The sequence below is a fragment of the Mucilaginibacter lutimaris genome, from assembly GCF_042676625.1.
Lineage (GTDB): Bacteria > Bacteroidota > Bacteroidia > Sphingobacteriales > Sphingobacteriaceae > Mucilaginibacter > Mucilaginibacter lutimaris.
Genome location: NZ_JBHTIA010000012.1, coordinates 575,181 through 632,704, shown reverse-complemented (window position 1 = coordinate 632,704; position 57,524 = coordinate 575,181). Strand labels below are relative to the sequence as shown.

Annotated in this window: 56 protein-coding genes, 1 tRNA gene and 1 pseudogene (1 of these 58 only partly in view); 22 read left to right on the top strand and 36 right to left on the bottom strand. The window is 40.7% G+C overall.

Annotation, left to right across the window (positions count from 1 at the left end; all coding sequences use genetic code 11):
* Positions 1-31 precede the first annotated feature (31 nt).
* From ACFQZI_RS17885 to ACFQZI_RS17860, 6 genes are all read left to right on the top strand, one after another.
* Complete coding sequence (locus ACFQZI_RS17885) at positions 32-1,078, top strand: AI-2E family transporter (protein WP_377144914.1); 1,047 nt, start codon at positions 32-34, stop codon at positions 1,076-1,078.
* Positions 1,079-1,156: 78 nt separating this feature from the next.
* Entirely contained in the window at positions 1,157-1,423 is a 267-nt protein-coding gene (locus ACFQZI_RS17880) for a YtxH domain-containing protein (protein WP_377144912.1), read from the top strand.
* A 44-nt stretch (positions 1,424-1,467) separates the two neighbouring features.
* Positions 1,468-1,809, top strand: a complete 342-nt coding sequence (locus ACFQZI_RS17875) for a phage holin family protein (RefSeq protein ID WP_377144910.1) — start codon at positions 1,468-1,470, stop codon at positions 1,807-1,809.
* Between the two features lie 3 nt (positions 1,810-1,812).
* Entirely contained in the window at positions 1,813-2,265 is a 453-nt protein-coding gene (locus ACFQZI_RS17870; RefSeq protein WP_377144908.1) for a hypothetical protein, read from the top strand.
* A 134-nt stretch (positions 2,266-2,399) separates the two neighbouring features.
* Complete coding sequence (gene trmB, locus ACFQZI_RS17865; RefSeq protein WP_377144906.1) at positions 2,400-3,047, top strand: tRNA (guanosine(46)-N7)-methyltransferase TrmB; 648 nt, start codon at positions 2,400-2,402, stop codon at positions 3,045-3,047.
* A 9-nt stretch (positions 3,048-3,056) separates the two neighbouring features.
* Positions 3,057-3,389 (top strand): MGMT family protein, encoded by a 333-nt coding sequence (locus tag ACFQZI_RS17860; protein ID WP_377144904.1) that lies wholly within the window; start codon positions 3,057-3,059, stop codon positions 3,387-3,389.
* Here ACFQZI_RS17860 and ACFQZI_RS17855 read toward each other — a convergent pair.
* The 3 genes from ACFQZI_RS17855 to ACFQZI_RS17845 are packed head-to-tail and all read right to left on the bottom strand — an operon-like array spanning position 3,370 to position 4,535.
* Entirely contained in the window at positions 3,370-3,741 is a 372-nt protein-coding gene (locus tag ACFQZI_RS17855; protein WP_377144902.1) for a hypothetical protein, read from the bottom strand. The genes ACFQZI_RS17860 and ACFQZI_RS17855 overlap by 20 nt on opposite strands.
* Before the next feature lie 54 nt (positions 3,742-3,795).
* A complete protein-coding gene (locus ACFQZI_RS17850; protein ID WP_377144900.1) occupies positions 3,796-4,158 on the bottom strand; it encodes a VOC family protein in 363 nt (120 codons plus the stop codon).
* Positions 4,155-4,535 carry a VOC family protein gene (locus ACFQZI_RS17845; RefSeq protein ID WP_377144899.1) on the bottom strand — a complete coding sequence of 127 codons (381 nt, stop codon included), beginning with the start codon at positions 4,533-4,535 and terminating at the stop codon, positions 4,155-4,157. The genes ACFQZI_RS17850 and ACFQZI_RS17845 overlap by 4 nt, the downstream gene beginning before the upstream one ends.
* A gap of 126 nt (positions 4,536-4,661) precedes the next feature.
* Between ACFQZI_RS17845 and ACFQZI_RS17840 the strand changes: the two genes are divergently transcribed.
* The 8 genes from ACFQZI_RS17840 to ACFQZI_RS17805 all read left to right on the top strand — a co-directional run bounded on the left by ACFQZI_RS17840 (position 4,662) and on the right by ACFQZI_RS17805 (position 12,536).
* Entirely contained in the window at positions 4,662-5,015 is a 354-nt protein-coding gene (locus ACFQZI_RS17840; RefSeq protein ID WP_377144897.1) for a carboxymuconolactone decarboxylase family protein, read from the top strand.
* Between the two features lie 51 nt (positions 5,016-5,066).
* Positions 5,067-5,429: a four helix bundle protein gene (locus tag ACFQZI_RS17835; protein ID WP_377144895.1), complete on the top strand. Its 363-nt coding sequence runs from the start codon at positions 5,067-5,069 to the stop codon at positions 5,427-5,429.
* The gene (locus tag ACFQZI_RS17830; RefSeq protein ID WP_377144894.1) at positions 5,430-6,002 is read left to right on the top strand and encodes a DNA-3-methyladenine glycosylase I; all 573 of its coding nucleotides are present in this window, start codon (positions 5,430-5,432) and stop codon (positions 6,000-6,002) included.
* A gap of 112 nt (positions 6,003-6,114) precedes the next feature.
* On the top strand, positions 6,115-8,925 hold the full coding sequence (gene polA, locus ACFQZI_RS17825; protein WP_377144892.1) for a DNA polymerase I: 2,811 nt from the start codon (positions 6,115-6,117) through the stop codon (positions 8,923-8,925).
* 74 nt (positions 8,926-8,999) lie between these two features.
* A complete protein-coding gene (locus tag ACFQZI_RS17820; protein WP_377144890.1) occupies positions 9,000-9,353 on the top strand; it encodes a GIY-YIG nuclease family protein in 354 nt (117 codons plus the stop codon).
* Between the two features lie 240 nt (positions 9,354-9,593).
* On the top strand, positions 9,594-11,018 hold the full coding sequence (locus tag ACFQZI_RS17815; RefSeq protein WP_377144889.1) for a glycogen synthase: 1,425 nt from the start codon (positions 9,594-9,596) through the stop codon (positions 11,016-11,018).
* The gene (locus tag ACFQZI_RS17810) at positions 11,015-12,277 is read left to right on the top strand and encodes a glucose-1-phosphate adenylyltransferase (RefSeq protein ID WP_377144887.1); all 1,263 of its coding nucleotides are present in this window, start codon (positions 11,015-11,017) and stop codon (positions 12,275-12,277) included. Before ACFQZI_RS17815 ends, ACFQZI_RS17810 begins: the two co-directional genes overlap by 4 nt.
* 79 nt (positions 12,278-12,356) lie before the next feature.
* Entirely contained in the window at positions 12,357-12,536 is a 180-nt protein-coding gene (locus ACFQZI_RS17805; RefSeq protein ID WP_377144885.1) for a hypothetical protein, read from the top strand.
* Positions 12,537-12,625: 89 nt separating this feature from the next.
* Here the strand turns inward: ACFQZI_RS17805 and ACFQZI_RS17800 are convergent, their stop codons facing one another.
* From ACFQZI_RS17800 to ACFQZI_RS17790, 3 genes are all read right to left on the bottom strand, one after another.
* Complete coding sequence (locus ACFQZI_RS17800; RefSeq protein ID WP_377144883.1) at positions 12,626-13,303, bottom strand: metal-dependent hydrolase; 678 nt, start codon at positions 13,301-13,303, stop codon at positions 12,626-12,628.
* Between the two features lie 25 nt (positions 13,304-13,328).
* Positions 13,329-13,646 carry a YbaB/EbfC family nucleoid-associated protein gene (locus ACFQZI_RS17795; protein WP_377144882.1) on the bottom strand — a complete coding sequence of 106 codons (318 nt, stop codon included), beginning with the start codon at positions 13,644-13,646 and terminating at the stop codon, positions 13,329-13,331.
* A 90-nt stretch (positions 13,647-13,736) separates the two neighbouring features.
* On the bottom strand, positions 13,737-14,945 hold the full coding sequence (locus ACFQZI_RS17790) for a serine hydrolase domain-containing protein (RefSeq protein WP_377144880.1): 1,209 nt from the start codon (positions 14,943-14,945) through the stop codon (positions 13,737-13,739).
* 150 nt (positions 14,946-15,095) lie between these two features.
* On the opposite strand from ACFQZI_RS17790, the gene ACFQZI_RS17785 reads away from it, so the two are divergent.
* On the top strand, positions 15,096-16,109 hold the full coding sequence (locus tag ACFQZI_RS17785) for a tetratricopeptide repeat protein (protein ID WP_377144878.1): 1,014 nt from the start codon (positions 15,096-15,098) through the stop codon (positions 16,107-16,109).
* On the top strand, positions 16,109-17,092 hold the full coding sequence (locus tag ACFQZI_RS17780) for a tetratricopeptide repeat protein (protein WP_377144876.1): 984 nt from the start codon (positions 16,109-16,111) through the stop codon (positions 17,090-17,092). The genes ACFQZI_RS17785 and ACFQZI_RS17780 overlap by 1 nt, the downstream gene beginning before the upstream one ends.
* 61 nt (positions 17,093-17,153) lie before the next feature.
* Here the strand turns inward: ACFQZI_RS17780 and der are convergent, their stop codons facing one another.
* Positions 17,154-18,455 (bottom strand): ribosome biogenesis GTPase Der, encoded by a 1,302-nt coding sequence (gene der, locus ACFQZI_RS17775; RefSeq protein ID WP_377144874.1) that lies wholly within the window; start codon positions 18,453-18,455, stop codon positions 17,154-17,156.
* Positions 18,456-18,581: 126 nt separating this feature from the next.
* Complete coding sequence (gene era, locus ACFQZI_RS17770; RefSeq protein WP_377144873.1) at positions 18,582-19,457, bottom strand: GTPase Era; 876 nt, start codon at positions 19,455-19,457, stop codon at positions 18,582-18,584.
* 146 nt (positions 19,458-19,603) lie between these two features.
* On the opposite strand from era, the gene ACFQZI_RS17765 reads away from it, so the two are divergent.
* Positions 19,604-19,676, top strand: a tRNA-Met gene (locus tag ACFQZI_RS17765).
* Here ACFQZI_RS17765 and ACFQZI_RS17760 read toward each other — a convergent pair.
* On the bottom strand, positions 19,636-20,601 hold the full coding sequence (locus ACFQZI_RS17760; RefSeq protein ID WP_377144960.1) for a recombinase family protein: 966 nt from the start codon (positions 20,599-20,601) through the stop codon (positions 19,636-19,638). The two genes, ACFQZI_RS17765 and ACFQZI_RS17760, sit on opposite strands and share 41 nt — an antisense overlap.
* Between ACFQZI_RS17760 and ACFQZI_RS17755 the strand changes: the two genes are divergently transcribed.
* Complete coding sequence (locus ACFQZI_RS17755) at positions 20,602-20,730, top strand: hypothetical protein (protein ID WP_377144871.1); 129 nt, start codon at positions 20,602-20,604, stop codon at positions 20,728-20,730.
* A 60-nt stretch (positions 20,731-20,790) separates the two neighbouring features.
* Here the strand turns inward: ACFQZI_RS17755 and ACFQZI_RS17750 are convergent.
* From ACFQZI_RS17750 to ACFQZI_RS17715, 8 genes and pseudogenes are all read right to left on the bottom strand, one after another.
* Positions 20,791-21,192: pseudogene (locus ACFQZI_RS17750) on the bottom strand (recombinase family protein); the annotation flags it as partial.
* Complete coding sequence (locus tag ACFQZI_RS17745; protein ID WP_377144869.1) at positions 21,152-21,376, bottom strand: hypothetical protein; 225 nt, start codon at positions 21,374-21,376, stop codon at positions 21,152-21,154. The pseudogene ACFQZI_RS17750 and the gene ACFQZI_RS17745, both read right to left, overlap by 41 nt.
* A 352-nt stretch (positions 21,377-21,728) precedes the next feature.
* On the bottom strand, positions 21,729-22,907 hold the full coding sequence (locus ACFQZI_RS17740) for a relaxase/mobilization nuclease domain-containing protein (protein ID WP_377144868.1): 1,179 nt from the start codon (positions 22,905-22,907) through the stop codon (positions 21,729-21,731).
* Positions 22,882-23,238: a MobC family plasmid mobilization relaxosome protein gene (locus tag ACFQZI_RS17735; protein WP_377144866.1), complete on the bottom strand. Its 357-nt coding sequence runs from the start codon at positions 23,236-23,238 to the stop codon at positions 22,882-22,884. The genes ACFQZI_RS17740 and ACFQZI_RS17735 overlap by 26 nt, the downstream gene beginning before the upstream one ends.
* Positions 23,239-23,662: 424 nt before the next feature.
* On the bottom strand, positions 23,663-24,931 hold the full coding sequence (locus ACFQZI_RS17730; RefSeq protein WP_377144864.1) for an McrC family protein: 1,269 nt from the start codon (positions 24,929-24,931) through the stop codon (positions 23,663-23,665).
* Positions 24,915-26,918 (bottom strand): McrB family protein, encoded by a 2,004-nt coding sequence (locus ACFQZI_RS17725; RefSeq protein WP_377144862.1) that lies wholly within the window; start codon positions 26,916-26,918, stop codon positions 24,915-24,917. The genes ACFQZI_RS17730 and ACFQZI_RS17725 overlap by 17 nt, the downstream gene beginning before the upstream one ends.
* A gap of 39 nt (positions 26,919-26,957) precedes the next feature.
* Positions 26,958-31,175: an Eco57I restriction-modification methylase domain-containing protein gene (locus ACFQZI_RS17720; RefSeq protein WP_377144861.1), complete on the bottom strand. Its 4,218-nt coding sequence runs from the start codon at positions 31,173-31,175 to the stop codon at positions 26,958-26,960.
* Between the two features lie 3 nt (positions 31,176-31,178).
* Positions 31,179-34,439: a helicase-related protein gene (locus tag ACFQZI_RS17715; RefSeq protein ID WP_377144859.1), complete on the bottom strand. Its 3,261-nt coding sequence runs from the start codon at positions 34,437-34,439 to the stop codon at positions 31,179-31,181.
* 262 nt (positions 34,440-34,701) lie between these two features.
* On the opposite strand from ACFQZI_RS17715, the gene ACFQZI_RS17710 reads away from it, so the two are divergent.
* Positions 34,702-35,865: a hypothetical protein gene (locus tag ACFQZI_RS17710; RefSeq protein WP_377144858.1), complete on the top strand. Its 1,164-nt coding sequence runs from the start codon at positions 34,702-34,704 to the stop codon at positions 35,863-35,865.
* A 363-nt stretch (positions 35,866-36,228) separates the two neighbouring features.
* On the opposite strand, the gene ACFQZI_RS17705 is transcribed toward ACFQZI_RS17710, so the two are convergent.
* From ACFQZI_RS17705 to ACFQZI_RS17695, 3 genes are all read right to left on the bottom strand, one after another.
* Positions 36,229-36,837: a hypothetical protein gene (locus ACFQZI_RS17705; RefSeq protein WP_377144856.1), complete on the bottom strand. Its 609-nt coding sequence runs from the start codon at positions 36,835-36,837 to the stop codon at positions 36,229-36,231.
* Between the two features lie 2 nt (positions 36,838-36,839).
* On the bottom strand, positions 36,840-39,890 hold the full coding sequence (locus ACFQZI_RS17700; protein WP_377144854.1) for an HsdM family class I SAM-dependent methyltransferase: 3,051 nt from the start codon (positions 39,888-39,890) through the stop codon (positions 36,840-36,842).
* Positions 39,891-39,984: 94 nt separating this feature from the next.
* On the bottom strand, positions 39,985-40,812 hold the full coding sequence (locus tag ACFQZI_RS17695) for an XRE family transcriptional regulator (RefSeq protein ID WP_377144853.1): 828 nt from the start codon (positions 40,810-40,812) through the stop codon (positions 39,985-39,987).
* 595 nt (positions 40,813-41,407) lie between these two features.
* Here ACFQZI_RS17695 and ACFQZI_RS17690 point away from each other — a divergent pair.
* Positions 41,408-41,725, top strand: coding sequence for a carboxymuconolactone decarboxylase family protein (locus tag ACFQZI_RS17690; RefSeq protein ID WP_377144851.1), 318 nt, complete (start codon positions 41,408-41,410; stop codon positions 41,723-41,725).
* A gap of 143 nt (positions 41,726-41,868) precedes the next feature.
* Here the strand turns inward: ACFQZI_RS17690 and ACFQZI_RS17685 are convergent, their stop codons facing one another.
* The 5 genes from ACFQZI_RS17685 to ACFQZI_RS17665 form a co-directional block, all read right to left on the bottom strand.
* Complete coding sequence (locus ACFQZI_RS17685; protein ID WP_377144850.1) at positions 41,869-42,276, bottom strand: DUF4267 domain-containing protein; 408 nt, start codon at positions 42,274-42,276, stop codon at positions 41,869-41,871.
* 79 nt (positions 42,277-42,355) lie between these two features.
* Positions 42,356-42,934, bottom strand: a complete 579-nt coding sequence (locus ACFQZI_RS17680) for a Crp/Fnr family transcriptional regulator (protein WP_377144849.1) — start codon at positions 42,932-42,934, stop codon at positions 42,356-42,358.
* A gap of 9 nt (positions 42,935-42,943) precedes the next feature.
* Positions 42,944-43,663, bottom strand: coding sequence for a 3-keto-disaccharide hydrolase (locus ACFQZI_RS17675; RefSeq protein WP_377144847.1), 720 nt, complete (start codon positions 43,661-43,663; stop codon positions 42,944-42,946).
* 86 nt (positions 43,664-43,749) lie between these two features.
* On the bottom strand, positions 43,750-44,757 hold the full coding sequence (locus ACFQZI_RS17670; RefSeq protein WP_377144845.1) for a phytanoyl-CoA dioxygenase family protein: 1,008 nt from the start codon (positions 44,755-44,757) through the stop codon (positions 43,750-43,752).
* A 92-nt stretch (positions 44,758-44,849) separates the two neighbouring features.
* Positions 44,850-45,278 carry a hypothetical protein gene (locus ACFQZI_RS17665; protein ID WP_377144843.1) on the bottom strand — a complete coding sequence of 143 codons (429 nt, stop codon included), beginning with the start codon at positions 45,276-45,278 and terminating at the stop codon, positions 44,850-44,852.
* Positions 45,279-45,455: 177 nt separating this feature from the next.
* Between ACFQZI_RS17665 and ACFQZI_RS17660 the strand changes: the two genes are divergently transcribed.
* On the top strand, positions 45,456-48,623 hold the full coding sequence (locus ACFQZI_RS17660; protein ID WP_377144842.1) for an ATP-dependent DNA helicase: 3,168 nt from the start codon (positions 45,456-45,458) through the stop codon (positions 48,621-48,623).
* Positions 48,624-48,662: 39 nt separating this feature from the next.
* On the opposite strand, the gene ACFQZI_RS17655 is transcribed toward ACFQZI_RS17660, so the two are convergent.
* The 3 genes from ACFQZI_RS17655 to ACFQZI_RS17645 are packed head-to-tail and all read right to left on the bottom strand — an operon-like array spanning position 48,663 to position 50,431.
* Positions 48,663-49,463 (bottom strand): hypothetical protein, encoded by an 801-nt coding sequence (locus ACFQZI_RS17655; RefSeq protein ID WP_377144840.1) that lies wholly within the window; start codon positions 49,461-49,463, stop codon positions 48,663-48,665.
* Between the two features lie 21 nt (positions 49,464-49,484).
* Positions 49,485-49,985, bottom strand: a complete 501-nt coding sequence (locus ACFQZI_RS17650; RefSeq protein ID WP_377144838.1) for a heavy-metal-associated domain-containing protein — start codon at positions 49,983-49,985, stop codon at positions 49,485-49,487.
* Between the two features lie 56 nt (positions 49,986-50,041).
* Positions 50,042-50,431: an HYC_CC_PP family protein gene (locus ACFQZI_RS17645; RefSeq protein ID WP_377144837.1), complete on the bottom strand. Its 390-nt coding sequence runs from the start codon at positions 50,429-50,431 to the stop codon at positions 50,042-50,044.
* Between the two features lie 122 nt (positions 50,432-50,553).
* On the opposite strand from ACFQZI_RS17645, the gene ACFQZI_RS17640 reads away from it, so the two are divergent.
* Positions 50,554-51,471 carry a DUF6607 family protein gene (locus ACFQZI_RS17640; RefSeq protein ID WP_377144835.1) on the top strand — a complete coding sequence of 306 codons (918 nt, stop codon included), beginning with the start codon at positions 50,554-50,556 and terminating at the stop codon, positions 51,469-51,471.
* A 155-nt stretch (positions 51,472-51,626) separates the two neighbouring features.
* Here the strand turns inward: ACFQZI_RS17640 and ACFQZI_RS17635 are convergent, their stop codons facing one another.
* The 8 genes from ACFQZI_RS17635 to ACFQZI_RS17600 form a co-directional block, all read right to left on the bottom strand.
* Positions 51,627-52,115, bottom strand: a complete 489-nt coding sequence (locus ACFQZI_RS17635; RefSeq protein WP_377144834.1) for a DUF3347 domain-containing protein — start codon at positions 52,113-52,115, stop codon at positions 51,627-51,629.
* A gap of 39 nt (positions 52,116-52,154) precedes the next feature.
* The gene (locus ACFQZI_RS17630; protein ID WP_377144832.1) at positions 52,155-52,544 is read right to left on the bottom strand and encodes a hypothetical protein; all 390 of its coding nucleotides are present in this window, start codon (positions 52,542-52,544) and stop codon (positions 52,155-52,157) included.
* Between the two features lie 31 nt (positions 52,545-52,575).
* Positions 52,576-53,010 carry a low molecular weight protein-tyrosine-phosphatase gene (locus tag ACFQZI_RS17625; protein WP_377144830.1) on the bottom strand — a complete coding sequence of 145 codons (435 nt, stop codon included), beginning with the start codon at positions 53,008-53,010 and terminating at the stop codon, positions 52,576-52,578.
* Positions 53,011-53,091: 81 nt separating this feature from the next.
* Positions 53,092-53,892: a S1/P1 nuclease gene (locus ACFQZI_RS17620; protein WP_377144828.1), complete on the bottom strand. Its 801-nt coding sequence runs from the start codon at positions 53,890-53,892 to the stop codon at positions 53,092-53,094.
* A gap of 5 nt (positions 53,893-53,897) precedes the next feature.
* Positions 53,898-54,404, bottom strand: coding sequence for a fumarate hydratase (locus tag ACFQZI_RS17615; RefSeq protein WP_377144826.1), 507 nt, complete (start codon positions 54,402-54,404; stop codon positions 53,898-53,900).
* A 57-nt stretch (positions 54,405-54,461) separates the two neighbouring features.
* Positions 54,462-55,859 carry a class II fumarate hydratase gene (gene fumC, locus ACFQZI_RS17610; protein ID WP_377144824.1) on the bottom strand — a complete coding sequence of 466 codons (1,398 nt, stop codon included), beginning with the start codon at positions 55,857-55,859 and terminating at the stop codon, positions 54,462-54,464.
* Positions 55,860-55,943: 84 nt separating this feature from the next.
* Positions 55,944-56,834, bottom strand: a complete 891-nt coding sequence (locus ACFQZI_RS17605) for an NAD(P)H-binding protein (protein ID WP_377144822.1) — start codon at positions 56,832-56,834, stop codon at positions 55,944-55,946.
* Between the two features lie 94 nt (positions 56,835-56,928).
* Positions 56,929-57,524, bottom strand: the 3' portion of a protein-coding gene (locus tag ACFQZI_RS17600; RefSeq protein ID WP_377144820.1) for a helix-turn-helix domain-containing protein. 319 nt of this gene lie beyond the right edge of the window; 596 of the gene's 915 nt are visible here — the last part of the coding sequence; the start codon falls outside the window, past its right edge; its stop codon occupies positions 56,929-56,931.

Here is a 57,524-nt window from a genome sequence, read left to right as displayed (position 1 = left end):
CGTATCACAATTAGCTTTTCGGGGTGTAAAAATGTCCATCTTCAATCATAATCAGCGCAACAATATTATACTGGTAAGTATTATTGTACTCGGCTGCTTTTTACTTTACGCCCTAAGCGATCTTTTCAGTTCTATATTAGGCGCAATTGTGCTCTTTACCATCTTCAGGCCGTTTTACATCTACATGGTAGATCGTAAAAAGCTTAACAACTCAATAGCAGCGCTTGTAATTATATTTATATCGCTCATTGTTATCGTTATCCCGTTCCTGTCGTTAAGCATAATGGTGATAGGTAAAATTGGCAGCATTAACCGCGAATCCATTAACATTGATAAATGGACAGAAAAGATAGACGCCTTTACAGGCGCCAACATTAACCAGCCGCACTTTGCCGAAGACACGTTACAAAAGCTTGGTGCCTATGCTGCCGATCTTTTTCCATCATTATTAAGCAGCGCGGCAAGCATAGTGCTTACGTTATTGGTGATGTACTTTTTATTGTATTTTATGTTTGTGCAGATGCGCGAATTTGAAGTAGGCTTGTTAAAGTACGCGCCATTCCGCGAGCAGCACGCCTTAAAGTTTGCTACCGAACTGCGCAATTCTACCTACTCTAACGTTTTGGGCCAGGGTGTAATAGCCATTACACAGGGCATATTATTGGCCATGGGCTTTTATGCATTTGGCATACCCGACGCGGTTTTTTGGGGCGTGATTGGGTCATTCCTATCGTTTTTGCCGGTAGTTGGCGCGCCTACCATGTGTATACCGGCAAGCGTTATATTGTTTGCAGGCGGGCACAACTTAAAGGGCATACTACTTTTAGCCTACGGCCTGCTTTTTATTGGCAATGTAGATAATGTACTGAGGCTGATCATCAACAAACGCATTGGCAATACGCACCCTATTATATCCGTTATAGGGGTATTTATTGGGTTGCCCCTTTTTGGTATTCTTGGCTTAGTTTTTGGGCCTGTGTTGCTTTCATATTTCTTATTATTGCTGGAGATTTATGAAACCAACCGTATGGCTGCCGACAGGCTGGAGCGGATACGCACCGGCCCCGAACTGCCATAAATATGCGTTTATTTAATAGGGAACATAAATTATTTAATAATTAATAAAACAAATATTCAACTTAAAAATTAATACAATATGAACGATAACACAAAAGTGGTTGTCGCCCTACTGGCAGGATTAGCGGCAGGAGCGGCACTGGGAATCTTATTTGCACCAGATAAAGGTACCGAGACACGCGACAAACTATCTGAATCATTAGCAAACCTTGGCGACTCGATCAAAGAAACAGCTGCTAATGAAATTGACAAGTTAGTAGGCCTTAAAGATAAGGTTGTTGAAAACATTAAAACTAAAATACAAGGCGCCGAAGCCGAATATCAGGACGACCTGGAACACGCATAATTTACCGTTACCGGCTTATTTTATGCCGTAACTAATAACACGATATGGAACCCGAAAAAGAAGAAGCAACACGCCCGATAGTCGACCAGATAAAGGACTATGCTGAAACCCGTTTTAAACTTTTGAAATATGAAGTTATAGAGCGCAGCACCTCTATAGTAGCCGATATTATAATTGATATCATTATTATTATAACAGGGGTGTTAACCTTTTTATTCGCGAGTTTTACACTGGCATTATTCCTGGGCGATTTGCTGCATTCCAACTGGAAAGGCTTTGGCAGTGTAGCCCTGCTGTATCTGTTAATTACCGTATTAATTATGGTTGCCAAACGTACTTTTGAACGCCCCTTAATTAACGCGATGATAAAAAAGCTATTTAAATAAGCCATGGAAACACCAATCAGAAATATATTTGAGCTGCAAGCCGAGATCGGCCGTCTTAAAATGGTAGAGGCCGAACAGGCTATTGCTTTGAAAGCGCGTTTTAGCGGACCATCAGCCATATTTTCAACCGTGCTGTCACTATTCCCCGGCTCACCAACCGTTGATGGCATTAAGGGTGCCGGTTTTTTTAAACAGGATTTTTTAGGCCTTATATCCAGGTTTGTATTGCCACTGGCGTTAAACAAAACCTTGTTTAAGCGCTCTAACTTTATTGTTAAGACATTGGTAGGAATATTATCGCAAAAGGCATCGCACTACGTTAGTGAGGATAACGTAGTAGGCGTGTGGGATAAAGCCAAAGGCTTGTTCAATAACCTGTTTAAAAAGAAAAACAAAGAGGAGAAGATAGCCGTACCGTTGCAAGACGACGAAGTACCAGCCTATCAGCCATATTAAGACAATGGTTCTGTTGCGAAACACGACCTTAAAGGGATAAGCTCACAGAGTTTATCCCTTTTCTTTTGAGTGAAGTTTGAGCCAATCTTTGTGGTTAAATAACGTCATAAAAAAATATGTACTTTTGCCTTTTTATGGGAAAAGATAAGATAAGGCGATTCGCCGAGATAGAAACCTTTAGCAATGTTTTGCAGCTGGATGCCGGTAAACCCTTTAAAGGCAACTGGGCGGCCGGTTTTTTCAAAAATAACAATCCTGTAGTTTTAGAACTGGCCTGCGGTAAAGGCGAATACACGGTTAACCTTGCAACCATGTTTCCTGATAAGAATTTTATTGGGGTAGATTATAAAGGTAACCGCATTTGGCGCGGCGCTAAAACCGCTTTAGAAGATGGCGTAAATAACGTTGCTTTCCTGCGCATGCAAATTGAGAACCTTGTTGATTATTTCGCGCCCGGGGAAATCGACGAGATCTGGATCACCTTCCCCGACCCACAGCCCCAGTTGAGCCGCGAGAAAAAACGCTTAACTTCTCCCCGCTTTTTAGATATGTACCGCGTAGTACTAAAGCCCGGCGGCTACATGAACCTGAAAACCGATAACGATGGCCTGCACGCCTATACCGCCGAAAAAATAGAGGAGCTGGGCTTAAATTTGCATGTAAAAACAGAAGACCTTTACCATTCGGAATATGCAGACGAGGTGCTATCCATCAAAACCTATTACGAGAAAAAGTATCTTCAGCACAATAAAAATATAAACTACCTTAAGTTTACATTTTAAAACTGAATAATGGCCGACTACAATTTTTTTGATAACGTGTATGATGTAGTTAGGCAGATACCTGAGGGCCGTGTAACATCCTATGGCGCTATAGCATCGTACTTAGGGTCAAAGCAATCATCAAGGGTTGTAGGGTATGCCATGATGGCCTGCGGAACGGCTAACCCACCGGTACCCGCGCACAGGGTTGTGAACAGGCAAGGCCTGCTTACAGGTAAATTCCACTTTGGGGGCAATACCATGGAGCAAATGCTGAAAAACGAAGGCGTTGAGGTAATAGATAACCAGGTACAAAACTTTAAACAAATATTTTGGGACCCGGCTACAGAATTGGCGCTTTAATAACGTCGCGTTTTTTACTATAATCGGTAAACACCGTTATAATAAGCCAAAAAATGCCTAAACCCGCATAATAGGGTTTGGAGCGCTCATCATACTCAAAAAGCGTAAAAGCCGCTACTATTATCCCAATACTAATAATCACGTCAATAACCTGGTGCAACCTTAAGCTTACCATCCTAAACATACCGTAACTATAATCGGTAATTACCGTGAGTATTAATTGGCCAGTGGCAATCGCGTAAGTATAAGTAGCCACATCCTTAGGCATGGCAAATAATACAGGCGAGGCAAAAAGAAAAATGATCAGCACGTAATCAATAAGGCCATGCAGCTTTGGCGAAATAAGTTTCATAGCATTCATTTTTTACAACATACGCATAAATCAAGCCAATGATCAGTATATAATTCAGAGTATCTGCAATAGTTCCATCCTGTTTCCAAAAGGATCTATGAAGGCAAAGCGCCGGCGGCCGGGAATAACCGGCTCTTCAACAATTTCAATACCGTTATCTGCCAGATGCTTGCGTGCCGTATCCACGTCCAAAACCTCCAATGCTGTATGCCGTATGCTGCGCGGCAAAGCAGGTTCTACTCCAATATGCAATTGCACATTGCCAATATTAAACCAATACCCGGCAGACGAAAAAAGGTGATCCGGCCGGTCAATCAATTCCAGCCCCATCACCTCCGTATAAAATGCTTTTGCCTCCTCTAATCTTTCGGGCGGTACGCAAATATGAAAATGGTCTACCCGTTTAAAGCTTATCATTCCCCATGCTGTGCAAAGGTTAAAACGTAGTTGTTATTGTCCAGGATAGAAAACTCGGTTGCGCCGTAAAATGTTTTCTCGAGGCCTTTTAATACGGTAACCTTATCCTTAATGCTTTCAAATAGCCCATTTATATCGGTTACATTAACATATAACAACAACGAGCCGCCGTTAGTGCGTTTAATTTCGGGGAGTTCTTCGGCCATGCTTTCAAACGTTTGGAACATAAAAGTAACCCCGCCGTTGTTCATCATCGCCCAAACCAGGTCATCACCGGTTTCGGGTACGGTCATAGTTGTTTCAAAACCAAGCAGCTTGTAAAAAGCTACAGTAGCATTCATGTCGTTAGTAAAAATATTGGGCGATAAGCTTTCCATAAGATCTTGATTGTGCGGTAAATTTATGATAAATACATAGCTATCAAAACAAACATTTATACCTTTAAAATTCGTAACTCATAGTGTCAATCACTAATTCACTTATTAAATAAATCACTTAATAATATGGGACAACTCATAAACGATTTTGAAACCTATCGCACCAAAATGAACGACAGGATAATGGAAACGGCCAATACAAACATCAAACGCTTCTTCGCGCTGGATACCACCACCTATGCCGACGGTGCATTAGATGTTAAAACAAAGGAAATGCTGGGCCTGGTAGCCTCTATGGTTTTACGTTGCGACGATTGCATTAAATATCACCTGGGCAAATGCCACGAAGCAGGCGTAAAGCACGACGAGATGAACGAGGTATTTATGATAGCCAACCTGGTGGGCGGTTCCATTGTGATACCGCATTACCGCCGGGCTGTAGAATATTGGGATGAGTTGAGTCTTGAGTCTAAAGTCTGAAGTCTTTAGTAATAAGTCCTTTTTCTATATTTAGAATCTAAACTTATTGCAATGAGTTCATTCCGTGATTTAAAGGTCTATAAAATGGCATTCACACTTGCGATGGATATATTTTGGACGACCAAAACGTTTCCCAAAGAAGAAACTTACAGCCTGATCGATCAGATAAGAAGGTCATCGCGCTCAGTTTTTGCTTCAGTAGCCGAGGCTTATAAGAAACGCCGCTATCCAAATCACTTTGTTAGCAAGTTAACGGATGCTGACATGGAAAATGGCGAAACACAGGCATGGCTGGATGCTGCTCTTGCTTGCGAATATATTACCAAAGAAAAGTACGCCAATTTGAACAAGCAAAGTCAGGAAGTTAGTTACCTGCTTGTCTATATGATCAATAACTCCGAAAAATTTCAATAAATGACTTCAGACTCAATACTTCAGACTTCAGGCTCAACCCGTTGCCGTTGGTGCGGTACCGACCCGCTTTATATGGAATATCATGATAAAGAATGGGGCAAAACCGTACACGACGACGATATATTTTTCGAGTTTTTAACCCTTGAGGCGGCGCAGGCAGGCCTTAGCTGGATAACTATTTTGCGCAGGCGCGATGAATACCGCAAAGCGTTCGCGAATTTTGATGTGAAGAAGGTAGCGGCCTTTGACGAAGCTGATAAAGAACGATTGTTAAATAACGAAGGCATCATCCGCAACCGCTTAAAAATAAGTTCGGCCATCAGGAACGCGCAGCTGTTTATAGATATCCAAAAAGAGTTTGGCTCATTTGACAAATATCTTTACAGCTTTATGCCCGGCGGTAAACCCATTACCGAATACACCGGCGCGCACGTAAGCACCCCCGAGTCTGACGCGATAGCGAAAGACATGAAAAAACGCGGTTTTAAGTTCTTCGGTACCACTATTTGCTACGCCTTTATGCAAGCCACCGGTATGGTGAACGACCATGTACCTGAGTGCGATTTCAGGTGATCTCGCCGATTTAAAAATGATTTCACCGATTGACTACTCAACATAAATCGTATTTTTGAAATCATCGGTTATATCGGTGTAATCGCATCACAATCGGTGCAATCAAAAAAATATGAAGAAGCTTTTTCTATTGGATGGTATGGCCCTGATATACCGGGCGCATTTTGCTTTAAGTAAAAACCCCCGTTTTACATCGGGCGGTTTAAATACTTCGGCGGTTATGGGTTTTACCAACACCCTGCTGGAGGTTTTGCGTAAAGAAAAACCCACCCACATGGCCGTGGTTTTTGATACCGATGCCCCTACCGAACGCCATACCGATTTTGCCGGTTACAAGGCCCACCGCGAGGCCATGCCCGAGGACCTGAGCAAAGCGCTCCCTTATATTTTTAAAGTAGTTTTAGGCTTTAACATCCCGCTAATTACCAGCGACGGTTACGAAGCCGATGATATTATAGGCACCCTCGCCAAAAAGGCCGAACAGAAAGGCTACCAGGTTTATTGTATGACGCCCGATAAGGACTTTGCGCAGCTGGTTTCAGAAAATATCCGCATTTACAAACCTGCCCGTATGGGTAACGATATGGAGATATTGGGCGTTAAAGAGGTGTTGGAGAAATGGGAAATTGAACGCCCTGAGCAGGTAATAGATATTCTTGGCCTTTGGGGCGATGCCGTAGATGGCATACCCGGCATACCCGGCGTAGGCGAAAAAACAGCCAAAACACTCATTAAACAATATGGCTCGGTTGAAGAGATTATTGCCCATAGCCACGAACTGAAAGGCAAACTGCGCGAGAACATAGAAAACTTTGCCGAGCAGGGGCTGATGTCGAAAAAGCTGGCCACCATCAACCTTAACTCTCCGGTCGAACTGGATGAGGAAGGCCTGGAAATGTGCGCCCCAAGTAAGGATCTGTTAGAGCCCTTGTTTGCTGAATTAGAATTCCGTACGCTTGGCCGTCGTGTGTTTGGCGATGATTTCAGCATTACCGAAACCCGCGCCATATCGGTACAAACCGACCTGTTTGGTAACGCTGTAGCCGATGGCCGTACAACCCTTACGGTTGAAACCCAGGATATTTACGAGGCCCCAACCCAGGTCGAGATAAAAAACATTAACACTGTTGAACATGAGTATATTTTGGCGGACACATTCGAGAAACGTGCCGAGCTCATCAATATATTAAAACAACAAAAACATTTTTGCTTTGATACCGAAACTACCGGTACAGATGCCAACTATTGCGAATTAGTCGGTTTGTCGTTTGCTATTAAGCACCATCAGGGATGGTATGTACCAACCCCGCATGATGAGGCTGAAGCTAAAAAGATAGTGGCCGAATTTAAACCCGTATTTGAAGATCCTAACATTGGCAAAACAGGCCAAAACTTAAAGTTCGACATCCTGATGCTGAAATGGTATGATGTGGAAATGAAAGGCGACCTGTTCGACACCATGATGGCGCATTACGTGATTGACCCGGATACCCGCCACGGGATGGATATATTGTCGGAGAATTACCTGCAATACAAGCCGGTTTCTATTACCGAGCTAATTGGCCCCAAAGGCAAGAATCAGGGCAATATGCGCGATGTGGAGATAGAAAAAATAAAAGATTACGCCGCGGAAGATGCCGACGTAACCCTGCAACTCCGCACCGTTTTTGAACCTAAGATTAAAGAAGTACAAGCCGATGACCTGCTGCATAAAATTGAGAACCCTCTGATTTATGTCCTTGCGGATATTGAGCACGAGGGCGTTAAGATAGACCACGAAACGTTAAAAGAGTTCTCAAAAGAGCTGGAAACCGATATAGCCAAACTGGAAAAAACGGTATTTGAAAAGGCCGGCGTTCGTTTCAACATTGCGTCGCCAAAGCAATTGGGCGAGGTGTTATTTGAGAAATTATTACTTGACCCCAAAGCTAAAAAAACCAAAACCGGCCAATACCAAACCGGCGAGGATGTGTTGTTAGGCCTTGCCGCCAAAAGCGATATTGTAAGGGACATATTGGATTTTAGGCAGTTGCAAAAGTTAAAATCTACTTATGTGGATGCCTTGCCAACTATGGTAAACCCTAAAACAGGCCGTGTGCATACAAGCTATAACCAGGCGGTTGCCGCAACAGGGCGCTTAAGCAGCAACAACCCCAACCTGCAAAATATCCCTATCCGTACCGAGCGTGGCCGCGAAGTGCGGAAAGCGTTTATCCCGCGTGATGCCAACCACAGCATCGTATCTGCCGATTACTCGCAGATAGAGCTGCGCATTATTGCCGAAATAAGCAAAGACCCCAACATGCGCCAGGCATTTATCGACAATATTGACATTCACACCGCTACCGCCGCAAAAGTGTATGGTGTAAGTATTGATGAGGTAGACAGCACACAACGCCGTAACGCCAAGGCGGTAAACTTTGGCATCATTTACGGGCAATCGGCATTTGGGTTATCGCAAAACCTAGGCATCCCGCGCAAAGAGGCCGCCGAGATCATCGAGAACTACTTTGCCCAGTACCCCGGCATTAAACAATACATGGCCGATACCATGAACTTTGCCCGCGAGAATGGTTATGTTACCACCCTGATGGGCCGCCGCCGTTACCTGCGCGATATTAACAGCGCCAACCAAACAGTGCGAGGTTTTGCCGAACGAAATGCCATTAACGCGCCTATACAAGGCTCCGCCGCAGATATGATCAAGATAGCCATGATCAACATTCACCGGGAGTTTAAAGCCCTTAAACTGGATGCCCGCATGACCATGCAGGTGCATGATGAGTTGGTGTTTGATGTTCCAAATCACGAGATAGAGATCGTTAAACCTATCATCATGGAAAACATGAAAAACGCCATCAAAACCGAAGTGCCCATAATGGTAGAGATAGGTACAGGGTTAAATTGGCTTGAGGCGCATTAATTGCTCTAAACCATTTGTCATCCTGAGCGATAGCGAAGGATCTATTAAACGAGCGATGAGTATACAACAGATATATGAAACAACACAATTATTATACATATATCCTTACAAACCACACAAAAAAGGTTTTATATACGGGCGTTACAAATGATATTGAAAAGCGTTTATACGAACATTATTGGGGTTTAGGCCAGCCGAATAGTTTTACCTCTAAATACAAATGCTTCTATCTGATTTGGTACGAAAGGTATCAATATATCAATCATGCCATAGAACGCGAAAAGGAAATAAAAGGATGGACGAGGGCCAAAAAAATTAATTTAATAGAACAAGAAAATACAGCTTGGAGGTTCTTGAATAGTGATATAATGGAATGGCCGCCACAGAATACTCATGATGAGTATGATGGTAAACTTGCCCGCGATTAGATCCTTCGCTATCGCTCAGGATGACAACTATTAAATAGGCCGATTGAACTTATTAGTACGCCTTTTACCAAACTTTTAACAATTTAACAATAAAGGCTACTGTCTAATTACCATTTATACGTTAATTATAATAAATAGCTGTTTGTAATTAAATAATATCACTTTTTTAAACACATTTTTCAAATTATGTGTTTGTTCATTTGGGGAAATGTTTAGTACCTTACCCATATATAATCCCGAATGAGAATTTTTCACCTGAGTGCCGAATGCTACCCCATTGCAAAAGTAGGGGGCCTTGCAGATGTAGTTGGCGCGCTGCCAAAATACCAAACTCTGGCAGGGTTGCAAGCTGCTGTTGTGATGCCTTTTTATAACCGCAAATTCGTTCATGAGAATGTGTTTGATGTTGTTTTTCAGGGCACTACGCTGCTCGGTACACGCAGGATCTATTTCGAGGTTTTAAAAGAACAAACCGATAAACTTGGCTTTGAACTTTACCTGATAAAAATACCGGGATTGCTTGATCGTGAAAATGTTTACAGCTATCCGGATGAGCGTGAGCAATTCCTGGCCTTCCAGATCTGTTTCCTCGACTGGATAAACTGGAGCGGCCAAACGCCAGATCTGGTGCACTGCCATGATCACCACTCGGGGTTGGTGCCATTTCTCATGTATCATTCCAACCTATACCGCAGACTGGCGCACATACCAACGGTATTTACTATACACAACGGGCAATACCACGGCGCTTTTGGCTGGGATAATTTGCATTACCTCCCTGAGATAGACTTTTATAAAACCGGCCTGCTTGACTGGAATGGCGGCATAAATCCGCTGGCCGCCGCGGTAAAATGCTGCTGGAAATTCACTACCGTTTCGCCAAGCTATTTGCATGAGTTAAGTATAAGCTCCAACGGGCTGGAGTACCTTTTCTACGTAGAGCGCGATAAAGGCGTGGGCATCATAAACGGTATTGACACCGATGTTTGGAATGCCGGTACCGATCTTATGCTACCAGAACACTTTACCGCTGCAACCGTTGCCAAGGGCAAACAAAAAAATAAAGAAATACTTTGCGAGCGCTTCGGCCTCGCGGTTGATAAACCTTTAATCTCGTTTATTGGCCGCCTGGTTACCGAAAAAGGATCGGACCAGTTACCTGCCGCTATTGAGCGCAGCATTAAAGAGCATGGCGACAAAGTGAATTTCCTGATATTAGGTGCCGGCGATAATGCTACAGAAATGTCGCTGAATTTACTTAAGCAACTATACCCGCAAAATTGCAATGTGTTTATAGGGTACGATGAGTCACTGGCACATCTTATTTATGCCGGGGCCGATTTCCTGCTGATGCCATCGCGGGTGGAGCCTTGCGGCCTAAACCAAATGTACGCTATGCGGTATGGTACAATGCCTATGGTGCGCAGTACCGGCGGTTTAAAAGATACCGTAATTGATTTTGGCGACGAGGGCGGTTACGGCATACGATTTGAGAATGTTAGTGTTGATGATATTTGCATATCCATAACCCGTGCTGTTGTACTTTATGAGGACACACGCCAAATACAAGCATTGCGCAAACGCATGATGGCCCTTGATTTTTCTTGGGACCGCTCGGCAAAAGAATATATAAACCTGTATGAAAGTTTAATTCCTAAGATATGACATCGAAAGTAATCAGTATTGTACTTGGAGGCGGCCAGGGCAGCCGCTTGGCACCACTTACACAAACCCGTTCAAAACCGGCAGTGCCAATTGCGGGTAAATATCGTTTGGTGGATATCCCCATCTCCAACTGTTTACACTCCAACATTAGCCGCATATTTGTATTAACGCAGTTTAACTCGGCTTCGCTTAATAAACACATTAAAAACACCTATCACTTCAGCACGTTCAGCACGGCTTTTGTTGATATTTTAGCCGCCGAGCAAACGCCTACAAGCGGTGGCTGGTTCCAGGGCACGGCAGATGCAGTTAGGCAGAGCCTGCACCACCTGTCTACCCACGAGTTTGACTATGTGCTTATCTTAAGCGGCGACCAGCTTTACCAGATGGACTTTGAAGAGATGATACAAAAGCATATGGACACCAATGCCGACATCTCTATAGCTACCATACCGGTTCATGCCAATGATGTGCCCGGCTTTGGCATCCTGAAAACGGACGAGAACAATATGATAACCTCGTTCATAGAAAAGCCGAAAAAAGACTTTGAAAGCTGGGCATCTGAAGTTAGCGACGAAATGAAAGCCGAAGGCCGTATTTACCTGGCCTCGATGGGTATCTATCTATTTAACCGTAAACTGTTATTTGAGCTGTTAGAAGGAAATGACCACCCCGACTTTGGTAAAGAGATAATACCGCAGGCTATTACCGGCCACAAGGTATTAAGCTACCAATACGAAGGCTACTGGACAGATATTGGTACCATCCCGTCGTTTTTTGAGGCCAACCTTGGCCTTACAGACGACATCCCGAAATTCGATTTGTTCAACAAAAACCAGATCTATACACGTGCGCGGATGCTGCCGCCAACCAAAATATCAGGCACGCTGATAGACCGCTCTATTATTGCGGATGGCTGTATTATTAACGCTTCGCATATTATTCATTCTATCATAGGCATTCGTACACGCATCGGTGTAGCCAGCGAAATAGAAAGCTGCTATGTAATGGGGAGCGACAATTATCAAACGCTGGAAGAAATTGCCCTTGCAAAAGAAAACAAGGAACCAATTATGGGCATTGGCGACAGGTGCTGCATTAAAAATGCCATCATTGATAAAAATACCTACATAGGCGATGACGTAAAAATTAATTGCGGCGCGCCTTTGCCCGATGGCGATTTCCCGATGTACACCGTTACCGATGGGATTGTTATTGTAAAGAAAAGGGCGGTAATACCGAGCGGCACAGTTATATAAATTAATTTAAAAGATAGCGCAACAATCAGGAGTTAATAAACGTTGTTTAAGAAATTATAAAACTTAAAATTAACTTATTATGAAAAAGACTATCTGTATGATCGCGGTTGCCGCCATCTCTTTTGGTAGTGTAAATGCATTTGCTGCAACGCCAATGCAAACACAACAAGACACATCAAAAACAAAGAAAAAACCGATGAAGACCAAAAAGATGAAGAAGGACACATCAACTAAAAAAGACACCTCGATGAAGATGTAATTTTTTTGGTTGTTAAAGTATTTTATTCTGTTATAACAAAAATGCCCCGCGGTAACCGCAGGGCATTTTTGTTTGCAAATACGGAATGTTTAAAGGTCTAAACTTTCGCCAATAGCAGGCAATTTAAGGTTAAGGCCGGCTTTTATAAACTTTTCAGCAACTTCGTCTTTATCTATCTTTATAACCGGGAACGAATCGTAATGTATCCCAATAATGTTTTTACAGTTGATGAATGCCGCGGCTTTTATAGCATCATCGGCACCCATGGTATAGTTATCACCAATGGGTAACAGCGCCCAATCCAGGTTTTCATCTGCCAGTAATTTCATATCATAAGTTAAGGCGGTATCGCCGGCAAAGTACACCACCTTCCCTTCCGAATACACAAGGAAACCGGCAGGGTTACCGCCATTGCTTCCATCTGGCAATGCGCTTGAGTGTACGGCATTTACCATTTTAACGCGGCCAAAATCAAAGTTAAAGCCACCGCCTATATTCATGCCGTGTACATTATCTACACCTTGCTTGCCCAGCCAGCCTGCAATTTCGGCAATGCAAATTACCTTTGCACCGCTGCTTTTGGCAATAGTCACCAAGTCGGCAACGTGGTCGCCATGCCCATGCGATACCAAAATGTAATCAGGCTTAAGGCTGTTTACATCAATGTGCTTAGCCAGCTCATTAGGCGTAATAAATGGGTCGAATAATAATGTTTTGCCATCGGCCACCAATTCTACGGTAGACTGGCCATAATATGTAAGTTTCATAGTATGATGCTTTTTAGATGTATTACTATTTATTGCCAAACAGGTTGCCTAAACCGCCCATGCCGCCAAGCATGGCCTGGGTCATAGCCGCCATTTCGGTTTGGCTAAGGTTTTCGGCTTGTTCAATCGCCTTATTTATGGCAACAACCAAAAGCTCCTCAAGCTCTTCCTTATCGGCCTCTTTTAAAAACTCCGGGTCAATAGTTACAGTTTGTATGGCTTTATTACCGTTCGCGGTAACAGTAATCTTTCCACCCTCGGCAATACCGGTAACGGTAATTGCATCTAAACGTTTTTTTACTTCGCCAGCCTTTTGCTGGGCTTCCATTAATTTATCGAACATGTTAGTTATGGTTATTGGTTGATTAGGTTAAATAGTGAGTGGTTGCTATTTACAACTAATCTCTATTCACCAATCAACTATTCACTAAAATTAATCTTCTGCGGTATCTCCTGCCCCGTTGTAGGCGCCCTTGCGTACTACAGGCATACCTGTCATTTTAAACAGATCGTCCAGGTGCAGCAGGCTTCCATTCACTACATTACCTAACAAAACAATGGTAACATCGTTTTTCATATCGCGCAAAAATATATGGCGGAAACCGTGCCACCAGCCGGTATGGTAAACTACCTTTTGGCCGGGGCTTTCAAATATCCGCCAGCCGTAGCCATAGTTAAAGTGCCCGCGTACCATTGGGTTGCGCCCTGTATAGGCTGAATCTTGCGTAGCCTGCTTTATTAAACGGCCGGCCTTAAGTGCCTGGTCAAAAACAAAAAGATCGCCCACGGTGCTGTAAATACCCTTGTCGCCCACGGGGCCGTCCAAAAAGTTTTGCGCTACCGAGTATTTCCAGCTATTGCGGTCGTGGCCAACAACATCTACCGGTATTTTATCATAAACCGCCTTAGAGTAAACGGCAGTATGCGTCATGCCGGCAGGTTTAAAAATATTTTCTTTCATGTAATCGGCATAGCTCATGCCGGTAACTTTTTCTATAATAGCGCCCAGCACCATAAAGTTGCTGTTGTTATACAAAAAGCTGGCGTTGGGCTTGTTAAAACGTGCCGGTTTATATTTGGCTATCATATCCATTACCTCTTTGTTGGTAATGCCCTTTTTTTGATTGAGGTGCTGGCTGCGGTAAATGCCATCTACAAAATACACATAGTTCATCATCCCGCTGCGGTGGGTTAGTAACAAGCGGATAGTTACACCATCGTACGGGAAATCGGGAAAAAAGTCTTTTACGTTCTGGTCGAGTTTTATTTTGCCTTTTTCCCAAAGCTGCATTATGGCGGTTCCGGTCATGGTTTTAGTTACCGATGCCAACTCGAATTGCGAGGAAAGTTTAAGGCTATCGCGAGTTAAATGATTGGCCCACCCAAACGAACCTTCGTAAACTATTTTACCTTTTTTTGCTACAAGTACATTACCGTTAAAGCCACTCACCTTGTGCAGGTGCTCCATAAATTCCTCAATCTTTTTATCCCCTTTCGCAGGATCGTATTTAAGAAGTTCGGCTGTATTAAAGGGTTTACCATTATCGGCAATGCCCGGTTTATTTTTAGTGCCCGAGGAGCAGGAGGCTAAAGAAAGTAAAGAAAAAGCAAGGGAAATGACAGTTGTGCACACTTGTCTCATAGGTAAAAAATCAATCACAAAACCAAAGGCGAAAATTAAAAATTATATAAGTGGTAAAAGATTAAAATGCAATTAATGTTTCAACATTGTTAAAAATCAATTAAATTTAATGCTAAACATTAAAACTAACCTAAACGCATTAACACAAGCATGAAAACGTATCAAAAACTACTGCTAATTATATTAACGTTTGCTTTTGCCCCTGTTGTATACGGCCAAACTGCTAAAGAGCTAACCGATGAAGGCGTAAAACTTTTTGATAACGGAAAATACGACGACGCAATCGCGAAATATAAGGAAGCCATTAAAACCGACGCTAAATACGCTAACGCCTATTATGAAATAGGTTATACTTATTTTAGTACTAATAAACCGCTTGAAGCCATCCCGTATTTAGAGACCACTATAAAATTACTCCCAAACTCAGGCGGAGCTTATGATATGCTTGGTTCTATTTATGATGATAATAACCAAACGGCAAAGGGAATTGAGTATTACTTAAAAGGTATTAGTGTTGACCCTAATTATCAAAGGCTTTATTATAACCTCGGTTTAACCTATTACAGGAAAAAAGAGTACGAACTGGCCGAAGAAAGAATGATAAAAGCGATAATGCTTGAACCCAAACACGCAAGCAGCCACAAGATGTATGCAAGCATCATGTATGAGCAAGGTAAAAAAGGCAAAGCCCTTTTAGGATGGAGTAGCTTTTTGCTGCTTGAGCCAAACAGCAAACGTAGTGTAGCCGCTTTAAAGGAGCTAAATAATATTATTAACTATGGCATTGCGCGTGTTGGCGATAAAGTAAGCATGAGTGTATCAAACAAGGAGTTGAAAGGGCCCGACTTTATTATACCTGCCACTGTAATTGCAGCCACAGCAGACCAGCGGGGGCTTACGAGGGCAGATTCGTTGACGTTACAGCTAACCAAATTGTATAGTGTAGCAGATATGTTTACCGGCCAAACAGCCGACCCATTCTTTAAAGCTTATTTTGCCGACTATTTTAAAAAGCTGGCATCAACAGATAATATGCCTGCCTTTGCACGTTACATTAGCCTGATGGATAATAACGAACAAAAGGTTGCCTGGTTTAAAGAGCATAACGAAACTCTTACCAAACTTGATAAGTGGCTTAATGGCACCGAACGTAAATTTAACTGATGAAATTTCATTTACTGCTTATAATCTTATTTTGGAGCAGCCTGGCTTTTGCGCAGGGTGATGCGGCAAGCCTTGTTAAGGAAGGGCAGCAACTGTACCGGCAAAAACAATATGCCGCCGCGATTGAAAAATATAAAAGCGCCCTGGCGGCAGAGCCGGATAACCCACGCGCCAATTATGAAATGGCCCTTACTCTTTTTAGCAGTGGTAAAGGGCCAGATGGCTTACCGTTTTTGGAAAAGACAATTAAAGCAGGTTCAAGCGCAGCGCTTACCGGCGCATCATACAGTTTAATGGGCAGCATATATGGCAACGCTAAGCAGTTACCTAAAGCCATTGAGGCTTACAAAAACGGGCTCAGAGCAGATAGCGCCAACCAGCGCATTTACTATAACCTGGGCATTGTACAGTACCGCAGCAAGCTATACCCCGATGCAGAGCAAAGTTTTATAGCCGCTATTAAGCGTGATTCGCTGGATGCGGGCAGCATCAGGATGTATGCTTTGGCTACCTTTCATGAAAACAAACGCGCCGATGCTGTACTTGGCTTTTGCAGATTTTTGCAGCTGGAACCAAATTCTGCACGCAGCAAGGAAGCATTTGGCAACCTGCAAAACATATTGCAACGCGGCACGCTGGAGGCCGAAGTTGGCTACATACCTGCCGCTGCTACCAAAGCTGAGGCTTTTGCTCAAAACAAGGTTATCACCAAAGTGCTGGCCGGTTTCATGACACGCAAATACGCGTCGCCAACGGCATTGCTTACGGCGCAATTAAAAGATTTGTTTGCAGCTTTTGCTATGCAGCCCAAGCCCTATAAATTTTCGCAGTACTTTTATAAACTATCTCAAACAGAACATTTTGACACGTTTGTAAAGCTGATAAGCCAAAGCAGCATTACAGAAAATGCAGCCTGGCTGCATGGAAATACGGAGAAGGTTACCGTCTTTAAAGAGTGGGCCAAAACAAATATTTTACAATAGCTCGCCAAATAAAAAAGCGGTGAGTTTTGCACCCACCGCTTTCATATCATTTAAACATTACTTATTTCTGCCTGAACCAAACCTGGATAGGTGCGCCCGAAAAATCGAAATTGGCACGAAGCTGGTTTTCTATAAAGCGGTAGTATGGTTCTTTCACATACTGCGGCAGGTTACAAAAGAACGCGAACATGGGCGATGAACCTGCAATTTGCGTAATGTATTTTATTTTTACGTATTTCCCTTTTAACGATGGCGGCGGAAATTTCTCAATTATAGGCAGCATTACTTCGTTAAGTTTACTGGTAGGTATTTTACGGGCGCGGTTCTCATAAACATGGTTTGCGGTTTGAATCACCTTTAACACTCGTTGTTTTTCCAGTACGGATGTAAACACAATAGGCACATCTGTAAACGGCGCTATTTTTTGGCGGATCTGATCTTCAAATACCTTAATGGTTTTATTATTCTTCTCTATCAGATCCCACTTGTTTACCACTACCACAACACCCTTTTTGTTCTTCTCGGCCAGGTGAAACAAGTTTACGTCCTGTGCCTCAAGGCCCTCAACAGCGTCTATCATGATGATTACCACATCGGCTTCTTCCAAAGCTTTGATGGTACGCATTACCGAGTAAAATTCGATATTCTCTTTTACCTTGGTTTTCTTGCGCATCCCCGCGGTATCGATCAGCATAAAATCGTGACCATACTGGTTGTAGTGGATGTGGATAGAATCGCGCGTGGTACCGGCAATTGGGGTAACTATGTTGCGGTCCTGGCCAATAAGGGCGTTGATGATTGATGATTTACCAACGTTAGGCCTGCCTATGATGGCATATTTAGGGCGCTCGTTCTCTTCAAACGGTACATCCTCAAAATGGGTGATAACCTCGTCGAGTAATTCACCCGTTCCAGAACCCGTCATAGATGAGATGGTGTAGATCTCGCCAAGGCCAAGGCTGTAAAACTCGGTAGCATCAGCCAACTGGGCATTATTATCAAGCTTGTTTACCACTACGCACACAGGCTTTTTGCCTTTGCGCAGGATGTTAGCTATCTCGTCATCAAGATCGGTAATGCCCGTAGTAACATCAACCATAAACAAAATAACGGTGGCTTCTTCTATGGCTATCAATACCTGCTCGCGAATGGCTACTTCAAATATTTCATCGCTGTTGGCTACATAGCCGCCGGTATCAATTACGGTAAATTTTTTATCCAGCCACTCAGATGTTCCGTAGTGCCTGTCGCGGGTTACGCCGCTAAAATCGTCAACAATAGCTTTACGGCTTTCGGTTAAACGGTTGTATAAAGTGGATTTGCCAACGTTGGGCCTGCCTACAATAGCTACTATATTACTCATGTTTTTTAGGATCAAGAATTAAGAGCCAAGAATCAAGTGATATAAAAATCGTGATCTTCTCTTGAAATTCTGCAATGTGTATTAATTTTTCCTGAATCTTGATTCTTACATCTTGATTCTTTTCAACTATTCGTACCCAAATTTTTTCAGGTAATTTTTTTTGCTGCGCCAGTCTGGTATAACCTTTACAAACATCTCCAGGAATATCTTCTTCTGGAAGAAATCTTCCATATCCCGGCGGGCATATGTGCCTACTATTTTCAGCATTTCTCCCTTGTTGCCAATAATGATATTCTTTTGCGAATCGCGTTCAACAATTATCTCGGCGCTAATGCGGTGCAGTTTTTCGCCCTCAACAAAAGCGGTTACAATAACCTCGGTGCTGTATGGGATCTCTTTTTTGTATTGCTTAAAAATTTGGGCCCTTATCATTTCTGATGCAAAGAACCTGTCGTTCCTATCGGTAAGTGCGTCCTTTTCATAATAAGCGGGGTGTTCGGGCAGTCCATCCAGCACAAAATCCATTACGGCTTTTATGTTATGATCGTGCAGGGCCGATATAGCGTAGATGGCTTTAGGGTTAAGCTTTTCTTTCCAGTACTCAACTTTTTCCTTTACCTCTTCTTCGCTTGATAGGTCTATTTTGTTAATCAAAACAACCAGCGGCGCGGTAGAGCCTTCCAGTTTTTTGATCACGTCCTGCTCGTTAAACTCCTCATGTATGTCGGTAACCAGCAATATAAGGTCGGCGTCTACAATTGAGCCATCAACCTGGTGCATCATGCTTTCGTGTAACGCGTAGTGTGGTTTAATAATACCTGGGGTATCCGAAAATACGATCTGGTAATCGTCAGTATTAACAATCCCCAGTATACGATGGCGGGTGGTTTGCGCCTTTGGGGTAATGATAGACATTTTTTCGCCCACCAATGCGTTCATAAGGGTTGACTTACCCGCGTTGGGCTTACCAATTATACTTACAAAACCTGCCTTATGCGCCATAAAAAAATAATTAAAATATTATTTGGACTGCAAAGAAACGAATTATATCTTTGCAGTCCAATTAAAAGGAAGAGCAAATTGCTTTTTTACAATTGGGGACAAACATTACGGAGTTATGCCCGTTATGTAATACATTAAATAGATAGTGCGGGATGGAGCAGTTGGTAGCTCGTCGGGCTCATAACCCGAAGGTCGTAGGTTCGAGTCCTGCTCCCGCTACCGAATCGGACAAGCTTGAAAAATCAAGTTTTGTCCGATTTTTTTTCATGCCTAGCTCATTGTTTATCAGATAAATAAGACGTGCGGCTTCATTCATTATAGCGGTTCGATAAGCCCCTCCGTCAAAACATAGCTTTTCAGGATACATCGAACCGATGATTCTACGCTTAACTACCGCATCACCCTCATTATAAGTAATTTGAAGCCGGGAAAGATTGGTTAAGGCCTTATCTAAACAATCATCCAGATCAAACGCCGTCTTACCGAAACCTGTCAGTTTCGCTTCCAGGCTAAGCAGTTTGCTTTCGCACTCCGCCTTAATAGTTTTATAGTCATTGCTATCGATGGCATCATCCAGCAAAAGCCCTCTCGCTTTAGCTAGCCGATCATTCTCAGTTTGTATCTGATTTAGCAGCTCCTTCTTGCCCTCTGCCTGCGAGCCGGTCTGCTGATAGAATATATCCTTTACGACCGTCTTATAAAGTTCAGCAATACCCTTCTTAGGAACATACTTACCTAATTCATTAATAAAACTATCGTTTGCAGCGTCGGCCTTAAACCTTATACCACACGTAGAAGAACAGTGATAGTAATAATAATAGGCACTCCGCCCCTTGGATGCGCTGCCGGTAAGCTGTTTTCCGCAATGCGGACAAAGCAGGAAACCGCGTAGCGGTAGATTATCCGCTGTACTGATCTTTACTAATTGAATGCGCTTCTTGTCATTTATGATATCCTGTACCTCGTAAAACAACGATTCGGAAATGATCGGTTCATGCTGTCCCTTCACTAACTGCATCGGCTCATCGCGATAAGCAGGAACGACGATCTTGCCACAGTACACCGGATTCTTTAGCAACGTATAGAAGTTGCTCTTACTGCAATTCATACCCCTTGCATTGACCTCCCGGCGGATATCATCAATATGAAATATCCCTTTAGCTACCTGTTCGAATGCCCATTTGACGATACTTGCTTTAGGCTCGACCGGAACAATTACTTTCCTTCCTGCATCTGTGGTCCTGTTGACGTAGCCATAAGGGCCGGTAGTTAAATAGCGTCCTTCCTTACGTGCCCTGCGCATACCATAAAAAGTATTCAATGCCCGGCGATCATTCTCTACTTCGGGCGCAGCCAGGTAAAAGGCAAGCATCATCTTGTTCTCTGGAATGGATAAATCTAAGGGCTGCTCAACAGCCTGCGGTTCAATGCCGATTTTACGAAGTATGTTGATCATCTGGTAGGCATCCCCGGCATTCCGGCTGAACCTGTCCCATCTAACAAATAATAGAAGATCTACGGATCGTCCCTTTTCTTTCTTCAGCTTGCTCAGCATTTCGTTCCAGGCAGGTCGGTTGAACGTCTTAGCCGAATAGTCCTCATAAATTACCTTTCTTACGGCAATGTTCTGAATGCCGCAGTACTTACGCAATACTTCTTCCTGGCTGCGGACGGAATAACCCTTGTCTGCCTGTTCATCTGTGCTCACCCGCACATAAAGATCTGCTGTCTTCATAATTAGTATCCTTTGTCTTAGATGCGTCTTTAATATATTGATCTACAGTTAATTTACCTAAAAAATATAAGAAATCCAAAATCATTTCGGCTTCTTTTTCATTTATTTCATAACCATTCTCTTCGAGAATTTTTATGGCTTGCTGAGGAGTAACGTTCCTCTTTTCGGATAGTCCGCCCTTCATTGTTCACACTTAGAAGGTAAAATCAAACCGTAATCGCTGCTCTCCTGCAACCATTTCAGGAGGACGTCCGGTGAATAATAACCTGATCAAGTGTTTTTTGCAGTTTGCTGGAACTTGTCAGATATAACGATGAACGATCAGCCCTTAATCATCACTTAAGCAACCGAAGCGGGTAGCCGGATAAAATGTCAAGGCCGGGGCTGCCAAAAAAATAAACAACACGCCCCGCTCGCTATAGCCTTGACATTTTATCCCGGCGCAGCCTATCTTTGCGGCTGTGGTGAATAAGGGATTAAAATGCTTTTTTATCCCGTCTGCTGTTTTTCTTTTTGCCGGTTCAAGTATTCGCATCTTACCTTCTGTTCGTTCTTGCCTTGCGCTGGCGGTGCCTGTCTTTCCCATATATTGCTTCATCGTCGACATCATCGCCTATCTGAATATTAAGATCAGGATAATTATTATGCAAATCATAATCCCGCTCATTAGAGAAAATATTAGCATTCGGATCTGCTTCCAAAATTCTCTCTTCATTTTCTCCATCTCCGCCCTCATATCCTTGTTCATTTGCAACAATGATTTCATGTCCTGTGCGGTTCTCTCTGTATTGTTGTAAATCTTTTGTAGGGTATTCAGAAACCACGTTACTTCCTGATCCGTATTGCCGGTTGATGGAAGTGGATTGTCCGGTTGCTGTTTGCTTTCCGTATCTTGCTGTTGTTCTATCGTTTGCCTGGCTAATTCCCTCGCCATGTTTAGTCTGCTCATAATTTAGAATCTTAATTAACTCCGCCCACTTATAGCGGTTGCCTAATGCCTGTCCCTTTACCTTCAGGCCATTATAGAAATAAGTAATACCAGTGACCCTACCAGTGGAGGCCTGGTTGAAAAGAAAATGAATGCCTGCCTGTTCACCATGCCGTATAAATTCAGTTATATCTAACCCTTTATTGCGTAGCAACCGGTTCAAGTGTTCCTGCAGCAGCAGCTTGTCAGACGGTTTACCCGTTCTGTCAATCATTTCGATCTCGTTCTTGGTAACTGCTCTTTGGAATGCCTTTCGACTTGGAACTACAGGTATCAAATCATATTGCCGTTCAAGTTTGCGCAAAATGTCTTCACTTCGCCTATAATTGTTGCTGTCCGAGACGACCTTTCCATCAAAGCTGATTCTGTTCACCAATAAATGAATATGGGGGTGCCCTGCGTCATAATGACGAAAGATCAGGTATTGGTTATTGCTGTAACCTAATGCCTGCAAATAGTCCTGGCCTATCGCCAATAATTTTTCATTGGTCAAGCTCCCGGCTTCTTCGTTTGAAAAGTTAAGGCTGGTATGATAAACATAACGGTTAAGATTTGGCCTTAACTGTCGTATCCATTCTACTTCGCGCTTAATATCGCTTGCCTGTAACGATGAAAAATTAGTAGCAATGAGTTCGGCCCGTTTATTTGGATCAGCGTCCCAGAGCTTCTTTATATTATAACTTAGGGCACCTATAAAGCTTTTACCGATCTTTTGGCTGGCTATCATATACTAACTTAGCAATGATGGTATCTAACCTCTGTTCCAGCTTAAAAAGCGTACCGATTAACTCAAAGGAAATTACTCCGGCATTAGCCTTACGGGTAAGCTGATTGAGGTTTACGCCTATCTTTTTAAGTTCGGTGTAAGCATGAAGGTCTAACGATGCAATCCTTGGTTCAGGAAAGCGTCCCTTGAAAATCTTATCCCTTGCCAAAACTGCCGGAGGCTTGTTACAAGTGGTTGAAAGCCGCTCTAATTGCTGCTTTTCGGTTAGGGTAAGTTGTAAGGTAAATTTAACGTTTCTTTTTTCTGCTGATGAGATTTTTGGCCTTGCCATAAATCAGCTGGATTGAAGTAAGTGTCCTACCGTCAAAACTTTGCCGGCCTGGGAAATGCCATTAGTGTTATTATGGCACTGCGGACGCCTTCCGCATTTATAACGCTAAGTTAAATAAATTTACTTTTTGATGCAAGGAATTAATACATTTAATATGCTGAACGAAGTGAAGTATATTGGGTCCGGGTGTCCCGGCAAGCCGTTTTGACCCGGTCAAAACATGGCTTGCTTCTTTCTCAGAGTTATAGCAATAAGAATACTCGAAAGCATTAGCTATGATTATTAATTGCCCTTCAAATAATAAAGAAAAAGTTGTCTCAAGTTAATCAATTGAAGACTTTTTTGCTGCTCAACTATAACGCCTTGCATTTTTATTACTAAAATATTTACTGTTTATTAAATTCTTATTAGGTTAATCATCTAATTAGGTATTAGATTCGTTCCCAAAATTAATTCTCAATTGGAGACAAATTAGCTTTTGCCAAAAATCTATTGATTTCTTAGGATCAAATTTAATTCTCATAACAGAACAAGGATACCCTACCTCATTTTTTGAATTTTCATTATAGAATTTCCCTTTTATGAAATTATTTTCTGCGCCTGGATAACATAGAACTGTATGAGACGAAGTGAAATATTTGGTGTAAGCGTACATTTGTTGTAAATCGCTATGATTTGGCTTAGTATTTTGAGGTAATTTCCATTTAGTATCCAATATAAATCTGGAACCACCTTGAATAAGAACAATATCAGGCTGTAGTCCAATTGTTCTTTTTCCCTCAAGTTTCCAATATGGTTTTGAAATTTGCTTTTCGGCTTTGAACTCTTTCAGATGTCGTTTAATACTCGAATACACAAATTTTTCCCAAAGCAAATCCATGTCAAACATAAGTGCTAAAACATGATTCCTGCCTCTATTAATATCAGGATGGTAATTAAGCAATAAAAGTTTTGAAATCAGTAAAGCTTCTCTATAGGATTCACTTTTTCGATCAAAGATTATGTTTGAATATAATGATTCAGAGACAACGACATCCGGCATTTCAGGAAAATCTAACAATAAATGCCGTGTCTTACTGTGCAAATTACCTTTCAAGTTAAGATTTTGTATATGCTTTAAAGTCTTATAAATGATTCTATTAAATAAATTTTCCTTATCATAAGTTGTATATCGGATAAAAAAATGTTCTTTATGAATTATATTTTTCTTTAGATGCTGACCAAATACAATTTTACCTTTTAATGCTGTTGCATTAATTTCGGTTTTACGGTAGCGTTTTAGCAAACCCTGGTGAAGCAAATGCTCTACCTGTAAAAGGAAAATTTCAATATATACCTCTAATATATTATTGGGAGTTAACTTTAGGTCAGTCGCCGATATCGCTAGAACATCAAAAGGCCCAACCCGTTTTAGCATACCAAGTAAAACCTTGCGCCAGCTATATTTGTCGTTTTCTGCGACCCTATCAATTTTAGGCAATACCTCAATTGTTAGATTGCCAACTTGTAGAACCCCAACAAAGCCACAAAATTTTATTCCGTTGTGAACAAGTGAATAGTAGGACGGCTGTGTCGTCTCGTGAAACTTTTGAAGAGTTATTAACTGATCAGAAGTTAAGCTATCAGAATATTTATCTGAAATCTTGATAGCCTGGTGTTCATAAACAGTTATAGTTTTAGGCTGCGGGTTCAATCTTGCTATTAATTAAAAGATTTATGGCCTGCGGAAAATCAACTTCATATCGCAATTCATTTAATACTATTTGGTGAACCGGCCTACTTCTGTAGTCGATAATCTTAAAAATATCTTTTGAAACTACGGCATCCATGTCATAATCATCAAAATCAGCCAAAACATCATTTATATCTTCGGCGGTTTGTTCCCTCTTAATAAATCCCTTACCTAGTACTAAACCTATTTTACCAAAATCGCCGTAAAAATATTCTTGTAAAAGAGGTAGAACTTTATCATAAATTACATCACTCAAATCATCCATTGAGTAAATCGACATAAAATACGAATGCCCGATTAAATGATCGGACGTGAGTAAAATTTCCAGTCTTCTATTAATTGTCCTTAATAACTCTTTGAGCTTTAATCCGTCAAAAGTTAGTCCATTAAAAATGGATTCATCTTCACCGTTTTTATCTATTTTTTCCCAGAGATTATCTTTTTCGTCAGGAGACATTGCCGATAAATCTTTGGCACCAAATAATGAATAATATTGCTGCTCTTTTGTTAAAAATTCAGGGTCTACCCAAGGCACATCTCCGTAGTCCTTCCATAATTGCCAAATTAGCCGTTCAGGGGATAACAAATTAGGTTTAGGCGGCATTTCAGTAAAACTAAAACGACGACGTAACGCTGTATCAAGCGCCTCTACGCTACGGTCTGCCGTATTCATAGTGCCTATGATGTAGAGATTAGGCGGTACGCTGAACTTTTCTTTAGAATATGGAAGTATTACTTCTAAAGCTTCTTTATTACCTATGCGCTTATCTTGCTCTATTAAAGTGATTAATTCTCCAAAGATTTGAGAAACGTTTCCCCGGTTAATTTCATCTATAATCAAAACATAGTTTTTGTCGTCCTTATCTTCCTCAATTGTAACTTCAGAGTCTTTTTTGAGCTCTTCAAGAACGCCTGGGTAATATATTCCTATCCCAGAAAGTTTTCTTTTACTTCTACCATAATAGAAATCTCGTAGCGTTTTAATACTTAAAGTATGATCTGTGCCACCGCTAGCTTTTTTAAAGAGTATAGACGAATTTGTAAAGCCTATAATTGTAAACTCTTTACCCGGAGTTTTCATCTTAAATGGCATTTCCTGATTTTCTTCCCACCGCTCCTTAAACTTAAAAAAGGCCTCGTCAAATGAGACCTCTGCTTTATTACCTTCATGAACATTTAGCCAATTATCTGTCGCGAGATCAACTATGCTTTTGAATATGCCGGAAGCATATTCATACTGAATATCTTTATTGTTCAAAGAAGGTTTTATCCCCTCGATAAATTCCTCGTAATTAAATGATTGGTGAAAAGTTATGAAAGCAATTTGTCCCTGTGGATTCGACCAATCATCTATAAGTAATTCATCAAATCGTTCTTTTAAACTTTTTCTGTTTGGGAAATAATTGCCGAGATCACTTTCTTTTATCCTGTCAATGATTGACACGGCTTTGTTTATAGTATGGTAAGTTTTTCCGGAACCAGGAGGGCCATATAAGATTTGATTTAATTGCTTTTCCTCGTATAAGGCTTCCTTATTAAAAGCCGGAAGGGCTGAGCCTTCCTTTTGCTTTTTATTGCCAAAGATGTAATCAATATTTTCACGATGATTTACCTGGCTGATAGTTGATCTATAAGCACCGCGACCGTCAAGTTTAAACTTTTTGAAATCTTTGTCCCAACTTACATTTAGGGTATGCCCGTTTTTGGGATTGGCAGTAACAGTACCTATACAATGAATTTCAAGCACTGAGACCGTTTTTCCGTTTTCTTTACGAGTATAGCTTGTTTTAGCAGCTAATTTAGATCCTACGGGGATGCTATTAACTTTATCCAGGTATTTGTCATCAAATCCGTTTTCCCAAATTCCTTTTTCGATGAACCTGGGCAGTTGGTTTTCCGGGTCGGAGCCATACCAATAAAAACCAACGCAGTAGTATTTAGTATCCATTATGTGATAAGTTTAAAGGTTAAATGCAAGTTATTTATTTCATCCCCACTTTTGTTTTACGTACGATAATATCTCCTCGTCTCTTAATTCGACTGTGCTGCCATTCCGACGAATATAGAACTGCTTACGGTTATCGGCTTTGCTCTTCATGTAAACATAATTAGATGATGCTTTAACATCAACTATGGCAACCACTCCTTCGTCCATATGTGCAAATTCAAGATTGATGTTAGCCATCAAAGCATCGCTAAAAGCATGCCCTGTGATATTATCAAAGTGCTTTACCCATTCGTCTTGATGATTTTTTGTCTTTCCAAAAGTAGAATAATCGTTATCCAAGCCAAGAATATTGCCATCATCATCAACACCAATCAATAAGGTGCCGCCCTCGCTATTCAGAAAAGCTGCAATTGTTTTTAACACGCTGTGTTCGATATGAGGTAGCACGGCTTTTTGTCGTACATCGTACCGAAGTGTACTTTTATATTCAGTACGTTTATTTTCGCCTAAAGCAATTAGAGCTTTTACACGTTGTGTATGTAAATCTTCTTCCAGGATTTCTTCCTTCACTTGCGCAAGTTCCTCGTCAAGAGAAATTATGTCAGCGTATGCAGCAAGTTTAGGGTAGCGGCGCGCATACCAGGTTTCCACTTCGTTAATGTCTGCTTTGTTCAACCCATAAGCTTCATAAACCAAAGCGTCTATTTCCTTTTGTTCGTGGCTTTGATAATCGTAACGTGGATTGCTTTTTTGCTTTTCTATAATACCATCTATCCACTTTAAATCCAATTCATTGTAATTGACAGGAGTTTCTTTTAATTCTTCCACCTGCGTATGCACAGTATGACCTATATAGTTTTTTAACAGATATTTAGTCAGCTTTGAACATAATGTGCCTATATAAATTTTTACATGCTGTTCTTTTAAAAAAAATATTGTTGAGCCCTCCGTGTCAAAAACTGAAACGGAATTCAACCTAAATGTAGGGCAGTAAGCGCCAGTACGAGAAAAGCAAATTCCTGCTCGGAAATAATACTCTTTATTTTGGAATCTTGACGCAGGCCGATCATTGCCGTTGTTTATTCCTTTTAACTTGTTTCGTTCAGATGAAGTTAATTTCTTTAAACGAGCTACAGCTCTACTACTCCAATCGATAAAATAATTAGTAGGGACGTAATAATTCGGCAACCATCCTGTATCGGTATCGCTTTCGCCACCTTTATCGTAGGGGACTACATAACGACCATCGAACCACCGATCGTGATCAAAGTTTTCTTCATCATTCGATTGATGTATCCCGCTTTCAATAATTTTAAGTCGAACATTTTCATTATCTCGTATCTTATCAAGATCAGAGTTAGTGAGTAAATATTGCCCAAATAAATTTATGTCTTTATAGTTTCCTCGGACTTCAGGTCGTTGAAGTATATAATATGGGTTATCGCCCGTTTGTAATCCAACTTTAACATCTGCTATATCTCCGAAACGTACCAATTCGATTATCTTGCCATTCATCGGTATTTGCCTTAACAAAGGACCTATAGTATCATCTTCATTTTCTGTTCGTGTTAGACAGGTGGTATTGTTCATCAATGCAAATAGCTTCGGACTTGCAACAAATACTGGTTGATTACGGTTAGACTTGATTAGTTGTTGCTGATAATTATATACCGCAAAATCCGGTGTATAAATTCCAACATATTTTTCAAGGTTGAATAAGGTGTCCCTAAATTCAGGTAAGCGTTTTTGTGGGCTAAGATTGGTGAGTTCAGCAGCAATAATTTCATTTTTACTTTCAACAGGTTTATTGCTTTGTATATAAATACATGTGTTTACTGTAGCGCCAAATGTATCACCCGGTAAGCGTATTATTTTATGCAACTGCTTTTGCAGTACTTGTTGTCGTAATTGTAAATGGCTGGTAATAGTTAGCCAGGTATCGCTCACAATAAAGGCGCAGACAGCATCCGTTTTCGCCAAATGGGTAAGCGCGTGTGCCATAAAGATGCCGTAGCTATCTTTACTTCCAAGTCCAAATCTGTTTTTTAACTGTTCTGTAAATGTAACTCCGTAAGGTGGGTTGCCAATTACAATATCAAATCCCCCTTTATCAAAGACATCTTTGAAAAATAAATGCCATAAAAAATACGGCCGCTCGTTCTGCTCGGTTATTTTAACAAGCCTTTTCCAAATACGATCTACATCAGCCAGTTTTTTATCATAATCTGCAATAATTTTAGACTTCGGGCTTTTAGCTCTTATTTTTTCTTTCATTGCCTCTGAAGAGGCAGCTGACAAATCTTTTTCTAAAGCTTTTGCAAATGTTAGTTTATTCTCTTTTAAATCTTCTTCATAAGCTGCTATACTAATTTCAATGTGCTTGATTACTTCATCATCAATTTCTTTATGCTTAGCGCGTTTTTCGTCAGTGTCTTCTATTTTAAAAAAATCACGAACTTTTTCTTCTAACGCTTCGGTATCAAAAGGTATTGAGTTTATAGTAAGCTGTGCATCTTTGATGTTACCAAATAAATCTCTTTCGGGTTCAAATACTTTTACATTTTTGGGCGTAGACTTCACCTTAGATAGATCTACTGCTTCGAAACTTTCCATCATGCTATCGCCCTGCATTATTTTATAATCGAGGTTAGGCAAAGGGCTTGGTTCTTCTTCGTCAACAATTAGGGAAAGCCAAAATCTCAAACGCGCAATATCTACCGCGCCTCCGTCAATATCAACGCCGTAGATATTATTGCGCATAATATTGAGTTTTTCAAGCCGGTAGTTGAAATTCTTTTGCTTAGTGAGATGCGGGAAAATTTCTTTTCTTATGCGAAGTATCTCAAATAATATCCCCAAAGCAAACGCTCCTGAACCTATTGCAGGATCGCATACTTTTAGCCTTTGTAAATGATCTTGGATATCATCTGCATATTTCTTTATCAGAGCAGGAGTTGAGCCGTCAGGTTTCTTAATAAAAGATTCCATTTCAATGAGCTCTCCATTACTCAATTTTGTCAAAAGCTTTTTTTGCAGATACAGGCTTATGCTTTCTTTGCACATATAGTGTACTACCTCTTTGGGCGTGTAAAATGCCCCAGTACGTTTCCTGTTTTCTTCAAGCAGGTTTTCAAATATCAACCCAAGCATTTCAGGATCAATGCCGATATCTAAATCGTCCGGGCTATTTTCATCGATAGTAAAATTGTAACCGTTAAAGAAAGAGAATAAATTTTCGAAAAGTCCTTTATCAAATTTAATATTTACTGGTTCGTGACCTGAACGGTCAAATAAACCGCCATTCAGGAAAGGAACTTTTGTTCCGGTAAGTGAAAAGATGTTATCCGCTCTTTTTTTGTTTAACGTTTCAAAGAATAATGGAGCCAGCGTATTTTCATAGAAGTTATTTTTATCCTTAGCTTGGTCAAACAGCTTTGAAACAAAGTCACGTTCACCATTACCCCAATCCATTTCTTTAGGTACACCTAACCAGCCTTTCTTTTGAAGGAAATAAAGGAAGACAATTCTGCCCAGTAACTTCTTAGCAAAATTGCTAATGTTACGTTCCGTTTCTTTCTCCTGCGCATCTTTAGTTAAATCGTCCCTGTCCGGTACAAAATATGCTCTAACTTTACTTCGCGTACCAATAAATTCAGCAAATGCCCTATAATTGGCCTTGTATTCATCAAAGAACTCTTTCGAGATTTTTTGAACTGAAAAGGCTTTTAATAGATCATCGATGTTAACTGAACCATCATTTTCAACTTTGGTTATGAGTGGCTGAATACGCTGTATTGCTGTTTTGATGCTTTCATTTTTTCCAAGAACAAAAGTGTAACGCTTAGGGTGCGTTTCCTCTTTCACCATTTTGCCGTCATCATCCCAATAAGCATTTTTAGAGATCAAACTTAACCTCCAATCGGACGCGTTTCTGTTATAATAAGTAACGATTGCGCCATCAGCTAACCCAGGTATAAGTGTATGGTGAACCAGGTTACGTAGCCCAACACGGTTTCTTGTCACAAACTTACCGTCTTGTAATTCAGCTTCGTAAAAAAGGATATTTCGTCCATCCGCCAACGTTACATCAGCATAGTTTATAATTCTACGGGCATCTTCCGAGCGGCTTTCAGTCAATTCAAGTTCAATTGGCGTTGCATAGACTTGTATGTTGGGGAAAATTTTATAAAGTACTTGCTTCCAAGTATTGTTGTCATAGTCAGCTTTAAAGACGTCTTCTAAAAAATGAATATTCATGGCTTAGGCGGAAAAAGATTCAGATATGATAATTATTGGTTTAGGTTGTTCGGTAATAATTTCGCTGAAATCCTGTTCATGATCGGTTTCTTCATGCGCTTGTTTAAGAGGATACTTTTTCAGAAGCTTAATAATTGCTTCCAATTTTTCTGCCCTATTAAAGGCAGATTTGTTAATCTCTTTAACTAAAGTGTTTATTTCTCTATGTAATTTTTGGAAAACTCCGCGCCTAATGGATTCAATAGCAAATGCAAAAAGTTCTTTTTCTTCATCAGTTATATCGGGGAAGTTTTTAAATGCATTAATTGATGCAACGGCTAACCCCTCATTAGGGCCTAACTTTATCCCTTTTGTTACTGTAATGGTTTTAACTATTGTCTCCTCTTCAAATACGCTTACAGCCTTCGCCACCTGTTCATGATGCAAGCTATGGCGTTCCACTGATCTTTCAGATACTTCAGCCCTGAAAATTCTTGCAGCCTCCACAAAAGTCAATTCATCAAACGATCCATCATTTTTTATATAAGTGAAGCTATCTCGGAGTTTGTTCTTTAAATAGACAATTGTTGATAACGATCTTGACTTATCTCTCCTTCCAGTCCTTGAACGCCTCGGCATATTTCTAATGCGCTTAAACTCATTAGGATGTTCGGCTTTGAATTTTCTTAAATACTCCAATAATATTTGGCGCTCATCCTTTTCTTCTTCAGGAATTTTCTCAAACAATCCGTAGGTGCCAAATTCTTCATCGTTGGAATAAATTTGACTATCCTCACCTAATGCCGAGTGAAATGCTTGTAGTTTAATATAAGCCTTTTTATTTAATTCAATTTCGTTATCTGTGCGTTGAGTAGGAAAAAAATTAAAAATGTGGACGTTTTTAGACGCTGTTCCTATACGATTTACACGTCCTATCCGCTGCATCAATCGGGTAGCATTCCATGGAACATCATAATTAACAATAATATTTGCTTGGTGCAAGTTTACTCCCTCAGCAAGAACTTCAGTAGTTATTAAAATAGGATATTCATTACTTTTTTCGAGCAATGGAATATTGGCATCAAAGTTTGCTCGTATAGTTTCAGCTTTATCACTTTGATTGCCGCTGTCAATGGCTAAAACATTTCTGCTTTGCAACGACCTCAATTTAGTGGCGAGATACTCTATAGTTTCCTTAGATTCAGAAAAAACAACAAGCTTTCCGTTATCATTTAACTTGCTATCGAAAAAATTCAAGTTAAGCTGTCGTAAGAATTCGTCAAGTTTAGGATCACTTTCAATTTCATCCCAAGCTGAATGTAATTTCTTTGATAATGCATAATCATGGTAAATTCCTTTTATAAATTTCTCGTCAAAGTCTTCAACCGAGTAAGCTCGTATTAAATCCGGTCTGTCTTCGAGGTAAGACTCTAAAACAGCTTCATCTTCGTTAAGTATAAATTCATTTACACTAAGTTTAGGCGCAATAAAAATTCGATCTGCCTCAATCATTCTAACCATTGCCTCATTGGCATCCAAGAAGCGTTTCAAAGTCTTTTTAAAAGCGTAAAAACTGCTATCTATCCTCTTAACCATCAATGTTTTCATGATTTTGGCTAAAGAATCGGACGCTTTATCAGCTTTGTTCCCGTAGACTTCTTCTTTGATTTTTTTAGGTAAGTACTTAATGGCTTGGTAGCGCATATAGCATAATCCGTCATCGCCTCCCTTTAACAGTTTTAAGGTTTTATCATAGAGACTATCAAGTCCGTCATCTAATTGATACAAAATTTGCCGAGGGGGAATTATCTCAGGAAAAGATAAGTTTTGACTAACAATGTCACTCCAATAAGTATCAGAGTTTCTAATATCGGTTCTGGTGCGTCTAACTATTAATGGTTCTAAAACTTTGGTTCTGATCTTATCATAGATTTCAGAAATTCCCTTTGTTAAATTTTCCTTAGTCACTAATCTGTCTTTTCTGAGCTTGTCATATTTTTCAATGAGTGGCCTGAAAAAATGCTGAATGTTGCCAATGTCTAAATTTGAAACCTTGGAATCTAGGAAAAGATAAAGTTGATTGCGAATATCAGACGGTCGATTATTAAGCGGCGTAGCCGTTACCAGAATTACTTTCTTCTCAAAATTCCCGTCAACACCAGGTCGTTTTCTCGGTGTTTTGCACAGTTTCTGAAGTTGATTAAACATCTCCGACTCATCACTTCTGAATTTGTGGGCCTCATCTATAATGATTAGGTCGTAATCTTCTGGATGCTTTACTTTATGTATTGAGCCGTTAGATATAAAATCAACGTTGGGAATTTCAAAATCACGTACAGTTTTCGTCCAGGATGGTTTTAATGCTGGCGGATGTACTACGAGTATTTTTGTTCTATAACCATTCGTAAAATAAAACTTCTTTGCAACAATGGCAGCGATTATAGTTTTACCCAACCCTACAACATCTGCTAAGATGAATCCATTGTATTTCATGAGTTTGGCATAGCCATCATTTACTGCATCAACCTGATATGCCAGCTTTCTATAACCTTTTGGTAAATCAGTCACTGATTCAGGGTCATAATCAATGCTTTTATCGAAATAGTCAATTAAGAACTTGATATAAATCTCATAGGGAGAGTAATCCGTATCAATATAAGTTTGCTTTGGGATTTGCTCGATGAAGTCATTGGTTATATTTATTCCTTCTAACCAAAGCTTTTCGAATGTAGCCCAAGCAAATTTCACATCATCATGATCACGTAATTCTACATTGAATTCAAAATTGCGTTCAAGCCCATTTTCTGTTAAATTACTTGACCCAGTAATTACAGAACCCCATCCGGCATGTTCGTGTTCTTCTTGTTGTCTAAAAATATATATTTTAGCATGTAATTGTGTTGACGGGTGGATCTTTATTTTTAGCTTTCCAGTATGTATATCATCAAGAAAACCCTTTATCCCGTCTTCCACAGATTTACTGTAGTCAGAATCTTGGATATCTTTTACTGCCTTCTTTAAAAACTCTTCTCTAGCTAAATCAGCATTAAAGTTTATCTCTAGACCGCGACTTACTGCCAATTTCGTCCGATTATCTAGGTCAATACCAACTAATATCCTTATTTCAGAAACATCATTTAGAAATTTTCTTATCTTGAAATAACCAGAGGAATAAAAATATCCAACTAAAATATCTAAATAATAAACATCGGTATATTTAAATATGCCTTCGAATTTATTGAATAATGTATTGCTATCGCTATTGGTAAAAAACTTTGTTGACATTATTTAATAATGCTTATATCTATTCTAAAATGCAAAAAGTAAATTTAGATAAACTAATGAGTTGTTCTAATATATAAATGGAAATCGTTTAACCGAATGTATGTGGCATGCTGTAATTGAGAGGCAATCGGTTTTTAAAAATCAGCATGGTAAGAGTTCAACAACTGAAATCATGTTAAAATATACTTGAACAAAATAAAAAATCGAATAAAGGAGTCCCCGCGTTAATGGGTACTTTTGTAATGATACAATTTATATAATCATGAGAGAGATATCTTTACTATTAGGTGCCGGATTTTCAGTTAACAAAGGATATCCTACAGCTAAGCAGCTAAACAATAAAATAACATCATTAACCGCTGCTCAATTTGCGGTGGCTCAACAGGGTTCAGTGTGCTGGCTAAAGCCGGAACAGGAAGATCCATATACACATACATCATACTACATATATAAGCTTTTCACCCTTGAATTAATTGCATTTTATGCGAGTCAGCATGAATATTTTAACTATGAAGAGTTTTTTGACTATTATACCAATGTAAATAAACACAATGATGGTGCGTTTGAAAAACTATGTAATGATTTCCGTGAGAAACACCATAATGAAGATGACAACATCAATTTGATTGCTGCACATAACAGCATTTTCAATCAGATTATCGCTGGCTTTTTAGTGGATCGCGAGGGTGTCCGATTTTATCCTAACGTTCATCGTATGGGGCCTTACGCTGGATACAATGGTTTTCTCGGATGCCTACAACGCTGGGGGGAAGACAGAATATTACATATAAATACCTTAAATCACGATCTATTCTTTGAATCGTTAAATCATACCGATGCTATTCACGGCGAATTATCTGATGGCTTTAGTGAATTAGGCTCACCTTACTATGGCAGTTTAGAAAACCAAGCGAAAATACGCCTTTCCTATTTTTCAGGAAAATACTCTAGTAATTTCAGACTTTACAAACTACATGGAAGTTTAGACCAATATCCTTTTCATTTAATGAACGGAGGGCAAATAGATAATTATATCAAAACAAAACCTGGAATTGGGATAACCGATTTTTATAAAGAAGTTGTTGACGAAAACGGCAACTTTACATACATTAATGATTTCATCAATTATTTCCCGGATTTTCTGTCAGGCACAACATCGAAAATTCTTCGTTATAGTGATCCCGTTTATTATGAATCCATATTTAAAGCCTTTGAAATAAATCTTCAAAAATCAGATATGCTAATTCTAATAGGGTATGGCTGCGGTGATAGCGAAGTCAATAATATTATTTCTAATAATTTTAAGGGTAAAATCTATGTAGTAGATCCGTTTCCACAAGCAAACACAATAGAGTTTTGTAAAATAAACGATGCAAAACTTATCGAAAAAACGCCCGAGAATATTGGTCTGCCTGATTTTGAATAAAAACATAAAAACTGTTATCGCGCCGGATGTCGTTTTAATCAATTTGATTTATTGCGCTACACTGCTTTTTCATTAAGATAGCTCTTTTCTTTTACTATTTTTCTTTGTGGCGTTTAAAGAAAAGAAAAGTAGTTGCCGCCTGCTATTCATTAGTGAAGGTAAACTTCAACCTCTCAAACTTTGCAATTCGCTTCAAGTTTTTCGTGAATGGTCAAATACAATTTGCGGCATTAGGGTGGCTCGAACCGTTATTCCAATCCGATAATTGTCTGAGATTTTGGAGGAATTGATTCGACAGTTGTTTTATTGAGGCGCCTTATATGGGAACTTTTTGTTAAAAGTCATTGCTCCTGTATGATGGATTTAACAAAACGTAAAATCAAAAATTAAGTGCTTTAGAATAGCAATGTTTGAATGAGTAGATATATAAAGTGCATTTGTTTGATTGTTTGATTTCGAGCGTAGTAGTTCAGATTCTCTCTTATCCTTCTTAAGCAAAGAATTTACCCCCTTTATAGTTTCTTCAGTATTACCCTGTAAAAGGTAACCAACCAAACTTCCATTTGCATACTTGCCAGACACAAAATTATCTATGCCGGTGTCAATATACCTTCGTTTGAGCGCAGAATCATTTTGTTTCAGGTTTTTCGCCTCAAAAAAGTACTCGATTTCATAACTTTTAGTAAAAGTTGTCAACCTAAAATCTATTCTGGGAAATTTATCGGCAAACCCCTTTACTTTTGGAATGTCCTTTGGTAAATCAGCTTCAACGTTTGTAGATACTTTCCATTTTGTTCTTAAGGGATTTGCTCGAATATGCTCATGTAATTCAGAAGAAATATCATTTTCATTCCAGTCTAACTGTATTACTTTGCCCGTTAAAGAAGCTTGGTATGCTTCGATAATAAGCTGAAAACACTTCTGCTCAAAAGCATTTCTGAATTTTTCGTAAAGATTTGAATTCAATGCCATCACTAATTCTCGTTTAGAATTTCAAGAACTAGGTCTGATGCATCTTCTATAGCCATTGATTTTGACCAAAACCGGCGTTGATTAGGACGAATAATATAGATATCGTCACCAATCTTATAATTAAGCTTTTTTCTGAAATAAATATTGGTTGACTTTTTTTTCCATAAATGTTTATCGAGTTTTTTAAGCTCATTATCAATGAATTCTTTAGATTTAATTACTTCAGTTGGAGTTTTAGCAAAAGAAAGTTTAATCATCATTAAGGGAGAACTTCGATTAATGCTCACAAAAACCGTAGCGTTCGCAAACAAGCTTTCGCCTTCAAGAAAATCGTTGAGTTCAGCACTGATCGTTTCGCTGTAGGCCATTATATGTTCTTTTAGCACAGGAAATACTGCTTTAGATTTTTCTTTATTTTCGAATAAATCTAAACTAAATTCTAAGCAATCACTTACAGTTATTTTTCCATCGATTGGGGAGTCAAGAATATTATCAATTAAAATTGAGCTTATTCTATTTTCAACATCTTGAGCATCAAATTCGCTAAAAAATTCACCTGATTTTTTGTTGAGTAAGATGCCATCAAATAATTTAATAATATCATTTAAAGCTTTGTCGTTCAATAATGGCAATAATGCTGGACTTTCCAACACTTCATTCATCAAAACCCGTTCGCGCTCAATACCCCAAGAAGAGCTTGTTAAGAAAAGAAAATATGTTGTTAGCTTAGAATTAAGTATGCTTACTAATCCTTTCTTCAGGTTAGGTTCGACATTTCCATTAAAAACATAACAAGAAGTTGTACAGTAAGAAAAGTGGTCGATGTACGAAGCTGCTAGTTGTTTTTTATGTTGACCTTCCTTCATTAGTACAAAAGGCGGATTGAACATTGTTCTGTCAATGTTTCTATATGCCCGATGATTTATTTTTGATGCATTTTCTGAGGTATAATACCTTTCTATCAATTTTGCACTTATTACTTTTTCTGGAACAAAATCAGGATTCTGTGAGTCAGAATTTATTCCCCTCGCATACACCCATTTATTATTATCGAAATATTCTTCTAATGAAATAGATTTTTTTTGAATTTTCTGTATCAGTTCCCAATCGTTCATGCCACCCCACATGGCTATTTTCCAGATTTTAGTGTCAGGCTTCTGGCACTCTTCTCTTGGCAAATATTTTAAATCGGTGGAGTCAATGCTCAACCCCTCTATTATGTTGGATTTGATATACGTTTTAGGTGCATAATAAGCAATTTTATTGCTAGGCTTCCTTGGTAGCTTACTTTGATAAAAGACAATACTTATCGGACCTGTTGCGTCGCCAAATAATTGACCACCAAAATTCTTTTTTGCATTGCGCAGAATAGAAAAATTAAATACCTTTTCTACATAGCATTCATTAAAAAGCCATTTTCTGAAGTTCTGATAAGTTCCACCTGTATTAGTTAATACTTTTGTATTAAATATTAGTGCTATTTCTCCTTTAGGTGAAAGTATTGTTGCTTTATGCAGAAATGGTAACACCATTTCTTTTGCAAAGCCATGATGGTCGCAATAATTTCGGACTGTTTCGGATAAATCAGTTGTACCAAATGGGGGATTACCTACCACAAGATCAAAAGCGATATCTTCAATTTCTTTATTTTCTGTAATTGAATCTCTACAGAAAAGATTATAACCCTGCTCTTTTAGGGATTTATCATTAGGATTGTTAATGAGATTTGGCAAACGATGCTTTTTTTTCTGCCATATAGTTTTGGGATCCAGATTGTCAACCAGCGCTAAATAAAGACTAAAAGCAGCAACCTTTATTGCTTGAGGATGTATTTCAATACCATAAATGTTATCAGTTAAAAGCTTTTTTAATTTATCAAAGTCAGTTAATTTTTCTTTACTTTGATTTTCATAACGTTTAACCAGCCGTTTAAAACTTTCGACTAAGAAAATTCCTGAGCCGCAACTTGGGTCTAAAACCTTGATATTATAATTTTTTTCAGTTTCCCTAATAGGAAGTTTCTCATTTAGAATAAATTCAACTAAGGCAGGTGGGGTATAATAGGTACCAGTTCTCTTTTTTAATTCAGGGTCTGTATTAAATAAAAAATTCTCATATATCTCACTTAATAGTTCAATTTGAATGATACTGAAATCAAATAAGCGCCAGTCGTCAAATAATTTTGACTGAGGGGTATTATCGTTGCCACTTACAAAGCATTTTTTAATAAGCTGGAGTTGCCCTGCTGATATCCTTTCGCCTTCCTCAATTGTAAATACATTTCCGTTGAAATCGTCTTCAAGGCGTTGATATAACTTACTGGTAGACTCTGTGTCTTCCAAAATATCAAAATATGATTTCGCGGATTTTTTTATTTGTCCATATAATTTTTCGTCAGTTGCACCTCTATCTTCAAGATATAGAAGAAATAATGAACGAAGTATGATTTTATGAATGAATTCAATCTTTAATCCGGCGCTTTCAAGTTGATTTGCGGTATTAACTAAGCTGGTTATAAGATATTTATCAACTCTTCGCTGAAGATCAATTTTATCCCGTATGAATTGAGCTTCAGTCGCTGTCCATACTAAGCCGGAATCAATTGCGATTCTGGAAAATAGTTTATTTAGCTCCTCAAGCTGTTTTTTATCTGAAAAAAGGTACGTACTAATCTCAATCCGCTTCAATTCTTCTGAAAAATGAGAACTTTCTTTCGTTTTGATCAGCGGCCTTTCAGAGCAATTGTAAATACGAATTTCTGTATCAGAGTAAACATACAAAAACAAAACCTTTTTGTAATTCCATATTTTGCGTTGAACTTCTGCTATTATCGGTAGTGTTTCATCGTCAAAAACATTTACCTTCTTTAAGAAGATCGCCGGGTAACTATTGCCCTTATCATCTGTATTAAAATATATTGAATCTACCCCGAAATCTTTTTCACTTACTTCACTTAACACAATAGACTCTGTTTCCAAGAACTTTTCGTTCTTGGAATTTACGTATATTGCTCTATCTAAGCCAATTAGCTCTATTACGTCTTCTCCCGTCATCGCTTATTGCTGTAGTGAAAAATTTGTCCAAAGTACATAATTATTATTTTTAAAATTGTATGATAGCCATAGCTATACAACCCTGTGTCCTCAATTATTTAAGAGCTGCGCTAAGTTTCGAAATCTCCAATTTCATTTCTAACATCACCTGTAAAATATGTGCAGAAGGTATTTCATTATGATGTGAAATCATTGTACAAGCAATATGAGCTTTGTAAACCCAAATTTCAATAACGTCTTCTACTGGTATTTCATAGGGTTGAAATAATATGTTCAAAGATTTAGCCAATATCTTTTTTTCTTTTTTAATCCGGTTTTCTATTTGTTTAAAAACAATGTCAGCTTCCCCATTTTTAAGTATTAAGATACACAACGTATCGTCCTTAATTTTTGTCCAATCTTCCAAGTATTCGCCAATAATCTGGCAACCATCGGGATACGGCAACATTGAATCACCGGAAATCGGAAATATCCGATATTTGCTATGTTTCGATAAGCCGGGAATAGAATAGCGTGGTAGTTCGGCTATCCATTCGGGGTCACCATACCCATTCCTATACCCTGCCTTTGCCTTTTCTGGAACAAATTCTACATTATCGACATTATCTTTATCAACGGTTGTGGCTAATACTCTTATATTGGTCCCAGTTGTGTAAATATCGTTACCGGCTTCCAATTCTTTAATCTCCGATTCAGCCAACTTTTGAAGATTCACTTTTAATAGTGTGTCTACCCCAATTCCGAAAACGTCTGAGAAACTCAAAAGATCTTCTAAGGGAGGATTAAGCGTCTTCCCAGATTCAAGTAAGGCAAGTTTGGAACGCGTCATAGACAATCTATTAGATAACTCTTCCTGACTTAAATTTTTTCTTTTTCGCAGCTTCCTCACATTTGAAGCAAAAAACAATTGTTGATGTTTCAAGACGATCGTTTGTTTTAGAAACAATGCGCTGTTTCTAAAACAAACATAATCAAATTGAATAACATTGCAAAGTACTGTAACATTCGCAAGTAAGCACCAATGGTCATCACAACGGATGTCTCCAGATTGGTAGACTTCATTACTTATAAAATCTACAATGGGCAGTTGCTGTATTTCTTAATGTCCATATACAAAAACTTGATCACTTAAGAGCCTCTGTTTTTTCACATTGACAACAGAGTTCGAAATATTTTTAGGGACAGATAAATCAAGCCGTCCCTAAAAGCGTATTAAATTATACTGTATTTATGCTGCAAACAGATTAGCCAACCACTTTAAGTCGGTTATAAGATGGTTCGAGATTAGTCCCGTCGGGGCTACCTGAAAAGAGGCCTTTAGATTAACTTCTAAGGGCCTTTGTTTTTTTGTTACTTTCTATCCTGATCTGCACCATAACCTTATTAACCGTTCAACATCGCGGCAGGTCGCATTCACATAACAACATGAATACAGGGCAAGCATCAAGGTTTTGGGTGACGCATCTCATTTCCTGCATACTTTTACTTACCTACCTTGCTTGCATAACAATATTCATATGCAAAAGAGTCCTGATAATCCGATGTTGCTGTTCGCGCAGGAAGCGCCTGAAGTAGCCAATGCCTTTGATGCCCTGATCCAGTCAATTGTTGCCTCTAAAGGCCTGGATACCAAAACCAAACAACTCTTATATATTGCCTTAAAGGCCGCCGAGGGCGATCAGGTTGCCGTAGGCTGGCACTCCGCTATGGCCAAGGCGGCGGGCGCCAAAAAGGCCGAAGTTGTTGATGCAATTTTATTGACACTAACTGTACGCGGTATACGTGGAGTCGCATCTTGTTTGCCTACTGCGCTTAAGGCGTTTGAAACAGAATAACTACACCGCTATAAAGAGTTATCAAACATTTTGAAATCTTTGGTAAGGGTATTCGAGTCATGCTACCGATACCTCAGATAAAAAGCCTCAAGTTGAAAGATTTGAGGCTTTTGTTTGTCAAAGAACTGTTACAGCTATTACTATTAACCCTTTTTAAATAACAATATACTATTAACCATCATCACCAAAGCAGTGCCGCCGTGAATGGAAAGGTGTTGCATGTCCCCGGCACCATTGGCCGAAAGGATAATTAAAAAATCTACCAGTGGTGTTAGGGTAGCAGTAGTAATAACCCAGGCAGTTGCCCTTCGCATTTTTAGATAAAGCAACGGCAGCAAAACAATACCCGATACCATATCACGGATACCCTTTACTTTTCCGTAAGCTTCATCGTGCATGTTGGTAAAAGATATGCCGTATCCAATAGCGCCTACCTGTGGTTGCAATATAAACCGTACACCTATAAAGATGATGCCCAGCGCCAGGAGAAGCGTAAGCCAGTACGATACCGAGCGCATCCCCCAAATTTGTTGTTTGATCTGTGTTTCCATGATTTTTAATATTTAATAACACAAATCTCCCAAACGATGCGCTCAACTTCGTTCACCCGGGTTAACTAATACATAAGTGCTACTTATTTTGCGTTACCAGCCGTTTCCTGATGCGGGACAGCGATTGTGGTTTAATACCTACGTACGAGGCAATATAATATTGAGGGATCCTTTGCGCCAGATCGGGGTATGAACGCAAAAAATGCTGATAACGATCGGACGGCGAATCCCTGTAAAACGATTTCAACTGTTCGAGGCTGTTTATAAAAACGTTTTCTATAGCAAGGCGGCCTAACTTTTCGCCCTCGCTAACTGCTGTATACATGCGTTGCAGATCCGCATAGTTTATTACCTGTAAAGTGGTATCCTCAATAGCCTGTATGCTGGTATTTGAAGTCACGCGCGGAAGAAAGCTCTGGTAGTTGGAAACAAACTCCCCTTCTTTATTAAAGTATAAGGTTTTTTGATTGCCGTTATCGTTCATATGATAACGCATCAGCCCCTCTTCAATAAAACCCACATAACGGCACAGCTGCCCTTCTTCCAGGAAATATTGGCCCGATTGTATTTGTAACGGCTTAAACAAGCCGGCAATTAGCTGCTCTTCATCCGCACTTATCCTAATCAAACTTTTTATAGCGGCTATCAGTCTACTCATCGGTGTTGCTTACAACTCGCGGATCTTTAAATTTTTAAAGGAAACACCCTTTGTCCAATCCTGTAACACAATGCGCCCGCTGGTATAGCGGCCAAACTCGGGGTAGTTTTTAAATTTACTTTCCTTTACCTTGTTTGCCCACCCGGCACCGATAAGGTCTTGCTCCACAGTAAGTACACCATTCAGGAAAAATTTGATCTTACCATCCTTCTGGATAATCTCTGAATGGTTCCACTCGCCGTTCGGTTTGTTCCTGGCCGGATGTAGTTGCGGGTTTAGGTTAAAAAGGCAACCCGAGATCTTAATGGGTACAGATGCATCCGGGTGCTTATTACCAAGCAACTGGTACTCGGGCCCTGATGCCCATGCCGTGGCAATATCCTTGCGTTCCAATACATTAATAAACACACCACTATTACCATCTTCGGGTATCTTCCAATCAAAAACAAAATCGTAGTTGCTGTAAGTGTCATCAGTTGCAAGGTCCCCATGGTCAAGGTCGAGGTTAGGGTTACAAAACAATACCCCGTCTTTTACCAGCCAAATATTGCCAATAGTGTTAACATTGTATAAGTGCCAGCCATTGGTTGTTGTTCCGTCAAACAAAAGCTTCCAGTTATCGGCTTTTTCTTTATCCGTTAATTGGTTATCGGCAGGGGTGCTAACACCACATGCGCTGATCAGAACGGATAACACACATCCGGCCAAAAGCTTTTTAATGATCGACATATTAGAATTGGTTATTGGTTTATAAATGAAAGAAAAATGATTGATATATACTAAACGCACCAGTAATTTCTTTTTGCAGCGGTCTGTTATCTCCAGTTGCTTTGTTCCATATAATCTACAGGCAGGTAGTTAATGTACTGTACAAAGCGTGGCGTGGTGGTTGTATTGGCGCTGCTGCCATGTTGCAGCGCCTGCTGCCAAATTATAAAATCGCCGGCCTTGCCTGTAATGGGTTTACTGCCCAATGCATGCAGGTCCTGCTGCCGCGGGTCGGCGCCGGGTGGCAGCGAATTAAGCCAATCTGCTATGCGGTGCTGAAACCCCGGCACCAAAGTAAAGGCACCCTGGTCTGCTGCTACATCATTTAGGTATAAAATACCCTGCAGGCCAAAAGGTATGGGCAGTTCAAGGCTGCAATCCCAATGCAGATCGGGCCCCGGGAATTGCCAGCTTTCGTTCTCGGGCGGGTTAAAGCCAACCCTGTCGTTATTCATCCAAATGTTTTTCGTCCCCCACAATTGTTCAAAAGCCCCGCGTATACGTGCCGAGTTACGGTTTTTGGTTAAGATAGGGTGCTGAAAAAGCTGCACCATAATACCCTGCCGGGCGGGGTTTGGCAAATACCAGGTATCTGCTTGATTGGATTTAATGCCTAAAAAATCGCAAATAACAGCAATTGTTTCCAGGCAGTCCTCTTCAGGCACCGCGTTGTTAATTATTACATAACCATTTTCTTCGAAAAAAGCCAGATCAGCGGCAGATAGTACTTCGGCAGATCGCCCTGTTACCACTTCACCATCAAATATCCTGTTAAAACGTTCAATAGTGTCATCGTCTGGTGTGCCCGCAGTTTCAATTATCCACTCTTCAAACGCTTCAAAAGAAAGATTTGCCTGGTATAAATGGGTGATGGTTTGCTCGAGCCCCAAACCCAGCGCGCCTAATAATATTTTATTTAATTGCCACTCCCGCTGCAATACAACGTCACCTGCATTAGCACGGTTTAGCATAACAGCCTGCCAGAAACGTTTTAATTGCTTAATGTTTAGCTTACCTGTTTCGTGTGCCGAAGGCAAAACTATTTCAGCATTCATTATCCTTTTTGATAGATTTAATGGTTTGTTATAAGCAGAATTAGGCTCAGTAAAAAGCCCCGGTGTTTCGATCCGGGGCTATATTGTACATTCTATTGTTTAGAGGCTGTTAATTTGCCGGGATTTTCTACCGTGCCATCGCTCGACCCTGTCCAGGTGCCCGTCATCCTTGTGCCGTTGCCAGCTATATTCATGTTATAAGTTACCTTTTCAATATTTCCGGTTATAGCTTGCGATTCCAACGTAAGCACTTTAATAACAGATTCGTAAGAGCCGGTAACATTATCGGTACCCGAAGATTTTCCATCTACCGATTCCCAATAAAAAACACCCTTGTATGAATTTACGCCATAGTCATCTTCGATAAGGGTAAAAGTGCCCGTCCACTGGCGGCCGTCGTTACCTACGGCACTGGTAATTTTCCAGGTGCCTGCCAATGATGGCTGGGGTTGTGTTTTTGAGCTGCATGATGCTACCGTTAGTATAGCAAATGCGATAATGAAGATCTTTAGTATACGCATAACAATGTGGTAAAGTAGCTAAATATATAAATTATATTATTATACAGCCATTTACATCACATTTTTCCGGGGCTTAAACCACAGCAATAGCATTTCGATAGGCGATAATTACCCACGCCAATCTTTACATATCCATGCTATCCCTCGCCTACAATGTTTATCTTTACATTAACAATTATGCAATCTCCACTCAATAAATATAACTTAAAATTTCAGGAAGCGCTTGCCGGGTTAAACCCCGAGCAATTGGCCGCTGTTAACCAAATGGATGGCCCTGTGCTGGTTGTGGCCGGGCCGGGTACGGGCAAAACGCAGATACTGGCGGCGCGTATAGGCAAAATTTTAACCGATACCGATGCTCTGCCAAGCGAGATCCTTTGTCTTACCTACACCGATGCGGGCGCTGTTGCCATGCGCAAACGTTTGTTCGAGTTTATTGGCCCGGACGCCTACCGCATTAACATCTACACTTTCCATGCGTTTTGTAACGAGATCATCCAGGAAAACCTGGAGTATTTTGGCAAGCTTAACCTGGAAGCCTTATCTGACCTGGAATCGGCGATGCTGTTCCGCGAACTGGTGGATGAATTCCCGAACGATCACCTGCTCAAACGCTTTACGGGGGATGTTTACTATGATGCCCCGAGGTTAAAAAAACTCTTCTCGACCATGAAGACCGAGAACTGGACGGAAGACCTTGTTAAACAAGCCGTGCAGGAATACCTGGACGACCTGCCTAACCGCGATGAATTTGTATATAAAAGGGCGAATACCAAGGCGGGCATCAAAATAGGCGACCCCAAACAAAAAGATATAGATAAGGTGCAGGAAGCTATGAGCAAACTGCTGGCTGCCGTGGGCGAATACAAAAATTATTCGCGCAAAATGCGCGATAGCAATTGGTACGATTATGACGACATGATCATTTGGGTGCTGAAAGCATTTCGCGAGAATGACGAGATATTGCGCCGTTATCAGGAACGTTACCAATATATTTTAGTGGACGAATTTCAGGATACCAGCGGTTCGCAAAACGAGCTGTTAAAGTTTTTACTGAATTACTGGGAAACGCCCAACGTATTTGTTGTTGGCGATGATGACCAATCCATCTTCAAATTCCAGGGGGCAAACATGAAGAACATCCTGGATTTTGCCGGCGACTATGTAAACACCCTGAAAACCGTTGTATTAAAACATAACTACCGCTCCAATCAGCACATCCTGGATATATCGCGCGCGCTCATTAACAACAATAACGAGCGTTTAACCGCGCAGCTAAAGCTCGATAAAAACCTAAAAGCATCGCATCCGCGCTTTACAGAGGAAATAGTTGAACCTGTTATTAAAGAATATGAAAACCCAAGCCAGGAACTTGTGGATGTCGCCTTACAAATAAAGCGACTGGTTGATAAGGGCACTCCTCCCGGTGAAATAGCGGTAATATACCGTAACCATAGCCAGGTGGAGGAACTGCTTCACTACTTAGATACACAGCATATTGCGGTTAACACCAAACGCAAAATCGACGTATTAACCATCCCCTTTGGCGAAAAGATCATCAACATATTACGCTACCTGAGCATGGAGCTGGATTCGCCTTATAGTGGTGATGAATTGCTTTTCGAGATCTTACATTACGACTTTTTTACCATTCCTCCTATCGAGATAGCTAAGGCCAGCATAGCGGTATCTAAAGAGAATTTTGGTACGGCAAGTAATAATCTGCCTAAAACCTCGCTGCGCCGCTACATCAGCGAAATAAAGTTAGCAGCGCAAACAGACCTTTTTAGCAAGCAGCCAACGCAGGAAATGAAGTTTTTGGTAAATGATATTGATGCCCTGCTTACCGATGCCGTAAGCGTTACGCTGCAGCAATTTTTCCAGAATGTGATAGCCAAGATGGGGATCCTGAAGTACATTATGCAACAGCCCGACAAAGGCGTGCATATGCAAATACTTACCAGTTTCTTCGACTTTTTAAAAGACGAGAGCCGCAAAAACCCCGAAATAAAATTAGCCGATTTGATCGTCACTATCGACCTGATGCGCAAAAACAACATCAGGCTGGAACTGAACAAGGTTATCTTTTCAGACAACGGCATCAACTTCCTTACCGCCCACGGCTCAAAAGGCCTGGAATTTGAGCATGTGTTTTTTATAGGCTGCGATAAAAAAACATGGGATAGCAAAGGCCGCAACAGCGGGTTTAGCTACCCGGATACGCTTACAAGGGCAGCGTCTGACGACATCGCGCAGAAAGAAGAAGCCCGCAGGTTATTTTATGTAGCGCTCACCCGTTCTAAACAATGCCTTAATATTTCTTACGCTGGCAAGGATAAGAACGGTAAGGACCAGGAGCCCTCGCAATTTATTGGTGAGATACTGGCCGAAACGCATTTGCAGGTACACCACCCAAAAGTTAGCAGCGACGACATGATCGAATTCTTCGCTACGCAGTTTAACGAGGCTGATAAACCCGTGGTTGAACTGCTGGACAGGAATTATATTAACCAGCTGCTGCAAAACTACACCCTGTCGGTAACCCATCTGAGCAATTACCTGGATTGCCCGTTGAGGTTCTATTTCCAGTGTTTGATCAGGGTACCATCGGGCAAAAGCCCGTCGGCTACATTTGGGCAGGCGGTGCATTGGGCGCTTAACAAAACCTATCGCCGCTTAAAAGAGAATAACGATGAGTTTTTATCTACCGAGGAGTTTTTAAAGGAGTTTCGCTGGTATATGTACCGCAACCGCGATTCGTTCACCAAGGAAGATTTTAAACGCCGGGTTGATTACGGCGAAAAAATATTGCCGCCATACTATGAGCAAAACGTGCCGACCTGGAATAAAGTGGCCCAGACGGAACGAAGCATCAAAAACATCGAAGTGGCCGGCGTGCCGATAAAAGGCAATTTGGATAAAATTGAGTTTGATGGCAAACAGGTAACCGTAGTAGATTATAAAACAGGCCGCGTGCGTAATGCTAAAGCCAAACTGGAACGCCCGACCAACGAAGAACCGTACGGCGGCGATTACTGGCGCCAGGCGGTATTTTACAAGATCCTGGTAGATAACGACCGCACCAACGATTGGGAAGTAATTAACACCATTTTTGATTTTGTAGAACCCGAAAAAGAAGGAGAATACTTTAAGGCCAAAGTTGTTATTACGCCGCAGGATATTGAAGAAGTTACCGGGCAGATAACCACCGTTTACCAAAAGATAATGGCCCACGATTTTAACAAAGGCTGTGGCAAAAAAGAATGCGACTGGTGCCACTTTGTTAAAAGCAATTTTAAACAACCCGAAGGTTTACTTGAGGTTGCCGAAGGTGAGGATGAATAGCAAAAAATGAGAGAGGCGCTTATTTAGCGCCTCTCTCCGTTATAAATTAAAGAAATTATACTCGAACCGCAGCAGGTACATATTGGCGCTGTTGCGATGCATATTGTTATACAATGGGGTTCGGTATGAGAAATCGAGGCGGCACACGCTGTTAAATATCAACTGCGCGGCAGGCGCAACATCCAGGTAGTTTTGGTTATACCCCGGGTTGTTTTTGCCAAGCAGCTCTACATACAGGTTAAGGTTTACCTGGTTGTAACTTTTGTATTGTTTAGGTAAAACCAAATAACCTGCAGATAGCGTGTAGGCCAAAGCCTCTTTGGCGCCGGTAATAGCGCCAAATCTATTATCGCTGTTTAACCCACGCAGGTAACTTGCCGAGCCGGATATGGCCAGTTTATGCAGCAGTTGAGTAAAAACCAAACCGCCCTGCACACCGGAGTTATCGCCTTCTAAAGCAATTTCCTGCATCGTATAGGGGTTACGGCTAAAGGCTGCTTTTCCAAATACAGCCCCGCGAAAATGCGTTTGCACTGCATCAACCGAAAGAAAGCGATACTTGGTATAAAAACTACCCCCCTCAAACCGCTGGTTGTTTTGGTAAAAGTTAGACACATACGCGGATGCGTGTACCATAATTTTGCCTGTAGCGCCATACATGGCTTCTAAAGTTGTACGGTTTTTAAACACCGATGCCTGCGTAAACCCCTGGTTCTCTAACCTTATACCTAAAGAATGGGCGGCCATGTTGCTTGCCGGCTCTGTATTTACATATAACTCCTGCGCGTGCGCAAAGCATGCCAATGCCTCAAGGCAAATAGCCAATAAAATAACCTTCATAAAATTTGTTTATAAAGGTGCTTAAATGGTTAAATGGTAGGTACGGCCGGTAGCGGTTGTTGCTTCTTCGGCGTTTTTACCCAAATGCTTTTTGGTAACCGATGATGGGGCAAAGCCTTTATCTACAATGGTAACGGTAACAGGGCCGGTTAAAACTTTATCGGCATTAAGCAGCTTATAAGTGTTATCGCCATAGGTGAAGGCGTTATCCGCGATTTTGGCGTTATCAAAGTTGAATGTAGTTTTCAGGTAACTTACCGAAAAGCCGGAATCCTTAACCTTTTTGCTGATCTGTGAAAAATCTACCGGCACATCACTTTTAAAGGTAATTACGTAGATGTTACGCATCAGGTCGGGCTTTATCTCACTAACGAACGGAAGAGCTTTTAATGATTTTTCGGTAGTGCGGGCACATAGTGAACAGGTAAGGCCGCTAACCTGTAGCTCGGCTTTAGTAAATTGTGCTTTGGCAACAGTTACAGTTGCTATAAATAATAGGATATATACTTTAAGGGTTTTCATGTTTTTAAAAATTGAATTTGAATAGATATGTTAAATCTTAATGGGAAGATTCAAAATCAAATTTTCAAGGTTCTATTTTTAATAAACTGAGGGACATTTTGCCTGGGCGCATCCGGAGGGCCTCTGTCAAACAAAACATCAAGTAATAATTGGTGTACCGGTAATATAAAATCGGCGAATGCCGACTTAGGCACATCAACAGGTGTTTTTTTAGGTAAAAAAGAATTTGGCTGATTTTCGTGGCTATCCTTAACTTTTACGTCAAGTTTGGTATCCTTACAGCATTTCATCTTGCTTTTGGCCATTGGCTTAACGCAGCTCTTGGCCGGGGCATTTATTTTAATATCGGCAACATGGTTGCCGCAATAATGTAAGTTAAGGGCAAAGCCGGTTGACGTAACTACATACATCAACACCAAAAACAATATGCCCGCTTTTTTCATCATCAAAACAAAAATACACTATTAACTCACTGATTACAAACTTGTATATCAAAAATTTATTACACAGCATTTGTAAAATAAAATATAATGCTTTTCTTTGTTTAGAATTAATCTAAATAAAAACAATGAAAAAACTTATATTCCTTTTATCACTTTGCATATATGCAGCAAGTGTATCTGCACAATCAAAATTTGAACAGGACAGGGCAGCAATTAAAGCTTTAGCAGGCTATTACAAAGTAACTTTTAATTATGCGGAGACCTTTGCTCCTGATACTGCTTACAAATTTTACCCACGCTATCATTCATGGGGTTACGAATGGGCAACAATAGTAGAAGATTCTCCCAAAAAGATTGCTATACAGCACCTTTTGGTTGTTGGGGACAGCACCGTTATTAAACACTGGCGCGAGGACTGGGTTTATGAACAACCAACCATTTTAACTTACGAAAAAGATAACACCTGGAAAAAAGTCACTCTGAAACCTGCCGATATAAAAGGGCGTTGGGTACAAAAAGTTTACCAGGTTGATGACAGCCCTCGTTACGAAAGCATTGGTACCTGGGTACATGTAGATGGCAGGCATGAGTGGCAAAGTAAAACGGATTCGCCGCTGCCGCGACGCGAGTTTACCAAACGCAGCGACTACAATGTGCTTAACCGTGGAAACCGTATATATTTAACTGCTAATGGCTGGATGTACGAGCAGGACAATAATAAAGTAGTGCGCGACGCAAACGGCGACAAAACCATTGCCCAGGAAAAAGGCTACGAAGAATTTACCAAGGCTGACGAAGCTAAATTTGCTTACGCCAAAAAATGGTGGGCCGGCCAGCAAAGTTACTGGACAGATGCGCGTGCCGCATGGGACGCCGTTTTCGCTAAAAATGCCACTATTAAATTAACCGGCAAAAAGGATGGCAAGTTACTTTACGAGCAGCTGTTTGCTTTGGCAGAAAAGTCTGAAAAAGAAAAATGGACTTCTGACAAGAATAAACAAGAGACCATAAAGGTTATTAACGCCTACGTTAACGCGTCTTAATATTTTCATCTACCTGTGAACAAAGAAGGCCCTGCAAATGCGGGGCCTTCTTTTTTTAAATGATTTGTCATCCTGGGCGATAGCGAAGGATATATTGTACAACATGCATATCGGCGATTAGATGGTTCACGATGTTCAGCATGACAAATAAGAGATTACTTCACCCCTTTCAAGGTAGCAGTAATTTTACCGCACTCTAACATATCATCGCCGTAATAAGGGTTGCGGATATCCTCAGATTCGCTTAACCAAGCCGCTTTCTTCATAGGGCAATATTGCTGATAAACGGTAGTACCATTCAATTTTAAACCTGATAAAAGGCTGTACATATTTTTTGACAGACTCTCGAAGTATTGGCGCTGTTGGTCTATCATCGTGGTTTGGCTAATATGGCGGCTATCGGACTTTAATTTATTAATATAGGTAGCCCATAGTTTTTGCTGGGCGGGCTGTAAGCCTTTTACCGGTGTAGAAAGCGCAGCGACCAACTCTGCCGAGCGGCTTTTTGCCAGCGTGGCATTATTTGCTACCAACGCATTTTTAACATCAATGTACGCCGCGGTCACTTTATCAATAGCCGTGCTTTGTGCTTTTGTCATCACAACAGACAGAACAAGGATGAGACATAAAAAGATCTTTTTCATTCTATACAAACGCTAATTTATGAAATTTAATATAAGCATTTACTCCTGCACGCCCGGATGGCGGTTAAATAAGATACCAAATACTATAGCAAATAACGAATACATTGCAGCTAATATCCAAATAGCAAAAGGCATATTAGCATCAGCCAATATAGCTTTAACCAGTGCTATTGCCCCAATAAAGAAGTGTGCGAAATTCCCAATAGCGATTGGCCTGTTATATATGCCTCCTATTATAGCCCCTTTGGCCATCCAGTTGATCATCGCGAAGCCGAAGTAAAGCCCGCCCATAATTTGAATACCAAGCGCGAAATATTTGTTGGAGCCTATGCCTATATAAGCGCTCATTTCTTGCGGGAAAAACATGAGGCTTGTACCTGCTATAGCCAAAAACAAAGCACTTAAGATCATAACTAATTTAGTGTTCATATAGATAAGATAGGTTTAAAAAGAATAAGTATTATGAATAGACTTTGATGATCTTTTTACATCCTGCCTCTATAAGTTTAAAAACCGGCGCGAACTGGGTATCATTATAATATGGGTCGGGGACTATACTATCGCCTAAAAGCAGTTTTACCTTACCCCTATCTTCAATATTACGCGCAAGAGCGAGCACATTAGCGAGGTTGCTCTTGTCCATCACCAATATCAGGTCGAAGTCATCAAAATCGCTCTCACGAAATAGCCTGCAAACCTGTTTGCTGATGTCGATACCCTGATCGGCGGCCGCTTTTATTGACCGCCTATCGGGAGCGCGGCCAATATGCCAGTCGCCCGTACCTGCCGAGTCAATCTGCCAGTCGAGCCCGGCTTCATTTGCCAAATGCTGCATTATACCCTCCGCCAATGGCGAACGGCATATATTACCCAGGCAAACCATTAAGATTTTCATTTTAAAATTGTTGTAATGTTAAAAGGTTGAAAAGTTGTAATGTTCCTAACCTTTCAACATTACAACTTTTTAACCTTCAAACTACGCTCCAAATATCTGGTTCAACAAGCCGGCTAACCTCACGCCACCTTTAACCAATTGGTTGTTAAGTGTGCCTATGTAATCAAAGTTGTATTTGTATACGTTTACCTTATCACCGTCTTTTACGCCGGCGTAAATTTTGGTAGCTATCTGGCTCGACTCAAACAACCACTGGCTTACCGGCGCTTTTTGCCAGTTTTTAATTTGAGCAGCAGTTGGGTGGTTTATCCAGCTTACATATTCGGTATAACTCAACTGCTGAAAGTCTATCAGCTGGCTATCCCAAATGGAGTGCAGGTTGGTTTGGTTATTAAACCAGGTCAGTTTAATATCATTGCCACCTTTATCGGCAGTATGGGCAGTATGCATTGGCTGGTGAACGTCCTCTACAATGTGTATCAGCATACGCAGGGCAAGCAGTTTGTTGGCTTTGGGCAGATTTTTCCTCCTTAGCTCACCAATTAAAAAATTCATTTTGGTGTAGGCATCCGTCGCAGTATCCTGTTTTAAAAACGCCTGCATTTCGGGGTAGCTGTACTCTTTATCAAAATCGATATAATGCCATTCCGAAAGGTATTTATATTGCGGGTCCGATTTAATGAAGTCGGCCCAGTTGCTGGTCATGGCAATCGATTCGTTTCCTAAAATGGCTTTAACAGCGGCGCGAGCTTTAGCGTTTAGGTAGCTATCTGCAATTTGCCCGCTAATGCGATGGCCGTTGGTGCCCCATGCCATGCTTTTTGCCGGCAGGTAAATAATGGCTATGCCTAAAATGATCTTTTTAAAAACACTGATCTTCATATTTTTTACAATGGTTTTGGTGTGCAGGTGTTTCTTTTTACTAAACGGGTATTAATGGCGATTACGCTTGATGTGGGATTAAACTGAACAACTGAATCGGTCTTCTTGACTATCTTGAACCTTTCTTCATAAATCCCCGAACGAAAGCAGCCGGTTGGGTCTTTATAGGTATAATCGGCATTGCAGAACAGGCCCCTTACATGCAACGTATCGTTACGCTGATCGTAAACACCTTTGGCATATTCTGTCCATTGGCCGCCTTTGGTGCAACTATCGGCACCGGCGTTTGCTTTGCTGATAGTTTTGATGCTCACAAAAAACGAATCGCAGTTAAACTTAAGATTATATAAAGAATAACTTACCAATTGTTGCTGCATTGTTACACTATCCTGCTGCCACTCGCCCTGCAGGTAGCTCTCACCCGGCGTTTGCATATCGGGGTTAAACTTGCAGGATAAATAGCTTAAAGCACAAAGCAGAAAGGTAAAAGCAATTAAGAAAGATCTTTTCATGCGATGGATAAATAAAAAGCCCCTCTCTTGCGGAGAGGGGTTCAGTATGTGGTCTTTCTACTTTAAGCTTCCTATCATATCTTCAGGGCGCACCCACTCATCGAATTGCTCGTTGGTTAGGTAACCCAGACCAACCGCTGCTTCTCGGAGAGATTTGTTTTCTTTTAATGCTGTTTTGGCAATTTTGGCTGCGTTCTCGTAACCGATGTGCGGATTAAGCGCGGTTACCAGCATTAGTGAGTTCTCGAGGTGCTTTTTAATGCCATCATAGTTTGGTTCGATACCAACGGCGCAATGATCATTAAACGACACGCAGGCGTCGCCAATTAACCTTGCCGATTGCAGGAAGTTGGCTGCCATAACCGGTTTAAATACATTCAGTTCGTAATGTCCGTTTGAACCACCGATAGAGATGGCAACATCATTACCCATAACCTGTGCGGCAACCATGGTAACCGCTTCGTTTTGAGTTGGGTTAACTTTACCCGGCATAATAGATGAACCCGGCTCATTATCCGGTATATGGATCTCACCAATACCCGAGCGCGGGCCCGATGCCAGCATCCTGATGTCGTTAGCGATCTTCATTAACGATACCGCAATTTGCTTTAAAGCGCCGTGGCTTTCTACAATAGCGTCATGAGCGGCAAGGGCTTCAAATTTATTTTCGGCAGTAATAAATGGCAAGTTGGTAAACTTAGCGATGTACTCGGCTACCTTAACATCATAACCCTTTGGGGTATTGATGCCTGTGCCTACAGCAGTACCACCAAGGGCAAGCTCGCTCAGGTGATCTAAAGTATTACGCAACGCCTTTAAGCCGTGGTTTAATTGCGATACGTAGCCCGAAAACTCCTGGCCCAGGGTAAGCGGCGTTGCATCCATTAAATGGGTCCGGCCAATTTTTACCACGCTTTTAAAAGCTTCAGATTTTGCCTGCAAAGTATCGCGCAGTTTTTCAATACCCGGGATGGTTACATCTATCAGGATCTTGTACGCCGCGATGTGCATTGCAGTTGGGTAAGTATCGTTAGATGACTGCGATTTGTTCACATCATCATTCGGGTGTATAAAAGTTTTACCCTCGCCTAAAGTATTACCCTGCAAAACGTGCGCGCGGTTTGCAACCACCTCGTTCACATTCATGTTAGATTGTGTACCTGAGCCCGTTTGCCAGATCACCAACGGAAACTCGTCCGCCAGCTTACCTTCCAGTATTTCATCACACACTTGTGCTATCAGGTCGCGCTTTTCGGCAGGCAGTACACCAAGATCCGTATTGGTGTAAGCCGCTGCCTTTTTCAGATAAGCAAAAGCTTCTATAATTTCCTTTGGCATACTTGCCTCGGGGCCAATTTTGAAATTATTACGTGAGCGCTCGGTTTGTGCACCCCAATATTTGTCGGCCGGTACCTGTACCGCGCCCATGGTATCATGTTCGGTTCTGAAACTCATATGGATAGTATGTTTTTTCAGCGGCAAATTTAGGGTTTTATGTGAGTTTAAGCTAACAGTTTAAGGCTTTTGTTTGGTACATACCTAACCCTTTTTATAAATCAGGGCAAACTCCTTTGCAAAATCGGCAAGTTTCACTTTACCCAAAGTTATCGGGATATGTTTGTCATAATCTACCCGGAGCGCCCCGCTGTGTATGCTGGCGCCAAGTTCCACAATGTTTTTTACAGCGTGGGGCGGCATCCCGGCTTGTAATAATGAGTTTTCGGTTTGCTCATCTGTAAATGTTAGCCAGCTGTTTATTTGAGGTTTATCTATTGCTGCGCCCAATGTTTGTGCTACTTCATTTGCGGTCATATCATCGCTGGCTATATAGCGTATACTTCGGATGTTACCGGTAGCTACCAATTCTTCGGCAGCTACGTCGGCAATATCTGCAGGTGCAACCATAACCAGTTTATCGTTACCACCATAGTTTGCGCCTATCATACCAGTGTGTTTTATCATGTCAATAAAATTGAGCAGGTTATAATAAAAGTAACCCGGTCGCAGGTGCGTAATGGAAACACCCTGTAATTTGTTTAAGATATTTTCGGCATAATGGGCCCCTAAGATGTATCCCGTACCTTTGTCCAGATCGGCACCGTAGCTGCTCAAATGCACTACCCGCTTAATACCTGTCTGCTTAACTGCGTTAACATAATTATTGGCAAGTCTGCTATAATACTCAACCTGGTTTTCTTCGGCATAGTTGGGCGGCACCATCGCGAACAAAGCGTCGGCACCTGCAAAAGCAGCAGTCAAAAAGCCGGCATCTTCGAGCGAGCCAATAGCAGCATTTGCGCCTAAAGCTTCAATATCTTTTTGCTTATTGGCCTTGCTGCTAATTACAGTTACTTCGTGGCCTTGTCTAATTAACTCTTGTGTTAGCGGTTTGCCGATGTTACCTAACGAACCTGTTATTATAATTTTCATGGTATTGGGTTTTGTTTACCATGCAAAGGTGAGCAAGCATTTAGGGTGCAATGTATCCTAATCTATCTTTGTTGTAGCCTTTTCTTATGATGCTTTAATTAAATGATTGGCGAAATGCTAAAGGTGAGATATTGGTTTTACTTTTAAACAACTTACTAAAAGATTGCGAATGCTCGAAGCCAAGTTGGTAGGCAATTTCGCTTACCGAGAGGCTGGTAGTCGATAACCTTTCCTTCGCCTTTTCAATCAATTTATTGTGTATGTGTTGCTGCGTGCTTTGCCCTGTTAGCACTTTTAAAACCCCGCTTAAATAATTAGGCGATACATTCAACGCCTTTGCAATATGCTGCACTGTTGGCAATCCATTAACTGACAGATCATCGCCGCTAAAATGCCCGGTTAATAGTTCCTCCAGTTTGGTAAGTAGCTGGTGGTTGGATATTTTGCGCGTAATAAACTGCCGTTGGTAAAACCTATCGGCATAAATAAGTAAAAGCTCTATTTGAGCTATGATCACATTCTGACTAAACTTATCTATGGTAGAAAGATATTCATGATGAATGTTTTGCATAATGCCGGCAAGCATCGCTTCCTCCTTATCTGAAAGGTGCAGTGCCTCGTTTACCGCATAACTAAAATAATCGTATTGCTTTATGGTTTTTGCAAGCGGGGTATTCCAAATAAAATCCG

What these genes read in the sequence shown, in the direction of transcription:
- ACFQZI_RS17710 (WP_377144858.1), top strand. Translation starts at nt 34,702, where the DNA reads ATGAGAGAGATATCTTTACTATTAGGTGCCGGATTTTCAGTTAACAAA.
- ACFQZI_RS17625 (WP_377144830.1), bottom strand. Translation starts at nt 53,010, where the DNA reads ATGAAAATCTTAATGGTTTGCCTGGGTAATATATGCCGTTCGCCATTG.
- ACFQZI_RS17880 (WP_377144912.1), top strand. Translation starts at nt 1,157, where the DNA reads ATGAACGATAACACAAAAGTGGTTGTCGCCCTACTGGCAGGATTAGCG.
- ACFQZI_RS17675 (WP_377144847.1), bottom strand. Translation starts at nt 43,663, where the DNA reads ATGTCGATCATTAAAAAGCTTTTGGCCGGATGTGTGTTATCCGTTCTG.
- ACFQZI_RS17885 (WP_377144914.1), top strand. Translation starts at nt 32, where the DNA reads ATGTCCATCTTCAATCATAATCAGCGCAACAATATTATACTGGTAAGT.
- ACFQZI_RS17650 (WP_377144838.1), bottom strand. Translation starts at nt 49,985, where the DNA reads ATGAAAACCCTTAAAGTATATATCCTATTATTTATAGCAACTGTAACT.
- ACFQZI_RS17815 (WP_377144889.1), top strand. Translation starts at nt 9,594, where the DNA reads ATGAGAATTTTTCACCTGAGTGCCGAATGCTACCCCATTGCAAAAGTA.
- ACFQZI_RS17660 (WP_377144842.1), top strand. Translation starts at nt 45,456, where the DNA reads ATGCAATCTCCACTCAATAAATATAACTTAAAATTTCAGGAAGCGCTT.
- ACFQZI_RS17745 (WP_377144869.1), bottom strand. Translation starts at nt 21,376, where the DNA reads ATGAAGGGCGGACTATCCGAAAAGAGGAACGTTACTCCTCAGCAAGCC.
- ACFQZI_RS17635 (WP_377144834.1), bottom strand. Translation starts at nt 52,115, where the DNA reads ATGAAAAAGATCTTTTTATGTCTCATCCTTGTTCTGTCTGTTGTGATG.
- ACFQZI_RS17800 (WP_377144883.1), bottom strand. Translation starts at nt 13,303, where the DNA reads ATGAAACTTACATATTATGGCCAGTCTACCGTAGAATTGGTGGCCGAT.
- ACFQZI_RS17640 (WP_377144835.1), top strand. Translation starts at nt 50,554, where the DNA reads ATGAAAAAACTTATATTCCTTTTATCACTTTGCATATATGCAGCAAGT.
- ACFQZI_RS17820 (WP_377144890.1), top strand. Translation starts at nt 9,000, where the DNA reads ATGAAACAACACAATTATTATACATATATCCTTACAAACCACACAAAA.
- ACFQZI_RS17705 (WP_377144856.1), bottom strand. Translation starts at nt 36,837, where the DNA reads ATGGCATTGAATTCAAATCTTTACGAAAAATTCAGAAATGCTTTTGAG.
- trmB (WP_377144906.1), top strand. Translation starts at nt 2,400, where the DNA reads ATGGGAAAAGATAAGATAAGGCGATTCGCCGAGATAGAAACCTTTAGC.
- ACFQZI_RS17835 (WP_377144895.1), top strand. Translation starts at nt 5,067, where the DNA reads ATGAGTTCATTCCGTGATTTAAAGGTCTATAAAATGGCATTCACACTT.
- ACFQZI_RS17855 (WP_377144902.1), bottom strand. Translation starts at nt 3,741, where the DNA reads ATGAAACTTATTTCGCCAAAGCTGCATGGCCTTATTGATTACGTGCTG.
- ACFQZI_RS17755 (WP_377144871.1), top strand. Translation starts at nt 20,602, where the DNA reads ATGAAATATCCCTTTAGCTACCTGTTCGAATGCCCATTTGACGATACT.
- ACFQZI_RS17785 (WP_377144878.1), top strand. Translation starts at nt 15,096, where the DNA reads ATGAAAACGTATCAAAAACTACTGCTAATTATATTAACGTTTGCTTTT.
- ACFQZI_RS17790 (WP_377144880.1), bottom strand. Translation starts at nt 14,945, where the DNA reads ATGAGACAAGTGTGCACAACTGTCATTTCCCTTGCTTTTTCTTTACTT.
- ACFQZI_RS17670 (WP_377144845.1), bottom strand. Translation starts at nt 44,757, where the DNA reads ATGAATGCTGAAATAGTTTTGCCTTCGGCACACGAAACAGGTAAGCTA.
- polA (WP_377144892.1), top strand. Translation starts at nt 6,115, where the DNA reads ATGAAGAAGCTTTTTCTATTGGATGGTATGGCCCTGATATACCGGGCG.
- ACFQZI_RS17685 (WP_377144850.1), bottom strand. Translation starts at nt 42,276, where the DNA reads ATGGAAACACAGATCAAACAACAAATTTGGGGGATGCGCTCGGTATCG.
- ACFQZI_RS17830 (WP_377144894.1), top strand. Translation starts at nt 5,430, where the DNA reads ATGACTTCAGACTCAATACTTCAGACTTCAGGCTCAACCCGTTGCCGT.
- ACFQZI_RS17735 (WP_377144866.1), bottom strand. Translation starts at nt 23,238, where the DNA reads ATGGCAAGGCCAAAAATCTCATCAGCAGAAAAAAGAAACGTTAAATTT.
- fumC (WP_377144824.1), bottom strand. Translation starts at nt 55,859, where the DNA reads ATGAGTTTCAGAACCGAACATGATACCATGGGCGCGGTACAGGTACCG.
- ACFQZI_RS17845 (WP_377144899.1), bottom strand. Translation starts at nt 4,535, where the DNA reads ATGGAAAGCTTATCGCCCAATATTTTTACTAACGACATGAATGCTACT.
- ACFQZI_RS17860 (WP_377144904.1), top strand. Translation starts at nt 3,057, where the DNA reads ATGGCCGACTACAATTTTTTTGATAACGTGTATGATGTAGTTAGGCAG.
- ACFQZI_RS17725 (WP_377144862.1), bottom strand. Translation starts at nt 26,918, where the DNA reads ATGGATACTAAATACTACTGCGTTGGTTTTTATTGGTATGGCTCCGAC.
- ACFQZI_RS17810 (WP_377144887.1), top strand. Translation starts at nt 11,015, where the DNA reads ATGACATCGAAAGTAATCAGTATTGTACTTGGAGGCGGCCAGGGCAGC.
- ACFQZI_RS17690 (WP_377144851.1), top strand. Translation starts at nt 41,408, where the DNA reads ATGCAAAAGAGTCCTGATAATCCGATGTTGCTGTTCGCGCAGGAAGCG.
- ACFQZI_RS17630 (WP_377144832.1), bottom strand. Translation starts at nt 52,544, where the DNA reads ATGAACACTAAATTAGTTATGATCTTAAGTGCTTTGTTTTTGGCTATA.
- ACFQZI_RS17620 (WP_377144828.1), bottom strand. Translation starts at nt 53,892, where the DNA reads ATGAAGATCAGTGTTTTTAAAAAGATCATTTTAGGCATAGCCATTATT.
- ACFQZI_RS17740 (WP_377144868.1), bottom strand. Translation starts at nt 22,907, where the DNA reads ATGATAGCCAGCCAAAAGATCGGTAAAAGCTTTATAGGTGCCCTAAGT.
- ACFQZI_RS17665 (WP_377144843.1), bottom strand. Translation starts at nt 45,278, where the DNA reads ATGCGTATACTAAAGATCTTCATTATCGCATTTGCTATACTAACGGTA.
- ACFQZI_RS17720 (WP_377144861.1), bottom strand. Translation starts at nt 31,175, where the DNA reads ATGAATATTCATTTTTTAGAAGACGTCTTTAAAGCTGACTATGACAAC.
- ACFQZI_RS17850 (WP_377144900.1), bottom strand. Translation starts at nt 4,158, where the DNA reads ATGATAAGCTTTAAACGGGTAGACCATTTTCATATTTGCGTACCGCCC.
- ACFQZI_RS17840 (WP_377144897.1), top strand. Translation starts at nt 4,662, where the DNA reads ATGGGACAACTCATAAACGATTTTGAAACCTATCGCACCAAAATGAAC.
- ACFQZI_RS17615 (WP_377144826.1), bottom strand. Translation starts at nt 54,404, where the DNA reads ATGAAAAGATCTTTCTTAATTGCTTTTACCTTTCTGCTTTGTGCTTTA.
- ACFQZI_RS17605 (WP_377144822.1), bottom strand. Translation starts at nt 56,834, where the DNA reads ATGAAAATTATAATAACAGGTTCGTTAGGTAACATCGGCAAACCGCTA.
- ACFQZI_RS17780 (WP_377144876.1), top strand. Translation starts at nt 16,109, where the DNA reads ATGAAATTTCATTTACTGCTTATAATCTTATTTTGGAGCAGCCTGGCT.
- ACFQZI_RS17700 (WP_377144854.1), bottom strand. Translation starts at nt 39,890, where the DNA reads ATGACGGGAGAAGACGTAATAGAGCTAATTGGCTTAGATAGAGCAATA.
- ACFQZI_RS17870 (WP_377144908.1), top strand. Translation starts at nt 1,813, where the DNA reads ATGGAAACACCAATCAGAAATATATTTGAGCTGCAAGCCGAGATCGGC.
- der (WP_377144874.1), bottom strand. Translation starts at nt 18,455, where the DNA reads ATGAGTAATATAGTAGCTATTGTAGGCAGGCCCAACGTTGGCAAATCC.
- era (WP_377144873.1), bottom strand. Translation starts at nt 19,457, where the DNA reads ATGGCGCATAAGGCAGGTTTTGTAAGTATAATTGGTAAGCCCAACGCG.
- ACFQZI_RS17645 (WP_377144837.1), bottom strand. Translation starts at nt 50,431, where the DNA reads ATGATGAAAAAAGCGGGCATATTGTTTTTGGTGTTGATGTATGTAGTT.
- ACFQZI_RS17715 (WP_377144859.1), bottom strand. Translation starts at nt 34,439, where the DNA reads ATGTCAACAAAGTTTTTTACCAATAGCGATAGCAATACATTATTCAAT.
- ACFQZI_RS17655 (WP_377144840.1), bottom strand. Translation starts at nt 49,463, where the DNA reads ATGAAGGTTATTTTATTGGCTATTTGCCTTGAGGCATTGGCATGCTTT.
- ACFQZI_RS17875 (WP_377144910.1), top strand. Translation starts at nt 1,468, where the DNA reads ATGGAACCCGAAAAAGAAGAAGCAACACGCCCGATAGTCGACCAGATA.
- ACFQZI_RS17795 (WP_377144882.1), bottom strand. Translation starts at nt 13,646, where the DNA reads ATGTTCGATAAATTAATGGAAGCCCAGCAAAAGGCTGGCGAAGTAAAA.
- ACFQZI_RS17805 (WP_377144885.1), top strand. Translation starts at nt 12,357, where the DNA reads ATGAAAAAGACTATCTGTATGATCGCGGTTGCCGCCATCTCTTTTGGT.
- ACFQZI_RS17680 (WP_377144849.1), bottom strand. Translation starts at nt 42,934, where the DNA reads ATGAGTAGACTGATAGCCGCTATAAAAAGTTTGATTAGGATAAGTGCG.